At 39.1% G+C, this 43,800-nt stretch carries 50 protein-coding genes (2 of these 50 running past the window's edge); 4 read left to right on the top strand and 46 right to left on the bottom strand.

Annotation, left to right across the window (positions count from 1 at the left end):
• The 3 genes from asnA to TZ94_RS04695 form a co-directional block, all read right to left on the bottom strand.
• A protein-coding gene (gene asnA, locus TZ94_RS04685) for an aspartate--ammonia ligase (protein WP_045614682.1) crosses the window boundary here: on the bottom strand, positions 1-662 show its 5' portion. It extends 331 nt beyond the left edge of the window; only the first 662 of its 993 coding nucleotides appear in the window; the start codon lies at positions 660-662; the stop codon falls past the left edge of the window.
• A gap of 88 nt (positions 663-750) precedes the next feature.
• Entirely contained in the window at positions 751-1,434 is a 684-nt protein-coding gene (locus TZ94_RS04690) for a Bax inhibitor-1/YccA family protein (protein ID WP_045614685.1), read from the bottom strand.
• A gap of 54 nt (positions 1,435-1,488) precedes the next feature.
• Positions 1,489-2,229, bottom strand: coding sequence for a TrmH family RNA methyltransferase (locus TZ94_RS04695; protein WP_045614687.1), 741 nt, complete (start codon positions 2,227-2,229; stop codon positions 1,489-1,491).
• A gap of 33 nt (positions 2,230-2,262) precedes the next feature.
• Here TZ94_RS04695 and TZ94_RS04700 point away from each other — a divergent pair, with 33 nt between their 5' ends.
• Positions 2,263-2,541 carry an acylphosphatase gene (locus TZ94_RS04700; RefSeq protein ID WP_001174501.1) on the top strand — a complete coding sequence of 93 codons (279 nt, stop codon included), beginning with the start codon at positions 2,263-2,265 and terminating at the stop codon, positions 2,539-2,541.
• 77 nt (positions 2,542-2,618) lie between these two features.
• Complete coding sequence (gene yidC, locus TZ94_RS04705; RefSeq protein ID WP_045614690.1) at positions 2,619-3,545, top strand: membrane protein insertase YidC; 927 nt, start codon at positions 2,619-2,621, stop codon at positions 3,543-3,545.
• Positions 3,546-3,672: 127 nt separating this feature from the next.
• Here the strand turns inward: yidC and TZ94_RS04710 are convergent, their stop codons facing one another.
• The 26 genes from TZ94_RS04710 to TZ94_RS04830 form a co-directional block, all read right to left on the bottom strand.
• Positions 3,673-4,776, bottom strand: coding sequence for a sensor histidine kinase (locus TZ94_RS04710; protein ID WP_045614692.1), 1,104 nt, complete (start codon positions 4,774-4,776; stop codon positions 3,673-3,675).
• Complete coding sequence (locus TZ94_RS04715) at positions 4,746-5,432, bottom strand: response regulator transcription factor (protein ID WP_045614694.1); 687 nt, start codon at positions 5,430-5,432, stop codon at positions 4,746-4,748. The genes TZ94_RS04710 and TZ94_RS04715 overlap by 31 nt, the downstream gene beginning before the upstream one ends.
• 61 nt (positions 5,433-5,493) lie before the next feature.
• A complete protein-coding gene (locus tag TZ94_RS04720) occupies positions 5,494-6,213 on the bottom strand; it encodes an ABC transporter permease (RefSeq protein ID WP_045614697.1) in 720 nt (239 codons plus the stop codon).
• A 1-nt stretch (position 6,214) separates the two neighbouring features.
• Positions 6,215-7,000, bottom strand: coding sequence for an ABC transporter permease (locus TZ94_RS04725; protein ID WP_045614699.1), 786 nt, complete (start codon positions 6,998-7,000; stop codon positions 6,215-6,217).
• A gap of 1 nt (position 7,001) precedes the next feature.
• Positions 7,002-7,712, bottom strand: coding sequence for an ABC transporter ATP-binding protein (locus TZ94_RS04730; RefSeq protein ID WP_045614701.1), 711 nt, complete (start codon positions 7,710-7,712; stop codon positions 7,002-7,004).
• A 201-nt stretch (positions 7,713-7,913) separates the two neighbouring features.
• Entirely contained in the window at positions 7,914-8,708 is a 795-nt protein-coding gene (gene pflA / locus TZ94_RS04735) for a pyruvate formate-lyase-activating protein (RefSeq protein ID WP_045614703.1), read from the bottom strand.
• Between the two features lie 131 nt (positions 8,709-8,839).
• A complete protein-coding gene (locus tag TZ94_RS04740) occupies positions 8,840-10,093 on the bottom strand; it encodes a diaminopimelate decarboxylase (RefSeq protein ID WP_045614705.1) in 1,254 nt (417 codons plus the stop codon).
• A 72-nt stretch (positions 10,094-10,165) separates the two neighbouring features.
• The gene (gene purR, locus TZ94_RS04745) at positions 10,166-10,990 is read right to left on the bottom strand and encodes a pur operon repressor (RefSeq protein WP_025173297.1); all 825 of its coding nucleotides are present in this window, start codon (positions 10,988-10,990) and stop codon (positions 10,166-10,168) included.
• Between the two features lie 101 nt (positions 10,991-11,091).
• Positions 11,092-12,033, bottom strand: coding sequence for a 3'-5' exoribonuclease YhaM family protein (locus TZ94_RS04750; protein WP_045614706.1), 942 nt, complete (start codon positions 12,031-12,033; stop codon positions 11,092-11,094).
• Complete coding sequence (gene rmuC / locus TZ94_RS04755; RefSeq protein ID WP_045614708.1) at positions 12,023-13,279, bottom strand: DNA recombination protein RmuC; 1,257 nt, start codon at positions 13,277-13,279, stop codon at positions 12,023-12,025. Before rmuC ends, TZ94_RS04750 begins: the two co-directional genes overlap by 11 nt.
• Before the next feature lies 1 nt (position 13,280).
• Positions 13,281-13,943, bottom strand: a complete 663-nt coding sequence (locus TZ94_RS04760) for a thiamine diphosphokinase (RefSeq protein ID WP_045614710.1) — start codon at positions 13,941-13,943, stop codon at positions 13,281-13,283.
• Positions 13,906-14,562 (bottom strand): ribulose-phosphate 3-epimerase, encoded by a 657-nt coding sequence (gene rpe / locus TZ94_RS04765; protein WP_045614712.1) that lies wholly within the window; start codon positions 14,560-14,562, stop codon positions 13,906-13,908. Before rpe ends, TZ94_RS04760 begins: the two co-directional genes overlap by 38 nt.
• A gap of 10 nt (positions 14,563-14,572) precedes the next feature.
• On the bottom strand, positions 14,573-15,451 hold the full coding sequence (gene rsgA / locus TZ94_RS04770) for a ribosome small subunit-dependent GTPase A (RefSeq protein ID WP_045614715.1): 879 nt from the start codon (positions 15,449-15,451) through the stop codon (positions 14,573-14,575).
• A 1-nt stretch (position 15,452) separates the two neighbouring features.
• Positions 15,453-16,325 (bottom strand): 16S rRNA (adenine(1518)-N(6)/adenine(1519)-N(6))-dimethyltransferase RsmA, encoded by an 873-nt coding sequence (gene rsmA, locus TZ94_RS04775; RefSeq protein WP_045614717.1) that lies wholly within the window; start codon positions 16,323-16,325, stop codon positions 15,453-15,455.
• Positions 16,326-16,355: 30 nt separating this feature from the next.
• The gene (locus TZ94_RS04780; RefSeq protein WP_045614719.1) at positions 16,356-17,774 is read right to left on the bottom strand and encodes an SseB family protein; all 1,419 of its coding nucleotides are present in this window, start codon (positions 17,772-17,774) and stop codon (positions 16,356-16,358) included.
• A gap of 133 nt (positions 17,775-17,907) precedes the next feature.
• The gene (gene rnmV, locus TZ94_RS04785; protein WP_045614721.1) at positions 17,908-18,471 is read right to left on the bottom strand and encodes a ribonuclease M5; all 564 of its coding nucleotides are present in this window, start codon (positions 18,469-18,471) and stop codon (positions 17,908-17,910) included.
• Positions 18,468-19,241 (bottom strand): TatD family hydrolase, encoded by a 774-nt coding sequence (locus tag TZ94_RS04790; protein ID WP_045614808.1) that lies wholly within the window; start codon positions 19,239-19,241, stop codon positions 18,468-18,470. The genes rnmV and TZ94_RS04790 overlap by 4 nt, the downstream gene beginning before the upstream one ends.
• Positions 19,242-19,380: 139 nt before the next feature.
• Positions 19,381-20,232 carry a tyrosine-type recombinase/integrase gene (locus TZ94_RS04795; RefSeq protein WP_347228080.1) on the bottom strand — a complete coding sequence of 284 codons (852 nt, stop codon included), beginning with the start codon at positions 20,230-20,232 and terminating at the stop codon, positions 19,381-19,383.
• A 48-nt stretch (positions 20,233-20,280) separates the two neighbouring features.
• Positions 20,281-20,520, bottom strand: coding sequence for a hypothetical protein (locus TZ94_RS10145; RefSeq protein ID WP_347228081.1), 240 nt, complete (start codon positions 20,518-20,520; stop codon positions 20,281-20,283).
• A 62-nt stretch (positions 20,521-20,582) separates the two neighbouring features.
• Entirely contained in the window at positions 20,583-20,792 is a 210-nt protein-coding gene (locus tag TZ94_RS04800; protein ID WP_045614723.1) for a hypothetical protein, read from the bottom strand.
• 52 nt (positions 20,793-20,844) lie between these two features.
• Positions 20,845-21,696 carry a rolling circle replication-associated protein gene (locus TZ94_RS04805; RefSeq protein ID WP_045614725.1) on the bottom strand — a complete coding sequence of 284 codons (852 nt, stop codon included), beginning with the start codon at positions 21,694-21,696 and terminating at the stop codon, positions 20,845-20,847.
• Positions 21,697-21,913: 217 nt separating this feature from the next.
• Positions 21,914-22,480 carry a hypothetical protein gene (locus tag TZ94_RS04810; RefSeq protein WP_045614726.1) on the bottom strand — a complete coding sequence of 189 codons (567 nt, stop codon included), beginning with the start codon at positions 22,478-22,480 and terminating at the stop codon, positions 21,914-21,916.
• Between the two features lie 11 nt (positions 22,481-22,491).
• A complete protein-coding gene (locus tag TZ94_RS04815; RefSeq protein ID WP_045614728.1) occupies positions 22,492-22,857 on the bottom strand; it encodes a hypothetical protein in 366 nt (121 codons plus the stop codon).
• Positions 22,858-23,006: 149 nt separating this feature from the next.
• Positions 23,007-23,429 (bottom strand): sigma-70 family RNA polymerase sigma factor, encoded by a 423-nt coding sequence (locus TZ94_RS04820; protein ID WP_045614730.1) that lies wholly within the window; start codon positions 23,427-23,429, stop codon positions 23,007-23,009.
• Positions 23,430-23,626: 197 nt separating this feature from the next.
• Positions 23,627-25,129 (bottom strand): hypothetical protein, encoded by a 1,503-nt coding sequence (locus TZ94_RS04825; protein WP_045614732.1) that lies wholly within the window; start codon positions 25,127-25,129, stop codon positions 23,627-23,629.
• A 3-nt stretch (positions 25,130-25,132) separates the two neighbouring features.
• Entirely contained in the window at positions 25,133-25,570 is a 438-nt protein-coding gene (locus TZ94_RS04830) for a hypothetical protein (RefSeq protein ID WP_045614734.1), read from the bottom strand.
• Between the two features lie 144 nt (positions 25,571-25,714).
• Here TZ94_RS04830 and TZ94_RS04835 point away from each other — a divergent pair, with 144 nt between their 5' ends.
• Complete coding sequence (locus tag TZ94_RS04835; RefSeq protein ID WP_045614737.1) at positions 25,715-26,047, top strand: helix-turn-helix domain-containing protein; 333 nt, start codon at positions 25,715-25,717, stop codon at positions 26,045-26,047.
• A gap of 297 nt (positions 26,048-26,344) precedes the next feature.
• Positions 26,345-28,189, top strand: coding sequence for an APC family permease (locus tag TZ94_RS04840; protein ID WP_045614740.1), 1,845 nt, complete (start codon positions 26,345-26,347; stop codon positions 28,187-28,189).
• A 184-nt stretch (positions 28,190-28,373) separates the two neighbouring features.
• On the opposite strand, the gene rpmH is transcribed toward TZ94_RS04840, so the two are convergent.
• From rpmH to nagA, 17 genes are all read right to left on the bottom strand, one after another.
• The gene (gene rpmH / locus TZ94_RS04845) at positions 28,374-28,508 is read right to left on the bottom strand and encodes a 50S ribosomal protein L34 (protein ID WP_000831905.1); all 135 of its coding nucleotides are present in this window, start codon (positions 28,506-28,508) and stop codon (positions 28,374-28,376) included.
• A gap of 144 nt (positions 28,509-28,652) precedes the next feature.
• Positions 28,653-29,867 carry a pyridoxal phosphate-dependent aminotransferase gene (locus TZ94_RS04850; RefSeq protein WP_045614743.1) on the bottom strand — a complete coding sequence of 405 codons (1,215 nt, stop codon included), beginning with the start codon at positions 29,865-29,867 and terminating at the stop codon, positions 28,653-28,655.
• A gap of 470 nt (positions 29,868-30,337) precedes the next feature.
• Positions 30,338-31,798 (bottom strand): glutamate--tRNA ligase, encoded by a 1,461-nt coding sequence (gene gltX / locus TZ94_RS04855; RefSeq protein ID WP_045614745.1) that lies wholly within the window; start codon positions 31,796-31,798, stop codon positions 30,338-30,340.
• Positions 31,799-31,929: 131 nt separating this feature from the next.
• Positions 31,930-33,279, bottom strand: coding sequence for a glucose-6-phosphate isomerase (locus tag TZ94_RS04860; protein WP_045614748.1), 1,350 nt, complete (start codon positions 33,277-33,279; stop codon positions 31,930-31,932).
• A gap of 178 nt (positions 33,280-33,457) precedes the next feature.
• On the bottom strand, positions 33,458-34,147 hold the full coding sequence (locus TZ94_RS04865; RefSeq protein WP_045614750.1) for a gamma-glutamyl-gamma-aminobutyrate hydrolase family protein: 690 nt from the start codon (positions 34,145-34,147) through the stop codon (positions 33,458-33,460).
• 289 nt (positions 34,148-34,436) lie between these two features.
• The gene (locus TZ94_RS04875; protein ID WP_045614752.1) at positions 34,437-36,203 is read right to left on the bottom strand and encodes an ABC transporter ATP-binding protein; all 1,767 of its coding nucleotides are present in this window, start codon (positions 36,201-36,203) and stop codon (positions 34,437-34,439) included.
• A gap of 1 nt (position 36,204) precedes the next feature.
• Positions 36,205-37,911 (bottom strand): ABC transporter ATP-binding protein, encoded by a 1,707-nt coding sequence (locus TZ94_RS04880; RefSeq protein WP_045614754.1) that lies wholly within the window; start codon positions 37,909-37,911, stop codon positions 36,205-36,207.
• Between the two features lie 178 nt (positions 37,912-38,089).
• On the bottom strand, positions 38,090-38,791 hold the full coding sequence (locus TZ94_RS04885) for a histidine phosphatase family protein (RefSeq protein WP_045614756.1): 702 nt from the start codon (positions 38,789-38,791) through the stop codon (positions 38,090-38,092).
• A 99-nt stretch (positions 38,792-38,890) separates the two neighbouring features.
• Positions 38,891-39,328 (bottom strand): competence type IV pilus minor pilin ComGG, encoded by a 438-nt coding sequence (gene comGG, locus TZ94_RS04890; RefSeq protein WP_045614758.1) that lies wholly within the window; start codon positions 39,326-39,328, stop codon positions 38,891-38,893.
• Positions 39,306-39,767, bottom strand: a complete 462-nt coding sequence (gene comGF, locus TZ94_RS04895; protein ID WP_241767278.1) for a competence type IV pilus minor pilin ComGF — start codon at positions 39,765-39,767, stop codon at positions 39,306-39,308. Before comGF ends, comGG begins: the two co-directional genes overlap by 23 nt.
• The gene (gene comGE / locus TZ94_RS04900) at positions 39,730-40,032 is read right to left on the bottom strand and encodes a competence type IV pilus minor pilin ComGE (protein ID WP_045614761.1); all 303 of its coding nucleotides are present in this window, start codon (positions 40,030-40,032) and stop codon (positions 39,730-39,732) included. Before comGE ends, comGF begins: the two co-directional genes overlap by 38 nt.
• Positions 39,995-40,429 (bottom strand): competence type IV pilus minor pilin ComGD, encoded by a 435-nt coding sequence (comGD, locus tag TZ94_RS04905; RefSeq protein ID WP_045614764.1) that lies wholly within the window; start codon positions 40,427-40,429, stop codon positions 39,995-39,997. The genes comGE and comGD overlap by 38 nt, the downstream gene beginning before the upstream one ends.
• Positions 40,392-40,715 (bottom strand): competence type IV pilus major pilin ComGC, encoded by a 324-nt coding sequence (gene comGC, locus TZ94_RS04910; protein ID WP_045614766.1) that lies wholly within the window; start codon positions 40,713-40,715, stop codon positions 40,392-40,394. The genes comGD and comGC overlap by 38 nt, the downstream gene beginning before the upstream one ends.
• Positions 40,716-41,759: a competence type IV pilus assembly protein ComGB gene (comGB, locus tag TZ94_RS04915; RefSeq protein ID WP_071788255.1), complete on the bottom strand. Its 1,044-nt coding sequence runs from the start codon at positions 41,757-41,759 to the stop codon at positions 40,716-40,718. It abuts the gene before it with no gap.
• Complete coding sequence (gene comGA, locus TZ94_RS04920) at positions 41,680-42,621, bottom strand: competence type IV pilus ATPase ComGA (protein WP_045614771.1); 942 nt, start codon at positions 42,619-42,621, stop codon at positions 41,680-41,682. Before comGA ends, comGB begins: the two co-directional genes overlap by 80 nt.
• 51 nt (positions 42,622-42,672) lie before the next feature.
• On the bottom strand, positions 42,673-43,050 hold the full coding sequence (locus tag TZ94_RS04925) for a DUF1033 family protein (RefSeq protein ID WP_045614772.1): 378 nt from the start codon (positions 43,048-43,050) through the stop codon (positions 42,673-42,675).
• Between the two features lie 165 nt (positions 43,051-43,215).
• A protein-coding gene (gene nagA, locus TZ94_RS04930) for an N-acetylglucosamine-6-phosphate deacetylase (protein WP_045614773.1) crosses the window boundary here: on the bottom strand, positions 43,216-43,800 show its 3' portion. The gene runs 567 nt beyond the window's last position; the window shows 585 of its 1,152 coding nt (coding positions 568-1,152); its start codon lies off the right edge, out of view; it ends in the stop codon at positions 43,216-43,218.

Consider the following 43,800-nt stretch of genomic DNA (forward strand, 5'->3'; position numbering starts at 1 on the left):
CAGTCATCATAGTCTGGCGCACGGCCGTCATGAGGTTTTCCATCCGGTAATACACCACCGATACCAATCAAGAAGACAGCACCATACTCCTTACAGATAGCATTTTCACGTTCTTTTGGCGTCAAGTCTGGATAACGTTCAACCAACTCTTCTGTATGGATAAAGGTAATTTGCTTAGGCAAGATTGACTCAATATCATATCGTGCTTCAACTGCTAGCTCAGTCAAACGAATAGCCTTATAGATCTTTTCAACGGTTTCTTTGAGGTAGGCTAGATTGCGTTGCCCGTTTGGAATAACCTTTTCCCAGTCCCACTGGTCAACATAAACCGAGTGAGTCGCATCTAGTGAATCTTCGTCTGGACGAAGAGCCTTCATGTGAACGAAGAGACCTTCTCCTTCACCGAAACCAAAACGTGCCAAAGTATGGCGTTTCCACTTAGCAAGCGAATGGACCACCTCGTAAGTTTCGTCTGGAATTTGTAAAACCTTAACAGATACTGGATGCTCAATCCCTGAAAGGTTATCTTGCATCCCGTCCCCAACCTTACTCAAGATTGGCCCTTGTACTTCTACTACTTCTAACTTATCTTTTAAATACTGGGTAAAGGTATTTTTCACAAATGAAATCTCTTCCTGCTGATGGATAAAACTCTTCTTCATATGCTCCTCCTTTTGAATAATAATAAAGATTATACCTTTTTATCAGTAAAAATAAAAGAAAAAAGAGCTCATTTGAGCTCTAAAAGTATTAATCGTCACTTCCAAAGATACGCAAGAAGCTAAGGAAAATGTTAATAAAGTCGAGGTAGAGACTAAGTGCCAATGAAATTGCCCAACCTGTTGCAACTTGACCATTTGATTCTTCATAAACATAGCGAATCTTTTGGTTATCCCAAGCAATCAAACCTGCAAAAACAAGAACCATGACAATACTGATGATGTAATCGAAAAGGCCACTGTTTAAAAATACATTGACAATCATAGCCAAGATGAGACCTACCAAGGCTCCAATCAAAGCACGTCCGATACCACTCAAATCCTTTTTAATCACAACTCCAATAACAGCCATGACAAAGAAGAGGGCTGCGCTGGAAATAAAAGCTGTCAAAACTGTTCCTGGTAGATAGAGCGATACGATGAAACTCAGTGAAAAACCGTTCACTACTGAATAGATGAGAAACATCGGAAGAGCTGCTGGGCTATTTTTATAAGCCATATTACTGGCTGCAATTACAAGAGCAATTTCAACGACTCCTGTTACGATTAACCATATGCGGGCATTAAGCATCAACTGAACAAGAAGGTCTTGGAAGGTTGTTAGCATTAAGGCTGAAACAAGTGCAGATAGGGCAATCCCAATCCCTACAAAAGCATAGACTTTTGCATAAAATTGATTCAAGCCAGAACGTTCTTGAATAATTGTTTGATTCATATCTTTTTTCTCCTTATGAATTCTTTTTATTGATTATAACAAAAATAAAATTATTTAACTCAAATAAAACATGAGTATGCCTGCAGCGATGGCGACATTGAGACTCTCTGCCTGCCCTTTCATGCTGATGTGAACCAGTTGATCTGCCTGATCTGCCATGAATGAACTAATGCCTTGCCCTTCATTTCCCATAACCAAGACAAAATCCTCTTGCCGAGCAAGCTCACGATAATCTTTAGAGTTTTGGGATAAGGTGGTTGCTAGAATTGGTAGGCTTCTCTTTTTAGCCTCTTCAACAAATGCTTCTACAGACATGCGATAAATCGGCAAATGGAAATGGCTACCCTGCATGGAACGAAGTGTTTTGAGACTATATATATCTGCTGATTTACTTGAGACAATGACTCCTGAAAAACCTGCCGCATCTGCCGTCCGAATCATAGTCCCCACATTTCCGGGGTCCTGCACATCTTCTAAGAAAAGATATTTACCTGAGGTCAAATCCGGCAACTGCTCCTCTTCCTTTTGAACAATAGCTACAATGCCCTGAGGTGTTTGGGAATCAGCCAAATCAAGCAAGATTTCTTCCGTCACAAAGACTGTCTGAGGATAGTCAGCTAATTTCCCCCCATGTTCTGCCAAGGCAAAAATTTTCTCTATCTTTGCACCAGCCTGAATAGCTTCTTCAAACAAATGCCAACCCTCAATTAAATAAGAAGATTTTCGATATTTTTTTTGATGCAATTTCTTGGCATTTTTTACCACAGAATTAGCTTTAGAGGTTATAATAGTCATAGAAATATTATAACACAATCAAGGAGGTTTGGTATGCAAAAGGTCAAAATGATTGCACAGGGACGCGTCCAAGGCGTTGGCTTTCGCTGGGGTGTTTATACCCTTGCTCTCGAACTAGGTGGAATCACCGGTCGGGTCTGGAACAACGATGACGGAACCGTTGAAATTCTTGCCCAAGCTGAATCTTCTGCTATCATGGCTAAATTCATCCAAGAGATCCGAAAAGGACCAACTCCTTTCTCAAAAGTGACCTATCTCGACGTCCAATTGAGCAACTTTCCTTCCTATTCCGACTTCAAAGTCGCAAATTAGGTCTCTAGAACTATTGTATATTTTCCAAAAAAACAGTAGAATAGAAAGGTATAATTTTTTAAGAAGGAATAAAAACAGTGAAATCAATTAAACGAATCGCCCTCTCAGTCATGGGAGTGGCTATGCTATTAGTCTTGACAGGTTGCGTTCAGGTTGATAAAGCAACAGGTCAGCCAATTGGTCCCGTTTGGGATTTCTTGGGTGCCCCGATGGGAGAAGCTATCAAATACTTCGCTAATAATCAAGGTCTCGGTTTCGGTGTTGGGATTATCATCGTAACTATTATCGTCCGCTTGATTATCCTCCCACTTGGTATCTACCAATCATGGAAAGCGACTCTTCACTCTGAGAAGATGAACGCCCTCAAGCATGTCCTTGAGCCACATCAGACTCGTCTCAAAGAAGCAACGACTCAAGAAGAAAAACTAGAAGCCCAACAAGCTCTCTTTGCTGCTCAAAAAGAGCATGGTATTAGTATGTTTGGTGGTGTAGGATGTTTCCCTATCCTCATTCAAATGCCTTTCTTCTCTGCTATCTACTTTGCTGCTCAACACACAGAAGGTGTTTCTGAAGCTAGCTTCTTAGGAATCGCACTTGGATCTCCAAGTTGGATTCTCATCGCCTGCGCAGGTGTTCTCTACTACATCCAATCACTCCTTTCTCTACACGGAGTTGAAGACGAGACTCAAAGAGAACAACTCAAGAAAATGATTTACATGAGTCCAATGATGATCGTCATGTTCTCAATCTTCTCTCCAGCCAGCGTCACACTTTACTGGGTTGTCGGTGGTTTCATGATGATCCTTCAACAATTCATCGTCAACTACATCATTCGTCCAAAACTTCGCAAAAAAGTACGCGAAGAATTAGCAAAGAACCCACCAAAAGTAAGCAAAACTTCAAGCGCTCGCAAGGATGTGACTCCTGAATCAGCAGCAGTAATTTCAACTTCTAACAAGAAGAAAAACAAAAAACGCAATGCTGGAAAACAACATTCGAGATAAAGCTACGTGTATTATCAAATAATTAAAAAAACGAATGAAGATAAATGGTTTTCATTAACTGTTTATCTTCATTCGTTTTTATTATCTACTTTCACATCTTAATTTATTTAAATCCTATGGCAACAAATTAGTAAGTCAATTTCTTTGATTTAATACAATTAAGAGCCATTAAAACTTCTGCTCCCTCGTCTCTATTTCTAAGCTCAACTCGGCCTTTGTGCAGTTCTGCAACTCTACATACAAAACTAAGTCCAATACCAAAATGTTGCTCTTTGACCGTTCTAGCTTTATCCATACGATAAAAGAGCTTCCCAAAATTAGTTAAAACTTCATCTGGAAATTCAGAGCCATTATTCCATATCCCTATTTTTAATTCCTTCCCCTCTTGCTCTACCCTAATTTTAATTTTAGGATTCTGTTTATCTGCATACTCCAAAGCATTTGTTAAAATATTTTGTATTGCACGAATCAGAAGAGATGGATTTATAAAATAGCTTTCAGTTCCTTTCAAATTTTGTTCAAAAGAAAACTTCATCTGATTTTTTATCAAAAAAGAGACTTCTTTCTCTAATTCATTGATAAAATCTGAAGAGGAATACTCCGTCCAGTCTGTCTCATCATCATAGTAAGTTTTAGAATAATGAATCAACTGGTTAAAATAGGTAAGCAAGCGTTGACTAGCATGAACTATATCTGCCAAACATTCTTTAGACTGCTCATCTTTAGTGGAAGTGTGCAAAAATTCTGCATTCCCTTTGATGATAGTTAGAGGTGTCTTTAAATCATGAGAAGCTGCTGAAACCTGAAACATCAAATCTTCTTTCTGTTGCTTCTCATCATCTAATAGCTGTCGAATACGATCTTGCATCACAATAATTCGATTTCCTGTCTCATAAAATTCCTTAACTGTTAATCTTTCTGTACATTCGCTTTCTAGCCACATACTATTTTCATAAATCAAATTCATTTCATAACTTAGTTTTTTCAACAATTTACCAATGTGATAACTTATTAGAATAATTAATAAAACACAAATATATATCCATGATGACACATTGAAAAAAAATGATTGAACATCATTATTTTTAAGAGGCTTCCCATCCTCCATTATTTGTATGGAGACAGAAGCTAAGGGAATAAGATAAGCTAATAACAAACCAAGACCAAACTGCCAAATAATTCTCCAACAAGTTTCTCGAATTAATTGTCTAAAACTTTTGATTCTACCCATTGATATCCTCCACCGTACAAGGTTTTAATCGGATTTAATTGATAAGGTTTCAGCTTTTGACGAATTTGATAAATATACTCTGAAACCGAACGTAAAAGAGCTTCTGAACTTTGTGGATATAGATAATTATAAATTTCCTCAATTGAGTATATTTTATTTGGGTGACTTGCTAGAAGGCTGACAATATCAAATTCCCTTCTCGTCAATGGAACCTTATCCTTCTTTATAAATAGTTCCTTACTATCAGTATATAGTACAAGGTTCCCGCTTTTTATCTGATGAGCAGTTCCTTTAGTCCGTTCTTCACGACGTAGGTGCATTTTCACACGCGCTAAAAGCTCCTGCATACTAAAAGGTTTCATAATATAATCATCGGCGCCTGCATTAATTCCAGCTACCAAATCTTCAGCCATATCCTTAGCAGTTATAAAACAGATAGGAACAGTTATCTGATTGCGAATCATCTGACAGATTTCTAAACCACTAACAGGCATCATAATATCTAACAAAATCAAGTCAAATTCTGTAAAATCACAAAGATCAATCTCTTCTATGTTATTTCGTATGACTACTTCATATTTTTCATATTCTAGTACCTTTTTAATTAGGCGAAGAATAGCAAGATCATCATCTACCACTAATATTTTGTAAGCCATAACTCACCCCCTTGAATATATTATAACACTAACTGAGAAAAAGACAGGATAACCCCTATCTTTAGCGTACATTTCTTTCTCTAAGTATCAGTGCAGCAACTACAAAAACAAGTAATAACCAAACTATTTGTATCCCTAAGCCTTGCCACACTGGATAATAAAGTGATAAAGGATGGATATAGTAACAGTTCATACTAGCTAGTAAGGGTAAATTTCTAAATAAGGAACTGAATTGTAATAACATTTGTCCTAGTCCCAATAAAAGTGATAAACTTATTCCCAAAATTAAGGTAAAAGATCGGAAAACAAATACAAAAATACCACTTAAAAGAGCGAAGGTTAGAATAGAAATACAAACTGGAAATAGAATTGTTAGAACATATTTAATATTGCTCAAAAGATTGATATTGTAAAATCCTTGAGCAAATAGTATACATACTGATATTACAGCTAGCAATAATACAATTTCCACACATAACACAATAGCTAGTTTACATATTATAAATTTCAAACGGTTTGGACAGGTAAGAAAACTGGTACGAAGGCTAGAACCTGTAAATTCTTGACCTATAAATAGGACCGCTAGACTAATGAAACCTGCCTGTCCTAGATAGAGACTTTGCAGTAGCTGTTCCAAAACAAAGTATAGGGTCAACTGATCCGGTTTACTATTTAAAAAAATAACCATCGGCGGAACGCAAAGTAATAGAGCACCTATAATCAACCAATGCCAAGGATTCATCATAAACTTGAGATACTCACTTTTAAATTGCTCTTTCAACTCATTCTCCTCCTCCAATATCTGACTGAAGTACGCGGTAAATTGCCAAAGCCAAGAATGACAAATTCCAACAAAGTAAAAGCAAAATATTTTGTAAACTATTCTGTTCTAACATTTGTGGAGATGTAGCAATCAGTCCATAGCTCAATGAAACTGGAAGAAATTTTGCAATTGATATATGGTCGGCTAAGAATGTTCCTAAATTGTAGACTTGAGGAAGCAAAAACAATAGGGGAACAAGGGCTTTTTTAAATGTTAAAGCCAGAATATAGGCTAAAAGTCCCAACAATGTCCAAGCTATACTGTCCAAAAACATATAGAACCAAACTGTCCCATTTAGTGAAAAAAGCAATAAACCATCTTGTCCTAAAACATAATGTGTCATGTTAATCGTCAGAAATATTGATAGGAAGGAAATGACAAAAGAAAATACCAGCCAAATTAATGTCTTTGAAACTAGGAGAGTAATTCGACTCGTATTAGAGAGGAGGCTTGTGCGAATAGCAGAATCTTTATACTCTTCAGCTCCGAAGATTGAGCCTAAGATAATCATAAAAAAAATACCAATTAGAGTAACATCAAATCCTAAAAATTCAATAGGGGGAATAGCTTCTACTAACTCTGGATTTGTCTCTGGTGTAGCATGGATACCAACTGAAACAATTTGAGAAGCACCAATATTTGCTAAAAACGTTTGAAATACTAGTATCAAGAATAGTACAACATGAGTAGCTCTCTTATAAAGTAATTTCAATATTTCAGAATGAAGAGAGTAAATAAGTGCCATGTCACTTTCCTCCCTCTGTTAAACTAAAGAAAACTTCCTCCAGTGAAGAAAGATTTCTCATCACTTCTTGTAAAGTCCCTTTTATAAGAACTTTGCCTTTATTTATGATGACCACATCATCTGTCACTGCTTCCACTTCCGATAATATATGAGATGACAGTAAGACCGTCTTCCCTTCTTGAGCTTGTTTTTTTATAAACTCTCTAAACCACCGAATTCCTCTTGGATCCAACCCATTTGTCGGTTCATCCAATATCAGATACTGAGGATTTCCTAATAGAGCTGTTGCAATCCCCAAACGTTGTCCTTCTCCTAATGATAATTTCCCAATTTTAGATTTTTTCTTATGGCTAATATCCACCATATCCAAGACTTGATCAATTCGCTGACTGGATATCCCATTACTAGCAGCAACAATTTTCAAATGTTGATAAACAGTCCGATCATCAGGAGAACCTACACTGTCAAATGAAGCTCCTACAATCTTTAGAGGAAATTTTAATTCCTTATAAGTTTGATCTCCAATTTTGGTAAGACCAGATGTTGCTTTGTCTAATCCTAATAAGATACGTAAGGTTGAACTTTTACCAGCTCCATTTGGACCTAGGAAAGCAGTTACTCTGCCTGCTTTTGCTTCAAAAGAAATATCTTTTAAAATTTGAGTTTGACCATATGACTTACATAGATTTTTAATGGTAATACTTTGTTCCATAGATTTCTCCTATTCAATTTGTTGTATCATTTGAAACAAGTATATATTAATCAATAATTTTCGGATTTTTTTCAGGATTTTAAATCTTTATAAAATATGTATTGTCATCTAAATCATAAAAATTTTATTTTGTTTAATTTAGCCTTATCTATATTTATCTGTGTAAACTTAAAAGCCCGATGTTCCCATCAGGCTTATTTTTTATCCATGAACACGTTTCATGTAATCTTGGTAGCTTTCTGTATCCATCAATTCCTTAGCGTTCTTGACACGATCTGCTGTTGGAGGTTTAACTCCTTCAAGTGAATACGGAATCCCAAGTTCACGCCATTTGAACTCACCCATCGTGTGATAAGGTAAGATTTCAAACTTATCAACATTTTTGAGAGTCTTTACGAACTTCCCAAGTTCAATCAAATCTTCATCACGGTCTGTCAATCCAGGTACGAGAACGTGACGAATCCAAACAGGTTTTCCAATATCTGACAAGTACTGCGCACACGCCAAAATGTTTTTGTTGGTTTGGCTGGTTACAATCTTATGTTGAGCTTCGTTGATTTCCTTGATATCAAGGAGAACCAAGTCAGTCACAGCCATAAGCTTGTTGAATTTTTCAAGATAGCGTGGTTTATTACGGAACGGAAGGGCACAAGTATCCAAGGTACAGTGGATGCCTTTTTCTTTCGCCTCGGTAAAGAGGGCAATCAAGAAATCAATCTGCAAGAGGGCTTCTCCTCCGCTGACTGTGATACCTCCCTTGTCTCCCCAGAAACCACGATAGCGAAGCGCTTCTTCCAAGACATCATCTACTGTTCGTACACGAGATTTATTGGTTTCCATAGCCCATGTATCGGGATTATGGCAATATTGGCAACGCATCTGACAGCCCTGCAAAAAGACAATGAAACGGATTCCGGGACCATCTACCGCCCCAAAACTTTCTGTCGAATGCACCATTCCTGTCACTTGTCCATAGTCAATTGTTTCTTCTGACATAACGTCACCTTCCTTGAAACCGTTTTATAATTTTATTATATCATGCTTGAAAGGAAAAACAATAGATTTTGTCTATTTTTTAGAAAACAATCTGTTTTTCACTTTCAACTTTCATAATTTTCAAAATTCTTCTAATCCTTGTCAAAATCAAACCCATAGAGAGTCGCAAAATAGTCCTCAGGTCGCTCTGCTCTACGGATTAGTCGAGCACCTCCATCCTCTGTATAGAGAATCTCTGCTGAACGAAGTTTAGCATTGTACTGGTATCCCATAGAGAAGCCATGGGCACCTGTATCATGAATCACTAACAAATCACCAATTTCTGTTTGAGGTAGCTCACGATTTACTGCAAACTTGTCGTTGTTTTCACAAAGAGAACCAACAACATCAACCACTTCAGTCTGACCATCAGGATGCATCATATTTGTAATGTGATGATAAGCACCATACATAGCTGGTCTCATAAGATTGACAGCTGACGCGTCTACTCCTAGATAGGTACGGTAGGTTTTCTTTTTATGAGTCACTTTTGTAACGAGAATGCCATGGGGTGCCAACATAAAGCGCCCTAGTTCTGTAAAAATCTTAACTTGACCAAGACTTGCTGGCGTAAGAACTTCTTCATAAACCTGACGAACTCCCTCACCAATCAAGGCGATGTCATTTGGCTCTTGATCTGGACGATAGTTGACTCCGATACCTCCAGAAAGGTTGATAAAGTCCAGCGAAATACCCAACTTTTCCTTGATTTCTACTGCTAACTCAAAGAGCTGACGTGCTAATTCTGGATAGTAGAGGTGAGTCACTGTATTGGAAGCTAGGAAGGAATGAATCCCAAAGGTTTTAGCTCCCTTTTCTTTCAAAATAGCAAAGGCTTCAAAAAGTTGCTCCTTAGTCATCCCGAACTTAGCTTCGCCAGGATTATCCATAATGTCCGTTCCTAGTTCAAATACTCCACCGGGATTGTAACGGCAAGAGATGATTTCTGGGATACCTGCTGCACGCTCTAAATGTTCGATATCTTCAAAAGCATCTAAATTAATCGTCGCACCTAATTCACGGGCATAAGCATACTCTCTATCTGGAGTATTATTGGATGAGAACATCATATCAGAACCAGAAAATCCTAGCTTATGACTCATCAAGAGTTCTACATAACTAGAACAATCCACTCCACATCCTTCTTCTTGTAAGATTTTCAAGATAGCTGGGGTCGGAGTCGCCTTGACTGCAAAATATTCTTTAAAGCCCTGATTCCAAGAAAAGGCTTTGTTTACTGCGCGTGCTTTCTCGCGAATCCCTTTTTCATCGTAGAGGTGGAAAGGGGTTGGAAACTCTTCAACAATTTTTTCTAAGGCTTCACGATTAATAAATGGTGTTTTCATAGGACTCCTTTATATCCATTATCAAAGAAAGGCTGGGACGAAAGTTCCAACCTTTGTATTTTAAGTTCATTCTTATTTTTCTGCGTCAAAGATGTTTCCAACTTCAACAGCAATTTGTTGATTCTTCACATCAATGTTGGTAACCTTCAAGAGTGATTTGTAATCAAACTGTTGTTCGCGATCTTCTTGCGCATTATCAGCAAAGACGGCTACTCCAGCCAACTCTGAATCAAACTCTGCCAAAAGGCTGATCATCCCGTTAATGGTTCCTCCACCCTTCAAGAAGTCATCGACAATCAAGACACGACTTCCTGCTTTGAGGCTACGTTTTGAAAGGAACATTTTTTCGATACGGTCACTAGAACCTGAAACGTAGTTGACACTAACAGTTGAACCCTCAGTAATTTTCAAGTCACGACGAACAATGACAAACGGTACATTGAGAACATTTGCTACCGCATTTGCAAGCGGAACCCCTTTGGTCGCAACAGTCATAACAGCATCAATCTTTTGATCCATAAAGCTCTTAGCAATAATGCGACCGATATTTTTCAAAATAGCTGGGGTGCTTAATAGGTCAGATAAATAGATGTAGCCACCTGGAAGAATACGGTCACTCTCTGAAAGTTTATCGCGTAGCTCTTCGATGATGGTTTTGGACTCAAGGGTAGAGATAGATGGTGTAAAAATAACTCCACCACCAGCACCTGTCACCGTTTGTATATGCCCGATTTCAATTTCTTCGAAGGCGCGCTTAATGATGACGATATCTTCTGAAATAGAAGATTTGGCAGATTCATACTTTTCCGCAAAGGTATTGAGACTGGTTAATTTGTATGGATTGTTAATCAAGTAATTGGAAATAACAACCATCCGATCACTTCTTCTTAATTTCATTAGTTATTCACCATTCTTTTTAATTAGTCTTTTTCTCATTATATCACACTAAAGCAAAAAAACGAACTTTATTGTTTAAATAAAGCTCATTTTTTTAGTTTCTAGTCTAATTTTGGTTTATAGAAAGAACGATTGTCCATAGCAAAGACTTTATTGGTCATTTCACCCTCATCAACAAGGGCGAGAGCTGTTGACATCATCATCATGCTAGCATCTAAATTATCAATCATATGAATGATTTCAGCTTCCATCACACGAGGACGAACAGGACTACCATACTCTAGCAAACCATGGTGGCTGAGAATAACATGGCGAAGAAGTACCACTTCTTCTCGGGTGTCATCAATGCCCAGTTCCATTACTGTTTTGGTGATTTCACTATCAATCAAGGCAATATGTCCGATAAGGTTCCCTCTAACTGTATACTCTGTCTGGTCTGGGCCAGTCAATTCAATAACCTTGGCTAGGTCATGGAGCATAATCCCCGCATAGAGCAAGCTCTTATTGAGTTGTGGGTATACATCTGCAATTGCCTCTGCCAAACGAACCATAGTAGCCGTATGATAAGCAAGTCCTGTTTCAAAGGCATGATGGTTGGTTTTGGCAGCTGGATAGGAATAAAATTCTTTATCATATTTGGTATAGAGAGCTCGAACGATTCGTTGCCAGATAGGATTTTCAATTTTGAAAATCATCTGTGCCATATACTCACGGATTTCCTTAACATCAACTGGTGATTTGACCTTAAAATCTGCTGGGTCATTTGGTTCGCCAGGTTGTGGTAAGCGAAGAGTGATTTGATTTACCTGAGGCGTATTGTTGTACACTTCACGACGACCTTGCATGTGAACAACCTTCCCTGCCGTAAAGGCCTCAACATTATGAGGTTGGGCATCCCAGAGTTTTCCTTCGATTTCCCCACTGTCATCTTGGAAAGTGAAAGCCAGGTAATTCTTCCCAGCACGTGTCTGTCTTAGGTCAGCTGACTTGATTAGGTAAAAGCCCTCAAAAAGCTCATCTTTCTTCATGTGACTAATCTTCATATTCTTCCTCATCTTCTTGTAACTGGAGTAGATCAAGCGCAGGCTCACCTTCTGATAACTCAATGTGACGGAGCGTTCGCTCGATAGCTGTAGTACGACGATTTAATAAATCATCAATATTGCCAGAGGCATGTTGGAGATGTTTTTGTGCCTTGACCAAAACCCCCCCAAACTTGCCAAACTCGGTCTTGACGCTGGCAAGAGTCTTGCTGATATGGTCGGCACTCTTTTGGATATTGAGAGTTTTGAAGCCAACTGATAGAGAGTTAAGAAGGGCTGACAAGGTACTTGGCCCTGCAACGATAATCTGCTCCTCTCGTCTCAAATCATCAAAGAAAATCGGATTGCGAACAATCTCTGAATAGAGACCTTCTGTCGGGACAAACAATACTCCAAAATTGGTTGTTCGAGGTGGCGCCAGATACTTACTCTTGATATCCTTTGCAAAACGCTTAACACTCGTTAAGAGAGACTTACGGCAACGCTCGATCTCGTCCTTGTCACCTGCTTCATAGGCTTCTTCTAGACGGTAATAATCCGCCAATGGAAACTTAGAGTCAATCGGTAGATAAACATATTCTTGGTCGCCTTGCCCAGGCAACTTGATAGCGTACTCGACTCGCTCACTCGAATTTTCAACCGTTGCAAATTCTCGTTCATACTGGGCAGGTGTCATGATATCTTCAATAATCTGTCCCAGTTGTAATTCACCTAAAATTCCTCGAGTTTTTGTACCAGATAAGACCTTATTAAGCGCACCAACATCACGCGCAACCGTCTGCATTTCTCCAAGGCCACGATTGACAGATTCTAGTTGCTTGGAAACTGTCTCAAAAGAGGCCTGCAAGCGTGTTTGCAAAGTCTTTTCTAACTTTTCCTCGACCGTTTGGCGCATTTGTTCTAAGCGTTGTTCATTTGATTCCTGCAAGGCTTGGAGGCGTTGGTCAGTCTTATCTCTGGTTTGGAGGAGGTTCTCATTCATCTCCTGCCGAACCTGAGTCAGACCTTGGTGCAATTCGATTCGCATTTCCTGCAAGCGATCACTGACAGCCACTTCAAGATTTTTTTGATCCAGCTGACTGGCCTGTCGAGCTTGTTCAAAGCGATAATCCAGCTGGTCTGAGAGATTATCTGCCTGATCTTCTAAACTCTTGGTCAAATATTGCTCCTGCTTGTCCTGCCCTTGCCAAATGAGAAAGAGGCCGACTAGGTTAGCAATTAATAACAGTAGTAATACAATCTCCATCCTATCTCCTGTCCTTACTATGCAGTACGACCACATAGCCATCTGGGCATGTTACCGAAACTTTCCTATCTATATATTCGTTAGAAGCGTACACTTTTTTAAAGAAAAAATTCTCCTCTGTCAACTCATACTTGGCACCAAGAATGGTCAACTGGCTATCCCGAACTGGCATAAAGGCTAGATAATCGTAGTCTGAACGGGGCTCTAGCTGATTGGTCCCTTCTGGGCAATAGCTAATCAAGTTTTGCCGATCCTCAATCTCTATTTGGCGCATATAGGGTGCCAATTTGGGATTACTGGGTAGAAAGACATTGGCCAGCATATGATCGATGCGACCACCTAGGGCACCAAAAATGGTCACCTGAGCCTGAGGATTCTTTTCAAAAATCGTTAAGAGGGCTAGTTCCAGATCGGTATCATCTTTTTCTGGCTGGGCTTGGACAAAGTGCTGGGCATGTTTTTGAATCAACTGACGTTCTTCTACAGTCACAGAATCAAAATCCCCAACTGCTAAAGCAAGAGGAAGTTTTTCCTCCAGTACCCAAAGCGAGCCTCGATCCACACCAACAAAGCAGCCAAAATCTGTCCGGTAGTGACCACGGTCTCCACCAGCAAAAACTGCAGTTTTAGTCCAGTTGATTTCTGAGAGCTTGCACTCGTTCATTGACATCTCCCTTAAATACATAAGAACCTGCTACAAAGACTGTTGCACCAGCTTCCTTGGCTTGAGCAATGGTTTTATCATCAATCCCACCATCGACTTCGATTTCAAAGTTCAAACCCTTCTCCTCACGAAGTGCCACCAATTCACGTACCTTATCCATGGTTTCAGGGAGAAAAGCTTGCCCACCGAAACCTGGGTTAACCGTCATGACCAAAACTTGGTCAACTAGGTGAAGCACGTGCTTAATGACTTCAACAGGCATACCTGGGTTAATGACAACCGAAGGTTTAACACCGAGAGAACGAATCTTTTGAAGAGCCCCGTGGATATGAGGAGTTGCCTCGACATGGATGCTGATAATATCCGCTCCTGCACGCGCAAAGTCTTCTAGATGATGTTCAGGATTTGATACCATCAAGTGGCAGTCAAAAACCATCTTGCTATGAGGACGAAGAGCCTCGACTACACCTGCACCAAAGCTGATCTGAGGTACAAAGTGACCATCCATGATATCGATATGGGCGTATTCTGCCCCAGTTGCTTCTAGGCGTTTGATTTCACGTTCAAAGTTGGCATAATCCGCCGCCAGAATTGACGGAGCAATCTTGTATTGAGACATAGGTTTCTCCTTATTTTGGAATTTTTTTGCTGACTTTTTTATAGGTTTCTCTGCGATTTTCAATCTCACTGAGGAATTGCAGGTAGTTGTCAAAACGGAAGGTTGCAATGATACCCTCTTCTACAGCTGGCTTGACCGCACAGGACGGCTCATGGGTATGGGTACAGCTACGGAACTTGCAGTCTCGACTGATACTAGCAATCTCTGGAAAGGCCTGATTAAGGTCTTCTGCTGTTGATACTTCATAATCCAGAGATGAAAATCCTGGTGTGTCTGCGATTTTCCCGCCATTGAGATTGTAAAAACTAACAGCTCGAGTGGTATGACGACCACGACCCAGACTATCAGAGATTTCTCCCGTCTCTAGATTAAGGTCAGGTGCGATTTTATTAAGGAGGGTTGACTTTCCAACACCTGTCTGCCCCATAAAGACTGTCACTCTGTCTGTCAACAAGGGTAGGAGCTCCTCTTTACTAGTCACAAAATCGTAACCAATAGCACGATAGGTTTTCTCGTAGAAATCCAGTTCTCTCCTATCCTCTAGTAAGTCCATTTTAGAAATATAAACGATAGGATGAATGCCCTTATGCTCCAAAAGGACCAAGAAACGATCCAGCAAGTTACTGTTGAAATCTGGTTCTTTAACCGACATGATAACCACAGCTTGGTCAATATTGACAATGGGTGGGCGAACCAGACTATTTTTTCGTTCGTGAATCTTGAGAATATAACCTTCGGAATTTTCCTCCGCAGAAAAATCTACCCAATCTCCAACATAGGGCGTATGCCCCTTTTTACGAAAATTTCCACGCGCGCGTGTTTGATAAACCTGACCATCACTCTCCACATAGTAGAAGCCGGCCAAAGCTTTAATGATTTGTCCTTGCATCTTAGAGTCCTTGTCCTTTAAGCGCATCTGCTAGACTAGCAAATTCTTCTAAGCCAAGAGCTTCACCGCGTACACTCGGGGATAATCCTGCCTGGTCCAAAGCCTTAGTCAATTTATCCTTGATTTCATCAGTTTTGCCAAAGTATCCTGTTAAGTTGTTCCACAAAGTTTTGCGACGATGGGTGAAACTAGCCTTGGAAACCTTAAAGAAGAATTTCTCGTCTTCCACTGCTACAGCCGGTTCTGGGCGACGTACCATTTTCAGGATAGCTGAGTCTACATTTGGTGCTGGCACAAAGACCGTACGAGGTACGATAAAGGCAACCTTGGCGGTCATGTAATACTGAACTGCAATCGACAAGCTGCCGTAAGCCTTGGTATTTGGCTTAGCAGAGATACGATCTGCCACTTCTTTTTGCATCATAACCACAAACTCACTAAAAGGAATGCCACTTTCAATCAAGTGCATGAGAATAGGCGTCGTGATATAGTAAGGCAAGTTGGCTACTACCTTGATTGGCAAATCAGGATTTTTGAAATTCTGGATATGTTGCGCCAAGTCAACTTTGAGAATGTCCTCGTTGACTACGGTCACATTGTCAAAATCCCGCAGGGTATCCTCTAGGATTGGTACCAAGCGGTGGTCAATCTCAAAAGCCATGACTTGAGCAGCACGCTCAGCCAAAAACTCCGTCAAGGCACCAATCCCGGGCCCGATCTCAATGACATTGACCTGGTCATCAATCTCAGCCGTATCCACAATTTTTTGAAGGATATTGGTATCCGTCAGGAAATTTTGCCCGAAGGACTTTTTAAAGGTAAAACCGTGACGCTCCAGCACTGCCTTGGTCACGCTATAATCTGCAATTCTCATTTATTCTCTTTTCTAATATTGAAAAACTTTCTAACCGTTAGCTCTGCCTTCTAGTTCCTCACTGAGCTTTTGCATTTCTTTAAAAGCTGTTAGGCTAACATAAGCACCCGCTTCATAATACTCCGTTGGATTAATGGCATAGTCAAAAACTTCAATCATGCCTCCCGCTTCTTCAATCATGCCATTCCATTTTTCGTCAAAGACCATTCGCAGACGTTTCCAATCGGTAAATACTGGCACAGAATTTCTGCCATCTTTTCCTTCTTTAACTGGAATGTTAAAACTAGAATCTTTTTCCAAGACAAAGGAATTTCCTTCCTGACTATCGCCCTTAAATTCCGAAGCCGCATCTAAAGGAATTAAGAACTTTGCTTTCGGCATAGCTTCAGAGAAGAACTTATAATAGAGTTTATAAAGTAATTCTTGCTCTTCCGTAATCGGATAATCTAGTTGCCCCATCAACAACATCCATCTTACCAAGTCAGGGTTCATTACAGGAACTTGTATTTCTGGTAAATCAGAAAAATCTGGTTTTTGGACTAAGGCTGAAGCACTGATGCTAACTTCCTTGGAATTAAAGATTGATCCCAAGGCACCATTTAAGTAAAAGGCTGTCCCAAGGAAATTCTCAATCCCTTTTTTATCTTCCGTATTTTCAATCAGTTTTACGACTGAGTTTGGTCGACTATCAATGGTTTCCTTGAATTGGCGATACCAAGATGGTGTCAAAAGCATGATCATGGGATCAGTACATAGGTATCCCTCTTCTCCCCTGTCATAGGTCGTTGAGAAAAGATAGGGTTCGCCTGTTTTTTCTGAATAAACTGCATAAACAGAATCTGCTGCTAACAACTTATCCTTGACAATTTCTGCTAGACGCTCCAACTTGCGGGTGTTAGCTTGATAGCTTTCTTCACTTTCAGTTTCCTGATTTTGACGGCATTTCCATAAAAAGAGACGTAAAATCTCTACACTGTCATCAAGGCTAGCTGCCAAATAGTCTTCATTTGTCAACTGACCCTCTTGGATGGCTACAAAAGCACGATAAAGAGCATCTGAATAGCTAGATAATTTTTGCTCTTCCTCAACACCTGAACTAAAAAGCACACTTCCTTTTTTCAGTTTATCCAAAGAAGGAATCCTATCAACCACTAGATGGGCAAGCACTTCATCAGTTAGACTATCTGCATCTTTGTTTTGACTGCTGAGTTTTTTAACCTCTACAGTACCAAGAACGTCCATTCCTTGGTCAGGATTGCAAAACTGCAACTGATCCCCAACCTTGAGACTACCTTCTAGACTCCCAACAATCAATAATTGATTCGTTTCCTTCATCGGGAACAAATCTAGCACACCCACGCAAGTATTGCCTTTCGCCTCTTCTGCTTCCTTATTGGATTCAGTTGTTTTTGTTGCTTCTGTCTTTTTTAAAAAATCAAAGATTCCCATAACTTTCCCTCATTGTCTCCACTTAGCACAAATCCTATGGAGTTACTTTTCTAATGCTTGCAAGCAAGCCTGATTATACCGTATATGCTTACTTCTATTGTATCATATTCCCCCTACATTTTGGGGGAGTTTCTCAATTCTCATACGATTTCATAACATCTTCAACTTCTGCTAAACTAATGCCAAACAATTCCAAACGTTTAAGAAGTTGTTTACCATTGGAATAACCGATACGTAGACTTTCTCCTAGATATTCTCTGCGTTTTCTGCTATCTGCGCCTGCTAGAAAACCCAAGCGAATCAAGTCACTACGGCTAATATCAAAGTCACTTTCTACTTCAAACTGCTCTGTGACTTGTTCTAGTGCTGTTTTCAAGTCTTCGTAACTGGCATGTTCGATTCCTAGAGAACGCCCCTTGGTCTTGGACTTAGGCACTGCCTCATCACGTCTAAGAAAGGCGTGTTGAACTGAAGGGATGGCCGTCATAATCATTCGACGAATGCGTTCTCCGTTAAAGTCAGGATCTGTAAAGACAATCACCCCATGATGTTGGTGTAGACGTTGGATTCGTTCAAGATCCTGTTCATTGATAGCCGAGCCACGAGTCTCATAGGTCTCCACATCAAAATAACGTTTTAGATTTGCCGTATCATCGCGCCCTTCGACTACGATGACTTGGGAAATTTTCTCTTTCATGATTTACTTTCCAATCCAAAGATGCCTTCTGCATTGGCACTGGTCGCAGCAGCTAATTCTTCTGTCGTCATGCCACGCAAATCTGCAATAAAGTCCACTACATAGCGCGTGTAAGCTGTCTTGTTTTCACGGCCACGTTTAGGAACAGGAGCCAGGTAAGGGGCATCTGTTTCTACCAAAATCTTATCCAAAGGTAACTCTTTGGCTGCTTCCTGAATGTCTGTTGCCTTTTTGAAAGTCACCACCCCAGAAAAGGAAATAGTCATACCTAACTCCACAAACTTTTCAGCCCACTCCAAAGAACCTGAGAAAGAGTGCATGATGCCACCACGGGGACCAACGCCCTCACTCTTAATAATCTCATAGGTATCTTCTAGCGCGTCACGGGTGTGAACCACAAAAGGCAAGTCCAGTTCCTTAGATAGCTGAATCTGACGACGGAAAACTTGTTCCTGCACTTCTTTAGGGGCTGTCATCCAGTGATAGTCCAAACCAATCTCACCCAAGGCAACAACTTTGGGATGTTTTAGTTTCTCCAACAGGTAATTCTCAACATCCTCTGTATAGGTCCCTGCTTCTGTCGGATGCCAACCAATCGTCGCATAGAGTTGGTCATACTTGTCCACCAATTCTAGAGCACGCTCAATAGTCGGTTTGTCAAATCCAACAATATTCATTCGAGTCACACCCATTTCAGCTGCTAAGGCTATTTCTTCTGCTTCTCTTCCTAAAAACTCTTCCACATTCAAGTGGGTATGTGTATCAAAAATATCCAAACTAAATTTCCTTCTCTTTCCTCAATGTTCCTTAGCTACCAAAAGAAAAGACTTTCTCTCTTCTATACTTCCCTATCTTTCCCCTATTTTCTATTCACTTTGGTTAGTACTTGGTTAGTTCTATGGTTAGCATCTACAGATGAATTTGATTAAGTTTCTCTCTCAATTCATCTTGTATATTTTTTGTTACATGACTATAGATCCTTAAAGTGATAGATTCATCTCTATGTCCAACTCGCTCCATAATAGCCTTTATGGGTATCCCTAGTTCAGCCAATAAACTAATATGCGAATGTCTAAGCATGTGAATATTATAGGATCTGTGCCCACCCAACACTACTTCACAAATATTTTTGATAAATCTATATAACAAAAGCTGTCTCATAATGTTACCTTGCTCAGTCACAAAGATGAACTCCTCATCAAAACAGTTCCTACGAAAGTACTCGATAATATCCAAGCAACGTTCACTTAGTACTATCGTCCGGACAGAGCCTACTGTTTTCGTTGTCTGTAAGATTCTCTCATCATATCCATGAGCAACATAATCTATTGTATGATCAATTGTTAAAAGATTCGCTTTGAAGTTTACATCTTGATAGCGAACCCCTATAAACTCTGCAAAACGAAGACCAGTTAAAAAGATAAATTCCATTGCCAAAGCATAACGCTTATCTTTATTGTGACTTTCACAATACGATAAAACCTGTCCTAGTTCCTCTCTACTAATGAAATTATCCTTTGCTTTTTGCAACTTCTCATAGTCCGCTTTCTGCTTCGGAATTACCACCCCTTTAACTGGTGAGTCAGAAATATATCCGACCTTTACAGCATAATCAAAGATACCATTCAAGTATATTTTTCGATTTTTTCTTGTTGAATTTTGAACATTCAAATTCATTAGATATGTTTGAACTAGCTGAGTGGTGTAATCTGATATTCTCAAATTTCCTACTGCTCCCATGAATAGCTCTAAACTTTTCATCTCACTTCTATAACTAGAAGATTTTATCTCACTGGAACGAATCGTTTTTCATTCTTCCAATAGTTGACTAAAAATCATTTCTTCTAGTTGTTTCTTTTCGACTTCCTCTTTTGTAGGAGCGGTTAGAAGTTTTTCGATTTTTAGCGCTAAACGACGTTTTGCTTCTGCTTGAGAAACTCTAGATTTTGATTTTAGAGTCACAGAGACTTGCTTCCACTTTTCCTCTCGTTCATGATAGAATTTCTCATAATAACGGTATTTACCATTATCCAATTTTTTAAAAAACATTTCTTCTCCTTGTACTTTTAAAGCAAAGGAAAGCTATGTAGCATAGCTTAATTATAACATAACTACATAGCTTCCTCATATTTCTTTTGTTTATAAAGCAGAAATTCCTTATAACCTTCAACATTTATATATACTCTCTTATGAGAAGGCTTCAAAATGTATCCTTGGAATTTTTCATTTCTTCGCATTTCTGTTAGATCATTGTTTAAGGTTTTTAACGGAACATCAAATAATTCCGTAATCCCTTTCTTGCTTTTATATATATTTTCCATAAATTTCTCCTATTTTTGATATAATAGGGATGGTAAAAGACATTCTCTTTTATTACCTACTTAGCTTGTCAGTTGCTCCGCCAAAAGTGTCTGACAAGCTTTTTATGTTATCGTAAAACTCGGTAGTATATTCTTTCACACCATAATGAGTTTCATGTTTTGTGGTACGTGAAAAAGTCGGAGGACTGTTAATTTTATAAGTCTTCATAAGTTCAGCCTTTGTTGTTGTAATTTCCAAAGGCTTTTCAATTCCTCTGCTTGTACGATAAATACGAATTCCTTTTGGATACATGTATAAACGAGCTCCTTTTACAATAGATTTATTTTGTGAACCCTCATCACCTATCTGCAAATTAGATAAATAAGCAATCAAATAATTCCCAACCTTATCAGCTCTCTTTAACCTCTTGGTCTTTGTAAAACCTTTCCCCCACATCTTAGCAAGGTCATTGTTAGGAATTGTTAGTTCGGAATCGTTCTTTAATAACACATGCAAATGCCACCTTCCACTAGCTTGTGGCTCAATGACCGTAATATAATCAACATTTCCAAACTGATTACGAATGCGTCGAATGAACGCTTTGAAATCCATGTAAACTATAGCCGGATCGGTAACATGGTCTCGATAAGTCAACGTTATCCATAACTGGTTGATACCTCCCGTAAAATTATGAGATACTAGACGGCGTAGTTTTTTCATAGTCTGTTTAGTAGACTTCAAATTATCGAATCGTGTACTACTGGAAGTATCCATAGCGTGAATTTCTCCAGTCTCAAGATTTACGTAACGCTTGCCCTCTATCACTTTGATAATTTGTTCTTGTTGACCGTTGGCGGTAGTCATTTCAACGGTATCACCATAAACATAGGCTTTAACCAATTTATTGGGAAAAATTTGATTCATAATGTCTCCTTTCGTTGTGCTAATGTTTGACGCTTATCAAGTTAATGGGTCAAACTAACGATGTTTAAATTTATTCCATGGTTTATTGACAGTAGGAACCCTAAGATTATAAAACTGATTGTGTTGGCACGGTGAACAAAGTTCCACCGTACCACCACAACCAGTCTAATTCATCTTAGCCTACTGTCAACAACTTTCACGGTATAAAATTAACCATCTAAGACCACGGATGCTTCAGTTTGAACAAAGCCCCCTTTATCGTTCGTTTATCTAAGTCATTACATATGATGAATGCTAGATAGCGCAACCCACCCTTTACATATAGATCAGCAAGACCATGAAGAGCATATTTCTGCAAATAAAAGATCCAAGTATCTTTTATTCTTAATAGAGCGTCTGGATCTATCTCTCCAAAAATTTGAAACCGAAAAACTACACACCTAGCTCCAAATTCTTGAATTCCCTGGTTATCCATTGTACCTATAGGAACTCTTTCATCTGCTACGTGCACTCTCTGGACCGACTTGCTTCCATCGGCTTGAACAACTTCCTGAGCTTCGTAAATTGGAACTAGTGTATATGCAAACTGATTTTCCTGAATATTTTCTTTCACTAATTCTACCAATACATTTTGAGTAGAATCTAGAAATCTATTCCAGTTTTTTTGATTTTCTTCTATCTGGACTTTCCTCTGGTACTCCTGAAGTTTTCTGCCACAAAGATGACAAACTTCCTTAATACCTTCAAAAATCTTCATAGGTATTTCTTCGATAATCGACGGCATATTGACCTCCTTTAAAGTTCGACAACTTCATTGACTTTTGCAATCAAACTAAGCTGGTTACGGTACTCTCCATATACAACTGCCTTCTCAATGTCTACAATTTCTACAGTTGTGATCATTGGTTGATACGAGTCGTAATCCTTCATCGATGCTAGTGGAACTTTTACAGTGAGTTGCTCTCCAATATTATTTTTTTCGTTTGGATAGTCACTGTCATCAGAAAAGATAAGTACGCCCACTTTTACCCCTTTTTCAATTTCTGAACCAGTTTCACTTTTTTCTATCCACATTGTGGCAGAAATAAAGCGCAACTCTTTTTGAGCAAAGAATAACGAAGCGTTGAACTCTGTAAAATATGATAAATTCTTAAGTGTCATAAGTCAAAACCTTCTTTCTATATGTAAAAGCAAATCGTCTACTTTTAACGAAATAAATACTGTGACGATTACAGATAACAACATTTTAAAATCACCTCCTTGCTTATAAGGAGAAATTTTAAAAGAGTTCGGAGTAGATTATGAAATTATTAATCTATTAATTCTTTTCGTAGAATCTCTATAATACGCTCATAGTGTCTTTTGACAGTTTTGTCACTAAGCCCAACTTCCTTTGCAAGATGCGAGAATGATTTATTCTCAAAAACAACTCCAAACAGAATTTCTCTGTCTCTGTCGCTCAGCAAACTCTTAATAGCATCGTTTATAATAGCAATTTCTTCTTTTTTTATTAAGAAAGACAATGGGTCATTATAATCTGCTATCGTATCTAATAAAGAACCTGTGTCACCTGATCTACTATCTAAACTACGAAGACCATAAGAACGATCTTTTCTACATGAATTCTCATAGGGCTGGTTTAGTAAGTTATCTACCTTTTTCCAATCGTCAGTAAGTAAAGCTCTTTGAATTGCTTCTTCTCTACGTTGTTCTACTTTTGTTAAATCTACCATATGTTGGTACCTCCTGGGGATTTACCAACCATACAGAGTTTGTCTTCTCACGCTATCGCCAGTGGAAAATACTTAGTAGTCATTTTAGATAGAAACAGTCAGATGTATAAAAAAATAGCAGTTATACAAAATCGTATAACTGCTATGCATTTACTATATATAATTTCAAATATATTTTCAGTTTTTTATTCACTCAATCATTCATCTAAACGATAAAGAATTTTTTTGTCTGACTGGTTTTCAATAGATCCAAAAATAATACGATCTTTATTACTGTCACCATTTTCTTCACCTTTAATAGCAACACCCGCAGGAATAAAATTAATGTAGTTTGATGGAGTAACTGTTTCCCAATTAAACTCTTTCCCAAATATTCCAATCCCACTATTATCAGCATTCTTTTTCACATCATGTATTATTCGTTCTGCTGATCTAGAACCTATCCAAGTCAGTACTCCTTTTTCATCAATTTTTATCCTATTCCCGATACCTTGATTTTCAGGAACTCCCCAAGTTCCAACTACAGTAGAAAAATCTCCTTTTACCAATCCATCAATATTCATAATGTTTTCATTTTTAACATCAGCAAACTGTTTCATCTCATTTTCTCTAAAAAATACTATTGACGGACTCTCAAAATATTCATCAAAATGATCTGTCAGCGTTAAAACATCTCTGTCTATAACAGATAAACGTGGTACTCCATCTGGTAATTCGAAGATATCATAAAGAAAAGTATTTTTTGTCGCTCCAACAGTCTCTCCAGATTTTATAATCTGTATGTTGTCTCCATCAACTCCATCTACCTCTCTGCCAATATCTCCATTAGCGTAAATCGGTATTACCCATTGTTCAGTCTTTTTCCCGAAATCACCAGCTATAATACCATCATGTACGGAAGAAAATTCAATGACTCCACGTCTTGTACTTCCATTAAAAACCGACTCACCTCTACCTTCCGAATATACTTTAAATGAATGCCCATCAGGATTTCTCCAATTACCAGCAATTGAAGAGAAATTACGATTTTTGATTTCATCAATATTAAGATTTGATTTAATTGGTGTAGGTTGTTCATTCATTTCATTTTTTCTATGAAAAACAGTATAATTAATTGCATTTGGTCTTCCATAACCTTTTTCCTTAGGTTTTTCATTTTTCTGAAAAACCAGAGTGTCTTTTGTTATTTTTTTCGGTATATCATATTTGATAACATTCTCATTCTCTCTTGAAAAGTCAAATCCTACTTCATCTCGGTTGAACTCTGATTTTCCTTGGAAAAAATATAAATTTCTATCAGATTTACTATATTCTTGCTCTCGACCCATTTGGCCACCTGCATATAGATTACGTTCTTTTCCTTCAACTATACCTTTTACGTTCATGACTAAATAGCCTTTATCAAAAGTATTGTCATTTGCAACAACTAAACTTCCCTTATTTTGTAATTCTTTATTATTATTAAATACTTTAGCATTTCCCTCCTTATCAATTGTCAAAATCATTTGATTTTCATTTTTCCCCACTTCACTGTACCACGTACCAGATAATGTTTCAAAATTCCCTGATACAATATCAGATTTACTTAATTCCTTATTTACTGATTCAATTTCTACAAATGAATCCTTTGAATCTTTAGAATAGCAACCTGATATAATTACCACTGATAGTATACTTAAAAAAATTTTGACAAGTTTCATATTCTATTCTCCTAAAAAATTATTAAATTCATCTTTTGACATATACTGAGGGCTAGGCATTTTAGGTATTCCTTCAATACCTTCAATAATCTTTGAAACAACTTCTAAGGCAATCCAATTAAAATTGGTCTGCTTTTCAATTTCTTCATTCATATTTCTCCACTCTGTTGGAACCATATACGAGGGATCTTCTGGGAGTTTCGGATAGGTTCCTTTTTCAATAATTTTAGAAAGAAAGCCGTATTCTCCATTCGGCAATGTTAGTAACACATAACCAACATTTCTCTGGTACAAGTCCGATTCTGTCGTAAATAAAACTTTTCCACCATTATTTTTTGCAAAATAATAATGAGCTTCTAAGCTACCTAACTGAGAATATTTCTTCTCACCATTTCCCATGTCCCACTCTTGTAATTTATACACAACTATTTCTTCTGTCATATTACGACTCCAATTGTATTGTTTTTTATCTATTTTAACACAAAATTGTATGGTTTGCTATCCTTCATTGTCTTTTTAGATAGTTAATTGTACTTAAAAAATCATATAAAGGATAGTAGAATAATACAAAAGAGGAAATTACGGATGGAAGCTAATCAATTACAAAAATACATAGCAGTACGTATAAGAGAATGTAGAAAAGAACAGAATCTTAGCCAAGAACAATTATCCAATCAAGCAGGGCTAGGTGTTAAAGCAATACAAAACATTGAGAATATGAAATATGATTTTAAAATACACACACTTGAAAAAGTGCTTACTGCTTTAGGACTGACCGTAGAAGACTTCTTTAATTTTCCACTCTCAAATAATTACGTCCCTATAACTACATTGATTGATAACATCTCAGATTTATCTCACACAAAAAAATTAAAAATAATTTCTTTGTTCAATGAAATTGTCAAAAATATAGATTAAAAGAGGAACTCTCAATGAATTCCTCTTTTTGTATGCTACTTTAACTTTCCTTTGGTTAGTTTTATGGTTAATTTATACCTTAATAATGTCAAGAGTCCTTAAACTGTACTCCAAACACTCTAGATATGTGTATCAAAAATCATTTATATTCCCTCGTTTTTTCTACCTTCTATTATACCAAAAAACTAGTCGCATCCTTATAGGAAAAAATATTTTAAAATCACTCACTTTTTCTTGACGACTTATTTTCATAGCAGTATAATAACTCTTGTTGAAAATTTCAGAAAAGGAAAGAAAATGTTTACAAAACTAAAATATACCTTTATTGGTCGTCCTCTTAAGTCCTTAACTGAAGGCGAGGGAGGACTACTTGGAAAAACACAAGCACTTGCAATGCTCTCAAGCGATGCCCTTTCATCTATCGCCTATGGACCTGAGCAGGTCGTCCTTGTCTTGGCTAGTCTTTCTCCCCTCGCTATTTGGTGGAGTCTTCCTATCGGCATTTTTGTCCTCTTGCTATTAGCTAGCTTGACTATATCTTATCGACAAATCATCCATGCCTACCCTCAAGGTGGAGGTGCATATATGGTTACTCGAGAAAACCTCTCCCCTGAGTTAGGTTTGATTGCTGGGGGAAGCCTGCTTGTTGACTATATGCTAACAGTAGCCGTATCCGTGGCTGCAGGGGCTGATGCGATCACAGCAGCACTTCCTGCCCTTCACCCTTACAACCTCCACATCTCCATTTTTCTAGTATGTTTGCTCATGCTTTTGAATCTGCGAGGCTTGAAGGAATCTGCTAGTTCTCTGATGATTCCTGTCTACCTCTTTATCTTTAGTACGGTCTTCCTCTTATTGTTTGGTCTCTTCCAGCTATTGACAGGTTCTCTCAGCTATCATGCAACTTCCGCAATTGGTCAAACTGTCCCAAGTCTCTCAATCGTCCTGATTTTAAGAGCCTTTACTAGCGGTTCAGCTTCATTAACCGGGGTTGAAGCCATCTCAAATGCTGTTCCATTTTTCAAGACTCCCAAAGAAAAGAACGCAGCTCAAACACTGACCATCATGTCTCTGATTCTTGGATTTCTCTTTGCTGGAATTACCTTCCTTAACTACTGGATGGGGATTACTCCTCAACACGGAGAAACAATCCTCTCACAAATGGCTAAAGGAATTTTAGGGGATTCAGCTCTCGGTCAGATTGTTTATTATCTCTTCCAATTTTCAACTGCCCTAATCCTAGCCGTCGCTGCAAATACTGGTTTTTCGGCCTTCCCTATGTTAGCTTACAATATGGCCAAGAACAAGTATATGCCCCATCTCTTTATGGAGAAGGGAGATCGCTTAGGATACTCAAACGGGATTCTAACCTTGGCCTTTGGCGCTATGATTCTTCTGCTCATTTTTAACGGAAATACGGAACGCTTGATTCCTCTTTATACTATTGGAGTTTTCGTACCTTTTGCACTTTCTCAAACAGGGATGATTCGCCATTGGAAAAAAGAAAAAGGTTCTCATTTCTTAAAATCTGCCTTTGCTAACATCCTCGGTGCTATCATTTGTTACGCTATCGTTCTTATCCTACTCTTCTTCAGACTTGGAGATATCTGGCCATTCTTCCCAATTATCCTAGTCTTAACCTTCCTCTTTTTGTCTATCCACAGTCATTACCAAAAGGTGGCCAAACAACTTCGACTTTATGAAGGAATTCAAAAGAAAACCTACGATGGTAATGTCGTCCTTGTCTTAGTAGGAAATGTTACTCGAGTCAGCGTTGGAGCGATTAACTACGCTCAAAGTATTGGAGATGAGGTTTTGGCCATGCACATTTCCACCAAAGAAACTGAAGCAAAAGACCAAGAAATCCTCCAAGAATTTGCCGACTACTTCCCAAATATCACTCTCAAAAATATTACTACTAGCTATCGCGATATCATCACACCTACAGTTCGATATGTTCGAAAAATCTCTCAAGAAGCCAAGAAAAAGAACTACACAGTTACAGTTCTAGTACCCCAATTTATCCCTAACAAACCTTGGCAAAATATCCTCCACAATCAAATGAGCCTCAAATTAAAATATGCTCTCAGATGGCACGAAGATGTCGTCGTTGCTAGCTACTCTTATCATTTGAAAGAATAAAGAAAAGCTCAAAATCAGAGAATTGATCTTCTGATTTTGAGCTTTTTTCTATTGATCATCTTTCCATGCAATCTTCTACAGTTTTCAGATTACATCAATTGCTATAGAAGTTTCTCTCTTTTAGATAAACAGAAAAGTCAGTAGGCTCGAGTTCCTACTGACTTCTTTGTTTCATTTGTTTGGATTATGCAGCCAAAACTTTGCGTCCTTTGCGACGACGAGCTGCCAATACGCGACGACCGTTTTTAGTTGACATACGGTTACGGAATCCGTGTTTGCGCGCACGACGAAGTTTACTTGGTTGATAAGTACGTTTCACGATGAATACCTCCTCATAGATTTTGTATTCGTTTAGCCGGCTATAAAGTGATCAGTTACTAAACATACTTTACTATTCTATCTGATTCTTACTTATTTGTCAATAGCTCTGACAAATGTTTCCAGCTTTTTTGCTATGAAAGCCTTATCTACGATACTGCTTCAAGAAACGAGTCATCTTCTCTTGGATTTGTGCCAACTCATCGACACGTGGTAGATAAACAATACGGAAGTGATCTGGTTCTTTCCAGTTAAAGCCACGCCCATGTACTAAAAGCACCTTTTCTTGTTTCAAGAAATTAAGGACAAACTGTTCATCATCGTCGATACGGTACATATTACGATCAATTTTAGGGAAGATATAAAGACCTGCTTTTGGTTTAACAGCAGACAAACCAGGAATATCTTGAATCGCATTATAAATAAAGTTTCTTTGCTCATAGATGCGACCACCTGGTAAGAGCAATTCATCCACCGACTGATGACCACCAAGGGAGGTTTGAACTACCTGCTGGGCAAGTACATTCGAACAGAGGCGCATATTTGAAAGCATATTGAGACCTTCAATGTAGCCTTTTACGTGATGTTTAGGTCCAGACAAGACCATCCATCCTACACGGAATCCAGCGATACGGTGAGATTTAGACAAACCATTCATGCTGACACAGAAAAGGTCTGGAGCCAAACTTGCTACTGGTGTGTGGACATTGCCATCCATAACCATACGGTCGTAGATTTCATCTGCAAAGATAATCAAGTCATTTTGACGAGCAATCTCAATGATATCTAGCAAGAGTTCTTTGGGATAAAGAGCCCCAGTTGGATTATTTGGATTGATCAACACAATAGCCTTGGTATTTGAACTAATCTTAGACTTGATATCATCTAGATCTGGATACCATTCAGCTTCTTCATCACAGAGGTAGTGTACGGCATTTCCTCCAGCCAAGCTAACCGCTGCTGTCCAAAGAGGATAGTCAGGCATAGGAACCAAAACTTCATCGCCGTTATCCAAAAGCCCCTGCATAGACATAACAATTAGCTCACTAACCCCATTTCCAAGGTAGATATCATCGATACCTACATTAGGGAAATTTTTTAGTTGGCAATATTGCATAATCGCTTTACGAGCTGAAAAGATTCCTTTTGAATCTGAATAACCTTCGCTATCTCGCGCATTCATAATTAGGTCATGAATGACCTCATCTGGAGCTGTAAAGCCAAACTCAGCTGGGTTCCCTGTGTTCAAACGAAGAATTTTTTCTCCATTTGCGCGCATGCGCATAGCTTCTTCCAAAACTGGACCACGAATATCATAAGCCACATGCTCTAATTTGATTGATTTGTTAAATTCTTTCATTTAAGTTCCTCTATTCATCAGGATAGTTAATATTATACCACTCCAAAACAAAATCGTAAATTGCCTAGTACTATTCCACAAAAAAACCTTGCTTAACGCAAGGTAACAGGACAAATCCGATTTCTTTCTATTTTTGGAGAAGAAAGAGTTGATAGGTTCTCTAAAAAGCTGGACAAATTGGACCAAAATCTTTTTAGAGAAACTCTGGTGATCGAAAACAAAGTCATTGTAAGGGTTGGTAACTGCATGAACAAAAGAATTTCTGCTTCTATTCAGCAAAACGCAAAGAAAAAATAAGTAGACTGACCAACATTAGGAATAATATTAGACTAAGCCGAGTCTAGCTGTAAAAATACCATCTCACTAACTTATTTCCTTGCCCTGTCAATTCATATTATACACTAAAATCTTTGCATTTTCAAACAGGTATACATATAAAAAGAACTCAATATTTGAGTTCTTTTTATCTACTATTTTGTAATTTCAGCCAACATTTTTTCAATGTGTTGGATTGATTTTTCACGTCCAAGCAAGTAGATGGTATCTGGCAATTCAGGACCATGCATTTCTCCTGAAACGGCGATACGGATTGGCATGAAGAGATTTTTCCCTTTGATACCAGTTTCCTTTTGAACTGCTTTGATTTGTGGGAAGATATTTTCTACCACAAACTCATCGTCTGACATGGCTTCGAGCTTGGCTTTGAAGGCTTCAAGTACAGTCGGAACAGTTTCACCAGCCATGACTTCTCGCTCAGCTTCTGTCAATTCTGGGAAGTCTGAGAAGAAGAGATCCGTCAATGGAACGATTTCGTCAACTGACTTCATTTGTGGTTTGTAGAGCTCCACCAATTTTTTAGCCTTGTCTGTCAAACGTCCTGCTTCTTCGAGGAATGGTTTGGCCATTTCAAAGATAGTCTCAAGATCCGCATTCTTGATGTACTCATTGCTCATCCAGTCCATTTTCTTTTGGTCGAAAGCAGCTGGAGACTTGCTGAGACGGTTTTCATCAAAGAGCTTGATCAGTTCTTCGCGAGAGAAGATTTCGTCTTCCCCACCAGGATTCCAACCAAGCAGAGCGATAAAGTTAAAGACTGCTTCTGGAAGGTAACCTTTCTTACGGTAATCTTCGATAAATTGAAGGGTGTTGGTATCACGTTTAGACAACTTCTTACCAGTTTCAGAGTTGATGATCAAGGTCATGTGACCAAATTCTGGTGCTTCCCATCCAAGCGCTTCATAAACCATGAGCTGTTTTGGTGTGTTAGCAATGTGGTCGTCTCCACGGATAACGTGAGAAATTTGCATATCGTGGTCATCAATCACAACGGCAAAGTTGTATGTTGGATAACCATCTTTCTTTTGGATAACCCAGTCCCCACCGATATTGCCACCTTCAAATTCGATATCACCTTTGACCATATCATGCCACTTATAGATACCAGATTCATTAACTGCCAAACGAACCGTTGGGATGATACCTGCTGCTTCACGTTCTGCGATGTAAGCCGCTTTTTCCTCTTCACTCATGCCAAGGTATTCATTGATATAGCGAGGTGTTTCACCTGCTGCTTCTTGGCGTTCACGCTCTGCTACCAACTCTTCTTCTGTAACGTAAGATTTGTAGGCTTTTCCTTCGGCTAGCAATTGGTCGATGTATTTTTGATAGAGTTCCAAACGCTCAGATTGGCGATAGTTCTCATGAGTCTCTGGACTTTCATCCCAGTCCATGCCCAACCAACGAAGGTTTTCAAGCTGAGAGCGTTCACCGTCTTCGACGTGGCGCTTGCGGTCAGTATCTTCGATACGGATGATAAAAGTTCCACCATGGTGGCGTGCATACAAGTAGTTAAACAATGCTGTACGGGCATTTCCGATGTGTAGTAGTCCTGTTGGACTTGGTGCATAACGCACACGAATATCTTTTGACATAGCTTCTCCTATAAAGTCTCTAGGCGTCTGCCTTTTTGCTCTCTATATTATATCACAAGTCTTGCCAGAGTCCAATTTCTCTTTTCGAGAAATAGTAAAAAGAGTGGTAAAACCACTCTTTGTTGAATCTATTATAGACGAGCGTTAAGTTCTTTGCTCAATTCTTCAAATCCTGGTTTTCCAAGAAGGGCAAACATGTTACGTTTATATGCTTCAACACCTGGTTGGTCAAATGGGTTGATAGCGTTCAAGTAACCTGAAAGGGCGATTGCCAATTCGAAGAAGTAGATAGTGTAACCAAGAGTGAAGGCATCTTGCTCAGGAAGAGTCACGTACATGTTTGGTACGTCACCGTCAGTGTGAGCAAGAAGAACACCGTCAGTCGCTTTTTTGTTAACGAAGTCAACGTCTTTTCCTTGAAGGTAGCCAAGTCCGTCAAGGTCTTCTTCCAATGTAGGGATGATCACGTTCTTACGTGGTTTGTCAACACGAACAACTGTTTCAAACATGATACGAGTTCCTTCTTGGATAAATTGACCCAATGAGTGCAAGTCTGTTGAGAAGTTAGCTGAAGTTGGGTAAATACCTTTTTGGTCTTTACCTTCTGACTCACCAGCCAATTGTTTCCACCATTCTGAGAAGTATTGAAGAGATGGCTCGTAGTTTACCAAGATTTCAGTTGCATAGCCTTTACGGTAAAGGATGTTACGAACTGCAGCATATTGGTAAGCTTCATTTTCAGCAATCTTATCAGAAGTGTAGTCTTTACGAGCTGCGTTAGCACCTTCCAAAAGGGCTTTGATGTCTGCACCTGACGCAGCGATTGGAAGCAATCCAACTGCTGTCAATACTGAGAAGCGTCCACCGATGTCATCTGGAACTACAAATGTTTCCCAGCCATTAGCATCTGCTTCAACCTTAACAGCACCTTTTTGGCGGTCAGTAGTTGCGTAGATACGTTTGTTCGCTTCTTCTTGACCGTATTTCTTAACCAAGAGTTCTTTGAAGACACGGAAAGCGATGGCTGGTTCAGTTGTTGTACCTGATTTAGAAATCACGTTTACTGAGAAGTCTTTATCTGAAACGTACTCTACCAAGTCAGCAAGGTAAGTTGATGAGATTGAGTTTCCAGCGTAAAGGATTTGTGGCGCTTTGCGCTCTTCTTTTGTTTGCAAGTTTGCAAAGTGGTGGTTCAAGAAGTCAATGGCAGCTTTCGCTCCAAGGTATGATCCACCAATACCGATAACGACCAAAACATCGCTGTCTGCTTTGATTTGTTCAGCAGCTTTCAAGATGCGGTCAAATTCTTCGCGGTCGTAGTTTTCAGGAAGGTCCAACCAACCCAAAAAGTCGCTACCAGCACCAGTTCCTTTACGGATCAATTCGTCTGCTGCTGTAACTTGTGCTTGCATGTATTCCACTTCATGCGGTGCAACAAATTTGTCTAATACTTTTGAATAATCAAATTTAATATGTGACATAGTATTCCTCCAAAATTTCTTCTTTTCTATCATAACGCTTACCTTGGATTTTTTCAAGTTTTTATACTGAATTTCCTCAAATTTTATCATAATTCAAACGTTTGCGTAAAATTGTATAAAATTAAAAAACTTGAAGCATCAAACCCTACGAATAAAAAAACGACTAGGATTCTAGTCGTTACAATTCATTCAATAAATACTCAAATAATTCTAAATTTCCATCTTCTTCATTGACTAGAAACTCTGGATGCCACTGGAGACCAATAATACGGTGTTCATCAATGGATTCAATTGCTTCAACAGTTTGGTCACGTGGATCCACAGCCGTCACACGGAAATTTGGTGCCAAGTCTTTAATGCTCTGACGGTGCACTGAGTTTACTTGACTTTCTTTACCAAACAATTTAGATACCACACTGCCATCAACTGTCTCAATAGAATGTGAAGTCCCAAAAGGTAGACCTTGCCAATGACCTTCAATCTCCTGATTGAGTGTCCCACCAAAGGCAACATTGACAAGCTGAACGCCACGGCAAATGGCTAAGATTGGTTTATTCTGACGCAAGGCTTCTTGTAGAAGAGCGAGCTCAAACTCATCACGAGCTAGGTTATAATCATCGCTATCAATCGTTTTTTCTTCACCATAAAACTGAGGATGAACATTTTGTCCTCCAGTCAAGATAAGCTTATCAATCATTTCTACGTAGTCATGGACAACTGACTCATCCCCAACTGGAATCACCAAAGGAAGTCCGCCAACCTGACGAATACTCTCAGCAAATTTACAAGAGACTGATGAATGAATATTTTTTCCTTCCGCGTCCACAGGACATAGGTTCGCTGCTACTCCAACAACTGTTCTTGCCATCACTGACTTCCTTTCGTTTTCTATTGATAATCTTATCTTATCATCCTTGCCTACTCCTGTCTAATATGTATTTTTTAAGTCCGTGATAAAATTTTTTTATCAGAAAAAGTTGCCCAAAATTAGGACAACTTTTTTGCTTATACTCAATGAAAATCAAAGTGCAAACTAGGAAGCTAGCCGCAGGTTGCTCAAAACACAGTTTTGAGGTTGTGGATAGAACTGACGAAGTCAGTAACACATATACGGCAAGGGGACGCTGACGTGGTTTGAATTTGATGTTCGAAGAGTATTATTCAAAGACAAATTGATTGTGATAAAGTTCGGAGTAGAAACCTCCAAGCTTGAGTAATTCGTGATGGTTTCCTTGCTCGATAACCTCACCATCCTTAAGGACAATGATCTGATCTGCATTGAGAATGGTTTTTAAGCGGTGAGCAATTACAAAACTCGTTCTTCCTGCTACAATTGCTTCCATAGCATTTTGAATCTTACTTTCTGTTACAGTATCAACATTTGATGTCGCTTCATCCAAAATTAAGACCTGCGGATCTGTCATCAAGGTACGGGCGATAGAAATCAACTGCTTCTGACCGGTTGAGAATACGCTCTGATCATCATTAATCAGAGTATCGTACTTATCTGGTAGACTTTCGATATATTCATGGATATGCGTAGCCTTGGCTGCTGCTTCAACCATTTCCTGACTGGCATCTGGGACACCAAAACGAATATTGTCCCGAATAGTTCCGCTGAACAAAACAGAATCCTGTAGAACAATTCCCACCTTGCTTCGCAAACTATCTAAATCAAACTCGCGGATATCTCTACCATCAAAGCTGATACTTCCTGCATCCACATCATAAAAACGATTGATTAAGTTCATGATGGTTGTTTTCCCTGAACCTGTCGGACCAACCACTGCAATCATTTTCCCTTTTGGAGCTGAAATGCTGACATCTTTCAAAATAGGTTTTCCTGGCAGGTAGGAGAAGTCTACGTTACGAATCTCCACCCCATCTTTTAATTCGTTAAAGACTGGAGCATCTTGAGGACGAATTTCTTCCTCTGCATCAAACATTTCTTGGATACGGTCTGCACCTGTAAAGGCCAGTTGTAAACTTCCCCAGCTCGCCGCTAATTGGATAATGGGCTGGTAATATTGCTGAGAAAACTGGGTAAACATGACAATCAAACCAAGTGCTGTTGCTGTCTCGATGTTCTTATCATTCAGCAATACAGCTGAACCTACAAAAATAACGACTGCTGTGTTGACCAAGCTCATCCCGTTCATGACAGGGAAAAGAATTCCTGAGAACATTCTTCCCTTGAAAGTGGCTTTTCGAACCCGTTCATTTTGCTCAACAAAACCAGCAATTACATCTTCTTGGATACCTTGAACGATAACTGCTTTTTGTCCAGAGATACTCTCATCCATATAAGCATTGAGCTTCCCAACTTCCTTTTGTTGGAGGTTGGTGTATTTTCTTGCCAATTTCAAAATGACAATCAACATGATGATAGCAACTGGAGTGCTGGCAATCGTAATCAAAGCCAAGGTGAAATTTTTGGCAAACATGACAATCAGCAAGCCAATATAAAGGGCAATATTAGTCATGACAGACACAAGGCTTTCATTAAAAGCTTGGAGGATATTATCCAAATCACTGGTAAAACGTGACAAGATATCCCCATCTTGATGACGGTCAAAGAAAGAAACAGTCAAACGAGAAAGCTTGCCAAAAAGCCCCTTACGCATTTCATTTGTCGATTCGGCAATAATGCGACTCATCAAGACCATATAGATGAGACTAGACACCACGAGCGCAACCAAAACATAGGCAAGATTTATAAGGAGTCCGTATAGACTTTGCCAAACCATATCTGAATTTCCGTTTTGATAGGCTGTAACCAAGTTAGCTAGTTCCGTTACTGTTTGACCTGCAAAAATTGGAAAGAGGGCTTGTGCTACCGTTGCAATGATAATCATAGTGATAACAACGACAAAGGATATCTTGTAAACTTTAAAATAGTTCCAAAAAAATCGAAATGTCTTCATCCTACTCCTCCTTTCCTTTTTGCGTTTCGTAAATTTCACGATAAACTGGGTTTGTTGAAACCAAGTCAGCATGCTTACCTTGACCAATCAAGCGGCCTTGATCAAGCACTAAAATTTTATCCGCATGAACAACAGAACTAATCTTTTGGGCGATGATAATCGTTGTTGTCCCCTTCAAATCCTTGTTAAGGGCTTCTTGAACCAAACGCTCTGACTTGGCATCAAGGGCGGAAGTTGAATCATCAAAAATCAAAATCTTAGGATTGCTGACAATCCCACGCGCAATCGACATTCTTTGTTTTTGTCCACCAGAAAAGTTAGTCCCACGTTCCTCAACCGGACTTTCAAAGGCCAAATCCATACGACTGATAAATTCACTGGCCTGGGCGATACGAGCTGCGCGTTCCATTTCTGAAACTGTTGCATCTCCCTTACCTTGTCTGAGATTATCTGCGATGGTTCCACTAAAGAGAATAGCTCTTTGCAAAACAATAGAAACTGTCTTACGAAGCGTCCCTTCACTAACTGTCCGAATGTCCTTTCCACCAATTTTGATAGAACCTTGCTGAGGATCAAATAATCGTGGAATCAACTGAGCCAAGGTTGATTTCCCTGCACCAGTTGCTCCGACAACCCCAACCATTTCACCAGCTGCGATATCGAAAGATACATCTTTTAGGATAGGTTCGTCATCATTTGGATAGGTAAAGGTCACATTTTCAAAACTGAGACTTCCTTCCAAATCTTCATCTTCCATATCCTTGAAGGTCATAGCCGGTTCTGTATCCAGTATTTCACGAATACGACGGAGGGAAATCATAGCACGAGTAACTGAATTCCCCAAAAATCCGACCATAACGATAGTAAAGATAATCTGACTCAGATAGTTCACGAAGGAAGCAATGGAACCAACCACTGAAGGATCCGATTCTGCCATACCTGCTACAAGCCAGATTGAAAGAAAGACAGCACCGTAAGAAATCAACATCATTACAGGTTGAACAATAGAAAAAGCGTAGCCGATATAGAGGTTTTCTCCCAGCAACTCATCTGACACTTGCGTAAACTTATTAAACTGATCTTTCTCTCGAACAAAAGATTTGACCACGCGTACACCACGTAAATTTTCTTTTGCAATGGCATTGATACGCTCTAGTAAGGTCTGGAATTTTGCAAAGCGAGGTCCCATCATTCCCATCATAAGACCCGTCATAGCAACAATCAGAACGACCATGAGAACTAGTACCCACCACAGAGAAGGTAAGGTCGCGACTGCTAGAATAAAGGAACCGATAAACAAAAGCGGCAGTCGAAAGAGAATTTGAAAGGTCATCATGACTACGTTCTGGATTTGGTTGATATCGTTGGTCATACGAACAACAAGGTTCCCTGCATTAAATTTCTCAATATTAGCGTATGAAAAAGTTTGAATCTTACGAAAGGCATCTTCCCGTAAGTCTGACGAAACTCCTTGAGCAATGTAAGCTGCTAATACAACATTAATTCCACCTGCGACTAGACCAATCAAGGCAACAAGGATTAACCAAAAACCGATACTATAAATAGCCTCATTATCACCTGTTAGCAAGGCCTCTAAAACTTCCTGCAAATAACGTGGTTGCAGGAGTGAACTCGCGACCATTAATCCTGTCATAACCAAGGAAGCCAGAGTCTGCCATTTATAGGCTTTTATTTTCTGAAACAGCATATTTCCCCCTTATAAGATAGACAAAAGGGAACGACAGCTCTGTCAGTCCCTTCTTATGCTTTCATGTTGATGCTATTCTAACAAAAAAGAATGCTATTGTCAAAGCACTCAGCTCTCGCAAGCTTGTGCAATGACGACATCAGCATTCTATTGAATCATTTTCATTTAGTACTGAATTTTATTGTTCTGAACTATCTTGCTCGTCTAATTGAGCTCGTCCAATTTCACGGTAGCTACGGTCCCCAACAATCTCAACTGAGAACTGACCATCTTGGTACTCGAGAATCGTCACACTTCCATTATCAAGACCATGCGGATGCATGCCGTTAATTAAATAAACAATGGTTCCAATAGTCATTCCATGGCTGACTACGAGGGCATTCCCACCCCCATTAGCTTCCATTTCCTTGGCAATGGTTTCAAAACCTTCCCAGATACGACCACTTAGTTTTTCCCAGCCTTCAGCCCAACCTGCTGTGTCTACTTCTACCAGACCTTCAGCTAGCTCCGCATAGGACAAACGATGCACATGATCGACATTAAAGATTCGAGGGATAATCCCCATAAAAAGATCTCCATCATAAGCACCGTCAAAACTACCAAAGCACCATTCACGAATTCGCTTATCCATGCGATAAGGAATTTGCCCTGTCAAACCAAGTTCTTCAAGGATAATTCCCATTGTCTGAATGGTCCGCCCTGAGTCACTTGAATAAGCACGCTCAAAGGTTAAGCCAGACTCACGCAAACCAATCCCCAATTCATGAATGCCTCGTTCTCCCTCAGCTGTTAGGGGAGTATCACTCCAACCTTGAGCACGACCGATTGTATTAAACATTGTTTTCCCATGACGCACTAGATACAATTTTACACTTGACATATTCTGTCCTCCATATGTATCTATTATAGCATGATTTCAGGAAAAAACCTCGTCCTAACTCACTGGCCTTCAACCTCACAACTGAAGCAAAAATCCAAGCTATTCTGTATCTTTCTTTGAAGGAGTAACTTCAGAAGACTTTGCAGTTTCTTTTTTGACCTGTTCTTCTTTTTTCTCCTCATTTCCTTCTTTGGACTTATTTTCTGTCTTCTTAGTCTTTTTATCGGTCTTTTTCAAAGGAGAAAAGTGAAATTCAAACTGATTTTTTCCTGTGTCAATAGTCGCTGTGAAGAATTTTTCATCGTTGCGATAAGTTGACTTTCCTACATTAAATAACTGCTCTCCATTTTCAGAATTAGCTTTTTCATAGGTTCTCTTAGCCATTGCAAACGCAAGAAGCTTTTCTTTATTAAGGGCATAATCCTGATGATGAGCCACTTGTCGATTCAGATAAAACTGCAATAAGAGACTAAAAATTCCAGCAATAGTAACGGCGTAAAGGAGAACTCCAGCCCTAACTTTTTTCTTTTCCCACACGATAGATAAACTCCCTCTCAAGTCCCTTTTCAAACTGAAAATTAAAATGAACATTTTGCCCATTTTGGTAAATATGAGCTGATTTCAGACCGTAAACCATCGGCTGGTAGCCACGTCCGCTGGCATCTGTTTTTCGGAAATCATTTGACCTTGATTTCCCCATAGAGATAGATTTCCCATCCTGTTTGAGGTAAAGCCTATCATTCTCCACTTTTTCAAATTGAGTTCTATTCAACTCTGCTTCTAGCTGATCCACAAATAAGAGCCACTCCTTCTGCTCACTTTTCTGTTGATAGCGAACTTCTGAAACCAAGAGTTGACTCATGGCTTGAAAGAGGAGCAAACTTCCACTGATAACAAGAAGAGCAACCAGGGATTCTAAAAGTGTAAACGCTCTGACTCTACTTGTCTTGAATCGCCAGTATTTTTTCAGTTCCACAGTACACCTCCAGACTTCGCTCATTCGAGATAACATGAACCGTAAGGCCATTGACAGTCAACTGCTTTTGTCCCGTCTGCAGAGCCATTCGAGCTACTCGCAAAACTTCTTCCTGTTCTAAGAGTCTTGCTTCCTGTCGTCTACTTTCTTGAATCTGCCCTAGCAAGAGGGTTGCAATACTAGCAAAAATAGCTAGTGAAATCAATGCCTCCAGTAAAATAACCGCCTTAATTTTTTGCTTCTTGAATACGTTTAATCTTTCCATTTCCTAGATATAGTTGGTAGCGAACCACTTCTTTCCTTGTTTGAAATTTCACACTTGCAAGAGACGAATTCCCCCCAGCCTTGTCAAAGGTGATTGACTGATTGGACTGCAGTTGAATCCCTTTAGGGATGGCTAATTTCTGATAGCCATTTCCGATACTTCTCTCTTCTAAAATCAAGTTTATCTTCTGTTGACTAGCCAAACTTCGCTTCTGGGTTTCCCGATAAAGTTCCTCAAACTCCATAAAGAAAATCTGCTCCTCCACAGCCGCAAAGGTCGACTGAACTGAACTTGACAAACCCAAGGCTAACAGACTGACTATCCCTAAGACCAATAAACTTTCCAACATAGTAAAAGCCCTAATCCGCAACTGTTTGACTTGTCTTTTGTTTTGCATGGTATTCCTTATAGGCTTTTGCTTGCTCAGCAGTGATGCGTCCATCTGCCTCTAGTTTACTTAGACTAGCATCCTCATTTTTATCTAGAGTATAGAGTTCGGCTTGGCTTTCTACCACCTTGACGACAGCCGCTTTCCCCTTGTCATTCACTGCATCCTTTTGCTTCGTCAGATTTGGCACAAAAAGCAAGAGTAGGACGCTAATGATAAGAAGAACCACTAACATTTCGATCAGAGTAAAAGCTTTTACCTTTGCTTCTTTTAATTTCATCATCATTTTTTTCATCTAAAAATTTACCTCCATATTTTGATACATTGGCAGCAACATGGCCGCATACAATAAAACGATAAGTAGGGCTACAAAAATAAAGACCAGTGGTTGAACTAAATTCATAGTCCTATTAACTCGGGTAAAGAATGATTCCCACGTTTTTTCCGCATAGATTTCCAATTCACTTCCCAACTTGGATTTGACCTCTCCATATTCAATGATTAATCCCAACTCTCTTCTAAAGAAGGGATAATCTTGAACAACTTTAGAAAATTCCTGCCCATTTTGCAAGGACTGAGATAAATCCAAACCAATTTCATTAAAAAGTGGATTTCCCTGCTCCTGCATCATCTGGAAAATCTGTGACAATTCTAATCCTTGTCCAATCATATTTCCCCATTCTCTAGCATAATAGGCCGTCAGATAATACTGAATAAACACACCGATAAAAGGCATTCTAGCTAGAAAAGAAAAGACTTGTATCTTCCTAGATTTTCTGTAGAAAATCAATCCTGTTAAAAATGCGAGTGCTACTACTAGAGTCAGTCCGAGAAAAATCTGTGGCAGGTTACTAATCACTAATGTAGCTATATTACTACTATCTAATTGAGGCAAGAGATAATTTCGCAAACCCAACATAATGAGCAATAAGAAAGCTAACAAAATGACTGGATAGGTCGCCACTTCGATTAACTTTTTCTTGACCTTAGCAAGATTATCAAGATACTCTTCAATTTTCCCTAAACTCAAATAAAGATTTCCATGAACTTCAGCCAATGAAAGTTGTGTGACAATCGCACTCGAAAAACCTAAAGTCCCCATCATTTCCGAGAAGGATTTTCCCTGCGAGAGTCCTAAGCGCATCTGAGATACATATTCCTTTTCCAACAAATGACTTCTATCTAAGAAGGAAATGATCTCTACCAAGTGAAAACCACTCGAGAACAAATTGTTAAAGAGAGTGATGATTTTCTTCTGCTTACTGGTAGCTAATTTTCTCCGTTTCAGCTTGAAAGGCAGTGATATGTCCTTCTTTAAGAAGCTGGTCAATTTGCCCATTCCACTTTTCTGCCTGGTGTTCTTGATAATTTCCATTTGCAAAATCAATCATTCCTCCTCCCGCGATTAGTCTCTGGTAACAAACACCTTGTAAAACAACCGCCAGTTCATCTTCACTGACACCAAGTTCTAAGAGACGCTCATAAACCCCACGAACACTCTTTGCATGAATGGTCGAGAATACTGTAGCCCCTGTCAAACTAGCTCGTACAACAGCACGGGCTGTTTCACTATCCCGAATTTCTCCAATAATTAGAAGATCTGGCCGGTGGCGCAAGGAGAGCTTTATCAAATTATCATAGCTAAGTCCGATAGCTTCATTAAGTTGTAATTGTAGCATCTCTTCTTGCTTAATCTCGACTGGATCTTCAATCGACATAACCTGCTGTCCCTTAAACAATGACTTGGCTAATTCATGCATCAAAGTAGTTTTGCCGCTTCCTACGGGGCCTGCAAAAAGATAAAGCCCGCGTTGCCTAAAGCCCTTTTCCAGTTCTATAAGGTCCTGAAACCAGAAGCGCAACTCTTTTTCTTGATCATGCAAAAGTCGAATTACTAGACTCTCATGACCACGATAATCTCCCACCGTCGATAAACGTAATGAAGAAACCTTGTCGCCATGCTGATAGTCACAGGAGCCAAGCTGACTACGACGTTTTTCGCCAACATTCATCCCCGCAATAAACTTAAAGTGACTAATGACAGACCCCAACTTTTCAAAATCATAGGTGTTAATTAGATGTCTTTCATCTCCAATTCGCATATATAGCTCATAAACCTGATTCTTGGGAACAAAATAAATGTCCTGCGCTCCATTCTTTTTTGCGAGACTAATCAATTCTTGTGCAAGTGCTTGTACCATATTTCCTCCTCAGTTTACTATTCGAAGAAAATACAAAAAAGAACAACTTTATTAAAAAGTTGTTCCATCTTTTTTGATACGACACGTTCGGTGGATTTCTAAACCAGTTTGTTTTTCGTAACCCGGTCTGAATTTTTCGTCTGGGATGACTTGACCATCTTCTAGCAAAGCCAGTGAATGATATTGCTGCAGAAATTCGTCACATTCCTCGCACCAACGTTTATCCTCTGGATTCCAAAATATAGTCATCAAGTCCCCACGACTTTTGTAAAGCGGAATTTTCTTTTCCAACTCAAACCAACAAGATTTATAATACTTCAAAGCGTCATAGTAGTTTTCGAATTTCTTACTCCTAATGACGTCTTCTTCCCATCCTTCTATGAACCACCAAGGTTCAAAATCCCCATACATTTCTATAACTCGATACATAGTTTCATTTCCTTTGTATGGTATATTATAGCGAATTTTTTTGCACAATGAAAGAAATTTGCTCGTTTTCAGTAACAGCCATAAAGTCTTTCTAATTTACGAAATCACACAAGAAATACAGCTAACAAAAAAACAGCAACTAAGACTAGTCACTGCTTTATATTTCTATGCTTGATAACGTTTTTCACCGTCAAGATATGTTGCTACCAATTCCAAATCTTTATCAAGAACGATAAAGTCAGCATCGTAACCCTCACGGATTTGTCCACAGACATCATCAATATGAACAGATTTTGCAGGATTCAAACTTGCCATCATGACAGCTTCGTGAGGATTTGCAATCCCCCATTCAACAACATTTTTCAAACCATCTTTAAGTTTGAGAATAGAACCTGCCAAGTTCCCTGTAGATTTAAGACGAGCAGTCCCATCCGCTACTACTACTGGGAATTCTCCTAACATATAGTCACCATCTTGTAAACCACCAGCTGTCATACAGTCTGTAATAAGAGCAATATTTTCAGTACCCTTTTGTTTAAGAAGAATATCACAGGCCTTAGGATCCACATGGTGACCATCACAGATCAATTCTGCATAAGTGTGTGGCAATTCATACATAGCACCAACCATTCCAAGTTCACGGTGAGTCAAGCCACGCATACCGTTATAGGCATGAACCCACACACTTGCACCAGCATCAACAGCTTTTTTGGCTTCCTCAAATGTTGCATTAGAGTGACCAAGAGCAAC

The organism is Streptococcus infantis (assembly GCF_000960085.1).
Lineage (GTDB): Bacteria > Bacillota > Bacilli > Lactobacillales > Streptococcaceae > Streptococcus > Streptococcus infantis_C.

What these genes read in the sequence shown, in the direction of transcription:
- TZ94_RS04805 (WP_045614725.1), bottom strand. Translation starts at nt 21,696, where the DNA reads ATGAATCAAATTTTTCCCAATAAATTGGTTAAAGCCTATGTTTATGGT.
- pflA (WP_045614703.1), bottom strand. Translation starts at nt 8,708, where the DNA reads ATGTCAGAAGAAACAATTGACTATGGACAAGTGACAGGAATGGTGCAT.
- TZ94_RS04825 (WP_045614732.1), bottom strand. Translation starts at nt 25,129, where the DNA reads ATGAAACTTGTCAAAATTTTTTTAAGTATACTATCAGTGGTAATTATA.
- TZ94_RS04725 (WP_045614699.1), bottom strand. Translation starts at nt 7,000, where the DNA reads ATGGCACTTATTTACTCTCTTCATTCTGAAATATTGAAATTACTTTAT.
- TZ94_RS04750 (WP_045614706.1), bottom strand. Translation starts at nt 12,033, where the DNA reads ATGAAGATTAGTCACATGAAGAAAGATGAGCTTTTTGAGGGCTTTTAC.
- TZ94_RS04710 (WP_045614692.1), bottom strand. Translation starts at nt 4,776, where the DNA reads ATGGGTAGAATCAAAAGTTTTAGACAATTAATTCGAGAAACTTGTTGG.
- TZ94_RS04815 (WP_045614728.1), bottom strand. Translation starts at nt 22,857, where the DNA reads ATGACACTTAAGAATTTATCATATTTTACAGAGTTCAACGCTTCGTTA.
- comGA (WP_045614771.1), bottom strand. Translation starts at nt 42,621, where the DNA reads ATGGTACAAGCACTTGCACAAGAATTGATTAGTCTCGCAAAAAAGAAT.
- TZ94_RS04690 (WP_045614685.1), bottom strand. Translation starts at nt 1,434, where the DNA reads ATGAATCAAACAATTATTCAAGAACGTTCTGGCTTGAATCAATTTTAT.
- rnmV (WP_045614721.1), bottom strand. Translation starts at nt 18,471, where the DNA reads ATGAAAGAGAAAATTTCCCAAGTCATCGTAGTCGAAGGGCGCGATGAT.
- TZ94_RS04810 (WP_045614726.1), bottom strand. Translation starts at nt 22,480, where the DNA reads ATGCCGTCGATTATCGAAGAAATACCTATGAAGATTTTTGAAGGTATT.
- TZ94_RS04880 (WP_045614754.1), bottom strand. Translation starts at nt 37,911, where the DNA reads ATGCTGTTTCAGAAAATAAAAGCCTATAAATGGCAGACTCTGGCTTCC.
- comGD (WP_045614764.1), bottom strand. Translation starts at nt 40,429, where the DNA reads ATGCAAAACAAAAGACAAGTCAAACAGTTGCGGATTAGGGCTTTTACT.
- comGE (WP_045614761.1), bottom strand. Translation starts at nt 40,032, where the DNA reads ATGGAAAGATTAAACGTATTCAAGAAGCAAAAAATTAAGGCGGTTATT.
- rpe (WP_045614712.1), bottom strand. Translation starts at nt 14,562, where the DNA reads ATGTCTCAATACAAGATTGCTCCGTCAATTCTGGCGGCGGATTATGCC.
- rsgA (WP_045614715.1), bottom strand. Translation starts at nt 15,451, where the DNA reads ATGCAAGGACAAATCATTAAAGCTTTGGCCGGCTTCTACTATGTGGAG.
- TZ94_RS04925 (WP_045614772.1), bottom strand. Translation starts at nt 43,050, where the DNA reads ATGTATCGAGTTATAGAAATGTATGGGGATTTTGAACCTTGGTGGTTC.
- TZ94_RS04795 (WP_347228080.1), bottom strand. Translation starts at nt 20,232, where the DNA reads ATGAAAAGTTTAGAGCTATTCATGGGAGCAGTAGGAAATTTGAGAATA.
- TZ94_RS04830 (WP_045614734.1), bottom strand. Translation starts at nt 25,570, where the DNA reads ATGACAGAAGAAATAGTTGTGTATAAATTACAAGAGTGGGACATGGGA.
- rsmA (WP_045614717.1), bottom strand. Translation starts at nt 16,325, where the DNA reads ATGAGAATTGCAGATTATAGCGTGACCAAGGCAGTGCTGGAGCGTCAC.
- TZ94_RS04715 (WP_045614694.1), bottom strand. Translation starts at nt 5,432, where the DNA reads ATGGCTTACAAAATATTAGTGGTAGATGATGATCTTGCTATTCTTCGC.
- TZ94_RS04740 (WP_045614705.1), bottom strand. Translation starts at nt 10,093, where the DNA reads ATGAAAACACCATTTATTAATCGTGAAGCCTTAGAAAAAATTGTTGAA.
- TZ94_RS04875 (WP_045614752.1), bottom strand. Translation starts at nt 36,203, where the DNA reads ATGAAGACATTTCGATTTTTTTGGAACTATTTTAAAGTTTACAAGATA.
- TZ94_RS04850 (WP_045614743.1), bottom strand. Translation starts at nt 29,867, where the DNA reads ATGAAAGAATTTAACAAATCAATCAAATTAGAGCATGTGGCTTATGAT.
- rmuC (WP_045614708.1), bottom strand. Translation starts at nt 13,279, where the DNA reads ATGGAGATTGTATTACTACTGTTATTAATTGCTAACCTAGTCGGCCTC.
- TZ94_RS04860 (WP_045614748.1), bottom strand. Translation starts at nt 33,279, where the DNA reads ATGTCACATATTAAATTTGATTATTCAAAAGTATTAGACAAATTTGTT.
- purR (WP_025173297.1), bottom strand. Translation starts at nt 10,990, where the DNA reads ATGAAATTAAGAAGAAGTGATCGGATGGTTGTTATTTCCAATTACTTG.
- TZ94_RS04695 (WP_045614687.1), bottom strand. Translation starts at nt 2,229, where the DNA reads ATGACTATTATAACCTCTAAAGCTAATTCTGTGGTAAAAAATGCCAAG.
- TZ94_RS04835 (WP_045614737.1), top strand. Translation starts at nt 25,715, where the DNA reads ATGGAAGCTAATCAATTACAAAAATACATAGCAGTACGTATAAGAGAA.
- TZ94_RS04730 (WP_045614701.1), bottom strand. Translation starts at nt 7,712, where the DNA reads ATGGAACAAAGTATTACCATTAAAAATCTATGTAAGTCATATGGTCAA.
- comGB (WP_071788255.1), bottom strand. Translation starts at nt 41,759, where the DNA reads ATGGGCAAATTGACCAGCTTCTTAAAGAAGGACATATCACTGCCTTTC.
- TZ94_RS04840 (WP_045614740.1), top strand. Translation starts at nt 26,345, where the DNA reads ATGTTTACAAAACTAAAATATACCTTTATTGGTCGTCCTCTTAAGTCC.
- TZ94_RS04800 (WP_045614723.1), bottom strand. Translation starts at nt 20,792, where the DNA reads ATGGAAAATATATATAAAAGCAAGAAAGGGATTACGGAATTATTTGAT.
- TZ94_RS04760 (WP_045614710.1), bottom strand. Translation starts at nt 13,943, where the DNA reads ATGAACGAGTGCAAGCTCTCAGAAATCAACTGGACTAAAACTGCAGTT.
- TZ94_RS04820 (WP_045614730.1), bottom strand. Translation starts at nt 23,429, where the DNA reads ATGGTAGATTTAACAAAAGTAGAACAACGTAGAGAAGAAGCAATTCAA.
- comGC (WP_045614766.1), bottom strand. Translation starts at nt 40,715, where the DNA reads ATGAAAAAAATGATGATGAAATTAAAAGAAGCAAAGGTAAAAGCTTTT.
- TZ94_RS04865 (WP_045614750.1), bottom strand. Translation starts at nt 34,147, where the DNA reads ATGGCAAGAACAGTTGTTGGAGTAGCAGCGAACCTATGTCCTGTGGAC.
- gltX (WP_045614745.1), bottom strand. Translation starts at nt 31,798, where the DNA reads ATGTCAAAAGATATTCGTGTGCGTTATGCACCAAGTCCAACAGGACTA.
- TZ94_RS04885 (WP_045614756.1), bottom strand. Translation starts at nt 38,791, where the DNA reads ATGTCAAGTGTAAAATTGTATCTAGTGCGTCATGGGAAAACAATGTTT.
- TZ94_RS10145 (WP_347228081.1), bottom strand. Translation starts at nt 20,520, where the DNA reads ATGTTTTTTAAAAAATTGGATAATGGTAAATACCGTTATTATGAGAAA.
- TZ94_RS04780 (WP_045614719.1), bottom strand. Translation starts at nt 17,774, where the DNA reads ATGGGAATCTTTGATTTTTTAAAAAAGACAGAAGCAACAAAAACAACT.
- TZ94_RS04700 (WP_001174501.1), top strand. Translation starts at nt 2,263, where the DNA reads ATGCAAAAGGTCAAAATGATTGCACAGGGACGCGTCCAAGGCGTTGGC.